At 67.4% G+C, this 54,080-nt stretch carries 55 protein-coding genes, 2 tRNA genes, 2 other RNA genes and 1 pseudogene (2 of these 60 cut by a window edge); 19 read left to right on the top strand and 41 right to left on the bottom strand.

Translation table 11 applies throughout. The annotated features are described in order from the left end of the window. Positions 1-1,105, bottom strand: partial view of a chorismate-binding protein gene (locus tag L1087_RS07000; protein WP_234558283.1) — the 5' portion only. 710 nt of this gene lie to the left of the window's left edge; 1,105 of the gene's 1,815 nt are visible here — the first part of the coding sequence; the start codon lies at positions 1,103-1,105; its stop codon lies off the left edge, out of view. 135 nt (positions 1,106-1,240) lie between these two features. On the opposite strand from L1087_RS07000, the gene L1087_RS06995 reads away from it, so the two are divergent. After that, positions 1,241-2,896: a sialidase family protein gene (locus L1087_RS06995; protein WP_234558242.1), complete on the top strand. Its 1,656-nt coding sequence runs from the start codon at positions 1,241-1,243 to the stop codon at positions 2,894-2,896. Positions 2,897-2,989: 93 nt separating this feature from the next. Here L1087_RS06995 and metH read toward each other — a convergent pair whose 3' ends face one another. After that, complete coding sequence (gene metH, locus L1087_RS06990) at positions 2,990-6,538, bottom strand: methionine synthase (RefSeq protein ID WP_234558241.1); 3,549 nt, start codon at positions 6,536-6,538, stop codon at positions 2,990-2,992. Positions 6,539-6,580: 42 nt separating this feature from the next. On the opposite strand from metH, the gene L1087_RS06985 reads away from it, so the two are divergent. Continuing rightward, a complete protein-coding gene (locus L1087_RS06985) occupies positions 6,581-8,104 on the top strand; it encodes a nicotinate phosphoribosyltransferase (protein ID WP_234558240.1) in 1,524 nt (507 codons plus the stop codon). A gap of 4 nt (positions 8,105-8,108) precedes the next feature. Here the strand turns inward: L1087_RS06985 and clpX are convergent, their stop codons facing one another. From clpX to L1087_RS06955, 6 genes are all read right to left on the bottom strand, one after another. After that, the gene (gene clpX, locus L1087_RS06980) at positions 8,109-9,302 is read right to left on the bottom strand and encodes an ATP-dependent Clp protease ATP-binding subunit ClpX (protein ID WP_038042293.1); all 1,194 of its coding nucleotides are present in this window, start codon (positions 9,300-9,302) and stop codon (positions 8,109-8,111) included. Next, a complete protein-coding gene (gene clpP, locus L1087_RS06975) occupies positions 9,289-9,873 on the bottom strand; it encodes an ATP-dependent Clp endopeptidase proteolytic subunit ClpP (RefSeq protein WP_038031487.1) in 585 nt (194 codons plus the stop codon). Before clpP ends, clpX begins: the two co-directional genes overlap by 14 nt. A gap of 61 nt (positions 9,874-9,934) precedes the next feature. Next, positions 9,935-11,149 (bottom strand): trigger factor, encoded by a 1,215-nt coding sequence (gene tig / locus L1087_RS06970; RefSeq protein ID WP_135342923.1) that lies wholly within the window; start codon positions 11,147-11,149, stop codon positions 9,935-9,937. A 37-nt stretch (positions 11,150-11,186) separates the two neighbouring features. Continuing rightward, positions 11,187-11,271 (bottom strand) — tRNA-Leu (locus tag L1087_RS06965). A 54-nt stretch (positions 11,272-11,325) separates the two neighbouring features. Beyond that, positions 11,326-11,402: transfer RNA gene (locus tag L1087_RS06960), tRNA-His, on the bottom strand. A gap of 28 nt (positions 11,403-11,430) precedes the next feature. Beyond that, positions 11,431-11,715 carry a rhodanese-like domain-containing protein gene (locus L1087_RS06955; protein WP_038042286.1) on the bottom strand — a complete coding sequence of 95 codons (285 nt, stop codon included), beginning with the start codon at positions 11,713-11,715 and terminating at the stop codon, positions 11,431-11,433. A 136-nt stretch (positions 11,716-11,851) separates the two neighbouring features. Here L1087_RS06955 and carB point away from each other — a divergent pair, with 136 nt between their 5' ends. Genes carB through L1087_RS06915 form a run of 8 tightly spaced genes read left to right on the top strand, consistent with a single transcriptional unit; the run spans position 11,852 to position 20,313 of the window. Next, positions 11,852-14,959: a carbamoyl-phosphate synthase large subunit gene (carB, locus tag L1087_RS06950; RefSeq protein WP_234558239.1), complete on the top strand. Its 3,108-nt coding sequence runs from the start codon at positions 11,852-11,854 to the stop codon at positions 14,957-14,959. 25 nt (positions 14,960-14,984) lie between these two features. Beyond that, on the top strand, positions 14,985-15,314 hold the full coding sequence (locus tag L1087_RS06945) for a cyclic-di-AMP receptor (RefSeq protein ID WP_038042283.1): 330 nt from the start codon (positions 14,985-14,987) through the stop codon (positions 15,312-15,314). Further along, complete coding sequence (locus L1087_RS06940; protein ID WP_038042281.1) at positions 15,311-16,165, top strand: DsbA family protein; 855 nt, start codon at positions 15,311-15,313, stop codon at positions 16,163-16,165. The genes L1087_RS06945 and L1087_RS06940 overlap by 4 nt, the downstream gene beginning before the upstream one ends. A 10-nt stretch (positions 16,166-16,175) precedes the next feature. Continuing rightward, positions 16,176-16,940: a tRNA (adenine-N1)-methyltransferase gene (locus L1087_RS06935; protein ID WP_234558238.1), complete on the top strand. Its 765-nt coding sequence runs from the start codon at positions 16,176-16,178 to the stop codon at positions 16,938-16,940. Next, the gene (locus L1087_RS06930) at positions 16,925-18,478 is read left to right on the top strand and encodes an Rqc2 family fibronectin-binding protein (protein ID WP_234558236.1); all 1,554 of its coding nucleotides are present in this window, start codon (positions 16,925-16,927) and stop codon (positions 18,476-18,478) included. The genes L1087_RS06935 and L1087_RS06930 overlap by 16 nt, the downstream gene beginning before the upstream one ends. 23 nt (positions 18,479-18,501) lie before the next feature. Continuing rightward, positions 18,502-18,852, top strand: a complete 351-nt coding sequence (panD, locus tag L1087_RS06925) for an aspartate 1-decarboxylase (RefSeq protein ID WP_234558281.1) — start codon at positions 18,502-18,504, stop codon at positions 18,850-18,852. Beyond that, positions 18,849-19,697: a menaquinone biosynthesis prenyltransferase MqnP gene (gene mqnP, locus L1087_RS06920; RefSeq protein ID WP_234558235.1), complete on the top strand. Its 849-nt coding sequence runs from the start codon at positions 18,849-18,851 to the stop codon at positions 19,695-19,697. Before panD ends, mqnP begins: the two co-directional genes overlap by 4 nt. A 25-nt stretch (positions 19,698-19,722) precedes the next feature. Further along, positions 19,723-20,313, top strand: coding sequence for a TIGR01440 family protein (locus L1087_RS06915; RefSeq protein WP_234558234.1), 591 nt, complete (start codon positions 19,723-19,725; stop codon positions 20,311-20,313). Here L1087_RS06915 and L1087_RS06910 read toward each other — a convergent pair. From L1087_RS06910 to L1087_RS06875, 8 genes are read right to left on the bottom strand one after another with little or no spacing between them, the layout of a single operon-like run. Then, positions 20,276-21,334: a pyridoxal-phosphate-dependent aminotransferase family protein gene (locus tag L1087_RS06910; RefSeq protein WP_234558233.1), complete on the bottom strand. Its 1,059-nt coding sequence runs from the start codon at positions 21,332-21,334 to the stop codon at positions 20,276-20,278. The genes L1087_RS06915 and L1087_RS06910 overlap by 38 nt on opposite strands. A gap of 10 nt (positions 21,335-21,344) precedes the next feature. Continuing rightward, positions 21,345-22,133 (bottom strand): NADH-quinone oxidoreductase subunit NuoB, encoded by a 789-nt coding sequence (gene nuoB, locus L1087_RS06905; protein ID WP_051913560.1) that lies wholly within the window; start codon positions 22,131-22,133, stop codon positions 21,345-21,347. Positions 22,134-22,140: 7 nt separating this feature from the next. Beyond that, positions 22,141-23,451: a hydrogenase large subunit gene (locus L1087_RS06900; protein WP_234558232.1), complete on the bottom strand. Its 1,311-nt coding sequence runs from the start codon at positions 23,449-23,451 to the stop codon at positions 22,141-22,143. Next, positions 23,439-24,785: a proton-conducting transporter transmembrane domain-containing protein gene (locus L1087_RS06895; protein ID WP_234558231.1), complete on the bottom strand. Its 1,347-nt coding sequence runs from the start codon at positions 24,783-24,785 to the stop codon at positions 23,439-23,441. The genes L1087_RS06900 and L1087_RS06895 overlap by 13 nt, the downstream gene beginning before the upstream one ends. 3 nt (positions 24,786-24,788) lie before the next feature. Beyond that, the gene (locus L1087_RS06890; protein ID WP_234558230.1) at positions 24,789-25,421 is read right to left on the bottom strand and encodes a hypothetical protein; all 633 of its coding nucleotides are present in this window, start codon (positions 25,419-25,421) and stop codon (positions 24,789-24,791) included. After that, complete coding sequence (locus L1087_RS06885) at positions 25,409-26,263, bottom strand: respiratory chain complex I subunit 1 family protein (RefSeq protein WP_234558229.1); 855 nt, start codon at positions 26,261-26,263, stop codon at positions 25,409-25,411. The genes L1087_RS06890 and L1087_RS06885 overlap by 13 nt, the downstream gene beginning before the upstream one ends. Continuing rightward, the gene (locus L1087_RS06880; protein WP_234558228.1) at positions 26,260-27,918 is read right to left on the bottom strand and encodes a proton-conducting transporter transmembrane domain-containing protein; all 1,659 of its coding nucleotides are present in this window, start codon (positions 27,916-27,918) and stop codon (positions 26,260-26,262) included. Before L1087_RS06880 ends, L1087_RS06885 begins: the two co-directional genes overlap by 4 nt. After that, positions 27,915-28,244 (bottom strand): ArsR/SmtB family transcription factor, encoded by a 330-nt coding sequence (locus tag L1087_RS06875; RefSeq protein ID WP_234558227.1) that lies wholly within the window; start codon positions 28,242-28,244, stop codon positions 27,915-27,917. The genes L1087_RS06880 and L1087_RS06875 overlap by 4 nt, the downstream gene beginning before the upstream one ends. Before the next feature lie 107 nt (positions 28,245-28,351). Between L1087_RS06875 and L1087_RS06870 the strand changes: the two genes are divergently transcribed. Further along, entirely contained in the window at positions 28,352-29,212 is an 861-nt protein-coding gene (locus tag L1087_RS06870; protein ID WP_234558226.1) for a hypothetical protein, read from the top strand. On the opposite strand, the gene mscL is transcribed toward L1087_RS06870, so the two are convergent. Beyond that, on the bottom strand, positions 29,166-29,546 hold the full coding sequence (gene mscL, locus L1087_RS06865; protein WP_038042274.1) for a large conductance mechanosensitive channel protein MscL: 381 nt from the start codon (positions 29,544-29,546) through the stop codon (positions 29,166-29,168). The genes L1087_RS06870 and mscL overlap by 47 nt on opposite strands. Before the next feature lie 142 nt (positions 29,547-29,688). Between mscL and L1087_RS06860 the strand changes: the two genes are divergently transcribed. The 4 genes and pseudogenes from L1087_RS06860 (at position 29,689) to csaB (ending at position 34,275) form a co-directional block, all read left to right on the top strand. Beyond that, on the top strand, positions 29,689-30,819 hold the full coding sequence (locus tag L1087_RS06860) for an ABC transporter ATP-binding protein (RefSeq protein WP_135260762.1): 1,131 nt from the start codon (positions 29,689-29,691) through the stop codon (positions 30,817-30,819). Positions 30,820-30,951: 132 nt separating this feature from the next. Further along, a pseudogene (udk, locus tag L1087_RS06855) lies at positions 30,952-31,589 on the top strand (uridine kinase). Then, positions 31,586-33,286: a DUF5693 family protein gene (locus tag L1087_RS06850; RefSeq protein ID WP_234558224.1), complete on the top strand. Its 1,701-nt coding sequence runs from the start codon at positions 31,586-31,588 to the stop codon at positions 33,284-33,286. Before udk ends, L1087_RS06850 begins: the two are co-directional and overlap by 4 nt. Next, positions 33,271-34,275, top strand: a complete 1,005-nt coding sequence (gene csaB, locus L1087_RS06845) for a polysaccharide pyruvyl transferase CsaB (RefSeq protein ID WP_135260765.1) — start codon at positions 33,271-33,273, stop codon at positions 34,273-34,275. Before L1087_RS06850 ends, csaB begins: the two co-directional genes overlap by 16 nt. Here the strand turns inward: csaB and L1087_RS06840 are convergent. Genes L1087_RS06840 through miaA form a run of 4 tightly spaced genes read right to left on the bottom strand, consistent with a single transcriptional unit; the run spans position 34,238 to position 38,423 of the window. Continuing rightward, positions 34,238-35,347: a hypothetical protein gene (locus L1087_RS06840; RefSeq protein WP_234558222.1), complete on the bottom strand. Its 1,110-nt coding sequence runs from the start codon at positions 35,345-35,347 to the stop codon at positions 34,238-34,240. The two genes, csaB and L1087_RS06840, sit on opposite strands and share 38 nt — an antisense overlap. A gap of 1 nt (position 35,348) precedes the next feature. Next, entirely contained in the window at positions 35,349-36,092 is a 744-nt protein-coding gene (locus L1087_RS06835; RefSeq protein WP_135342911.1) for a 3'-5' exonuclease, read from the bottom strand. Continuing rightward, entirely contained in the window at positions 36,092-37,507 is a 1,416-nt protein-coding gene (gene gatA, locus L1087_RS06830) for an Asp-tRNA(Asn)/Glu-tRNA(Gln) amidotransferase subunit GatA (protein ID WP_234558220.1), read from the bottom strand. Before gatA ends, L1087_RS06835 begins: the two co-directional genes overlap by 1 nt. 7 nt (positions 37,508-37,514) lie before the next feature. Further along, positions 37,515-38,423: a tRNA (adenosine(37)-N6)-dimethylallyltransferase MiaA gene (gene miaA, locus L1087_RS06825; protein ID WP_234558219.1), complete on the bottom strand. Its 909-nt coding sequence runs from the start codon at positions 38,421-38,423 to the stop codon at positions 37,515-37,517. Positions 38,424-38,441: 18 nt separating this feature from the next. Here miaA and L1087_RS06820 point away from each other — a divergent pair, with 18 nt between their 5' ends. Then, positions 38,442-38,849, top strand: a complete 408-nt coding sequence (locus L1087_RS06820) for an Hsp20/alpha crystallin family protein (protein ID WP_135260770.1) — start codon at positions 38,442-38,444, stop codon at positions 38,847-38,849. Here L1087_RS06820 and L1087_RS06815 read toward each other — a convergent pair. From L1087_RS06815 to L1087_RS06805, 3 genes are all read right to left on the bottom strand, one after another. Next, the gene (locus L1087_RS06815; RefSeq protein ID WP_234558218.1) at positions 38,843-39,421 is read right to left on the bottom strand and encodes a thymidine kinase; all 579 of its coding nucleotides are present in this window, start codon (positions 39,419-39,421) and stop codon (positions 38,843-38,845) included. The two genes, L1087_RS06820 and L1087_RS06815, sit on opposite strands and share 7 nt — an antisense overlap. Before the next feature lie 358 nt (positions 39,422-39,779). Next, positions 39,780-39,995 carry a 50S ribosomal protein L31 gene (gene rpmE, locus L1087_RS06810; RefSeq protein ID WP_015717326.1) on the bottom strand — a complete coding sequence of 72 codons (216 nt, stop codon included), beginning with the start codon at positions 39,993-39,995 and terminating at the stop codon, positions 39,780-39,782. Between the two features lie 80 nt (positions 39,996-40,075). After that, a complete protein-coding gene (locus tag L1087_RS06805) occupies positions 40,076-40,258 on the bottom strand; it encodes a hypothetical protein (protein ID WP_038042263.1) in 183 nt (60 codons plus the stop codon). Between the two features lie 54 nt (positions 40,259-40,312). Between L1087_RS06805 and rnpB (L1087_RS06800) the strand changes: the two genes are divergently transcribed. Further along, positions 40,313-40,662, top strand: an RNA gene (gene rnpB, locus L1087_RS06800) — RNase P RNA component class A. Between the two features lie 85 nt (positions 40,663-40,747). On the opposite strand, the gene L1087_RS06795 is transcribed toward rnpB (L1087_RS06800), so the two are convergent. The 15 genes from L1087_RS06795 to L1087_RS06720 form a co-directional block, all read right to left on the bottom strand. Further along, positions 40,748-41,821 carry a hypothetical protein gene (locus tag L1087_RS06795; protein ID WP_234558217.1) on the bottom strand — a complete coding sequence of 358 codons (1,074 nt, stop codon included), beginning with the start codon at positions 41,819-41,821 and terminating at the stop codon, positions 40,748-40,750. After that, the gene (locus L1087_RS06790) at positions 41,818-42,186 is read right to left on the bottom strand and encodes a hypothetical protein (protein ID WP_234558216.1); all 369 of its coding nucleotides are present in this window, start codon (positions 42,184-42,186) and stop codon (positions 41,818-41,820) included. The genes L1087_RS06795 and L1087_RS06790 overlap by 4 nt, the downstream gene beginning before the upstream one ends. A gap of 2 nt (positions 42,187-42,188) precedes the next feature. Then, complete coding sequence (locus L1087_RS06785) at positions 42,189-43,052, bottom strand: hypothetical protein (protein ID WP_234558215.1); 864 nt, start codon at positions 43,050-43,052, stop codon at positions 42,189-42,191. A 9-nt stretch (positions 43,053-43,061) separates the two neighbouring features. Beyond that, positions 43,062-43,400, bottom strand: a complete 339-nt coding sequence (locus L1087_RS06780; protein ID WP_234558214.1) for a hypothetical protein — start codon at positions 43,398-43,400, stop codon at positions 43,062-43,064. Further along, positions 43,401-43,655: a hypothetical protein gene (locus L1087_RS06775; protein WP_234558213.1), complete on the bottom strand. Its 255-nt coding sequence runs from the start codon at positions 43,653-43,655 to the stop codon at positions 43,401-43,403. After that, entirely contained in the window at positions 43,652-44,407 is a 756-nt protein-coding gene (locus L1087_RS06770; protein ID WP_234558212.1) for a phage tail protein, read from the bottom strand. The genes L1087_RS06775 and L1087_RS06770 overlap by 4 nt, the downstream gene beginning before the upstream one ends. After that, positions 44,404-45,438: a baseplate J/gp47 family protein gene (locus tag L1087_RS06765; protein WP_234558210.1), complete on the bottom strand. Its 1,035-nt coding sequence runs from the start codon at positions 45,436-45,438 to the stop codon at positions 44,404-44,406. Before L1087_RS06765 ends, L1087_RS06770 begins: the two co-directional genes overlap by 4 nt. Beyond that, a complete protein-coding gene (locus L1087_RS06760) occupies positions 45,438-45,806 on the bottom strand; it encodes a hypothetical protein (RefSeq protein ID WP_135260260.1) in 369 nt (122 codons plus the stop codon). The genes L1087_RS06765 and L1087_RS06760 overlap by 1 nt, the downstream gene beginning before the upstream one ends. 3 nt (positions 45,807-45,809) lie before the next feature. After that, positions 45,810-46,463, bottom strand: a complete 654-nt coding sequence (locus tag L1087_RS06755; RefSeq protein WP_234558208.1) for a hypothetical protein — start codon at positions 46,461-46,463, stop codon at positions 45,810-45,812. Then, positions 46,460-47,176, bottom strand: a complete 717-nt coding sequence (locus tag L1087_RS06750) for a hypothetical protein (RefSeq protein WP_234558206.1) — start codon at positions 47,174-47,176, stop codon at positions 46,460-46,462. Before L1087_RS06750 ends, L1087_RS06755 begins: the two co-directional genes overlap by 4 nt. After that, on the bottom strand, positions 47,173-47,757 hold the full coding sequence (locus L1087_RS06745; protein WP_234558204.1) for a hypothetical protein: 585 nt from the start codon (positions 47,755-47,757) through the stop codon (positions 47,173-47,175). Before L1087_RS06745 ends, L1087_RS06750 begins: the two co-directional genes overlap by 4 nt. Further along, positions 47,757-50,693 (bottom strand): phage tail tape measure protein, encoded by a 2,937-nt coding sequence (locus tag L1087_RS13200; RefSeq protein ID WP_326490707.1) that lies wholly within the window; start codon positions 50,691-50,693, stop codon positions 47,757-47,759. The genes L1087_RS06745 and L1087_RS13200 overlap by 1 nt, the downstream gene beginning before the upstream one ends. Further along, complete coding sequence (locus tag L1087_RS06730) at positions 50,690-51,322, bottom strand: M23 family metallopeptidase (protein ID WP_234558203.1); 633 nt, start codon at positions 51,320-51,322, stop codon at positions 50,690-50,692. The genes L1087_RS13200 and L1087_RS06730 overlap by 4 nt, the downstream gene beginning before the upstream one ends. A 7-nt stretch (positions 51,323-51,329) precedes the next feature. Next, on the bottom strand, positions 51,330-51,515 hold the full coding sequence (locus L1087_RS06725) for a hypothetical protein (RefSeq protein ID WP_124104476.1): 186 nt from the start codon (positions 51,513-51,515) through the stop codon (positions 51,330-51,332). A gap of 62 nt (positions 51,516-51,577) precedes the next feature. Further along, entirely contained in the window at positions 51,578-51,799 is a 222-nt protein-coding gene (locus L1087_RS06720) for a hypothetical protein (RefSeq protein WP_135342898.1), read from the bottom strand. Here L1087_RS06720 and L1087_RS06715 point away from each other — a divergent pair. Together L1087_RS06715 and L1087_RS06710 are read left to right on the top strand one after the other, a co-directional pair. Further along, positions 51,798-52,367 carry a hypothetical protein gene (locus tag L1087_RS06715; protein ID WP_135342897.1) on the top strand — a complete coding sequence of 190 codons (570 nt, stop codon included), beginning with the start codon at positions 51,798-51,800 and terminating at the stop codon, positions 52,365-52,367. The genes L1087_RS06720 and L1087_RS06715 overlap by 2 nt on opposite strands. A gap of 94 nt (positions 52,368-52,461) precedes the next feature. Then, a complete protein-coding gene (locus tag L1087_RS06710) occupies positions 52,462-52,932 on the top strand; it encodes a DUF488 domain-containing protein (RefSeq protein WP_135342896.1) in 471 nt (156 codons plus the stop codon). Here L1087_RS06710 and L1087_RS06705 read toward each other — a convergent pair. Together L1087_RS06705 and rnpB (L1087_RS06700) are read right to left on the bottom strand one after the other, a co-directional pair. Continuing rightward, positions 52,883-53,665, bottom strand: coding sequence for a hypothetical protein (locus tag L1087_RS06705; RefSeq protein ID WP_039456921.1), 783 nt, complete (start codon positions 53,663-53,665; stop codon positions 52,883-52,885). The two genes, L1087_RS06710 and L1087_RS06705, sit on opposite strands and share 50 nt — an antisense overlap. A gap of 170 nt (positions 53,666-53,835) precedes the next feature. Further along, an RNA gene (gene rnpB / locus L1087_RS06700) (RNase P RNA component class A) lies at positions 53,836-54,080 on the bottom strand; it runs 127 nt beyond the window's last position.

Here is a 54,080-nt window from a genome sequence, read left to right as displayed (position 1 = left end):
CCGCCCCCGCCGAAAAGAGGACCTCCTCCCCCACCCGTTGGAAGGAGCGGATGAGGATGTTGAAGTCCGCTCCCCGGCCCGAGGCGTACCCCAGGCTCCCGGTGTAGGGCCCCCGGGGGACGGGCTCCAGCTCCCTTATGGCCGCCATCACCGTGCCCTTGGGGGCCCCGGTGATGGTCCCGCCGGGAAAGAGGCTGGCGAAAACCTCCCCCAAGGCGGCCCGGGTATAGCCCTCCACCTCGGAGACCAGGTGCATCACGTGGGCATAGCGCTCCACGGTGAAAAGCTCCCGCACCCGCACCGTCCCCGGCAGGGCCACACGGGCCAGGTCGTTGCGGAGGAGGTCCACCAGCATGGCGTGCTCCGCCCGCTCCTTGGCCGAGGCCAAAAGCTCTGCCTCCAGGCTCAGGTCCTCCTCCGGGCTCCCTCCCCTAGGCCGGGTGCCGGCGATGGGCCGGGCCAGGACCCGGGCCCCCACCTTCTGGAAAAGCCTCTCCGGGCTCCCCGAGACCACCGCCCAGCCTTCCCCCTCCAGAAGCCCCATGAAGGGGGAAGGGTTCAGGGCCCGGAGCCGGGCGTAGAGGAGGAGGGGGTCCACGGGGCCCAGGAGGCGGAAGCGGTGGGAGAGGTTCACCTGGTAGACCACCCCGGCGCGGATCCTTTCCTGCACCTCCAGGACCCCTTGGAGGAAGGCCCCTTGGGGGAAGTCGGAAACCAGAGGATAGTGGGGCAAGGGCGGGGGCAGATAGGGCACGGGTTCCAGGGGAAAGGAAGGCCGCTCCACCAGGCGGCCCTCCAGGAGGGCGAAGCCCTCGGGGTAGTAGTAGAAGGCCGCTTCGGGGAGGCCCGGCAGGGGCCCGTGGGTGGGAAGGCCCAGGTGCCGGGCGAACTCGTAGGCGAAAAACCCCATCCAGGCAGGGAAGTATCCCTTCCCCAGACCCCTTTCCAGGTAGCGGAAGAGGTCCAAAGCCTCCCCCACCCGCCTCCCGTCCAGGTAAAGCCGGCCCTCCCACACCTCGAGGCGGTGGGCGGGACGCACCCCCAGAAGGGAAAGCCGGGCAAAAGGGGTCCTCGGCCCCAAAGACTCCAGTAGCGCCGGGCGCATCCCCAGTGCCCTGGCCGCGTGGAAAAGGCCCAGCACGGGGCCAAGTATACCGGCAACCCCAACCGCCTTCTCGGGGGGGCTATAGGGACTTGTTGCGAAAAGCTCCCTCCCTTAGACTCTGGACAAGGAGGCGCCGTGCTGGAGGCCTTGCGGATGTCTCCCGCTGGTTGGTGGGTGCGCTCCACCCCCTTGCTGCACGTCTCCTGGCAGGAGGACCGCTTCGTGGCCACCGGCTGGTATGGCCTCCTCCTGGAAAGCCCGGACGGCCTCTCCTGGCACGAGGTACCCACCCCCACCCTCGAGGCCCTCACCGCCTCGGCCCTGGGGGAGGGTCGGCGGGTGGTGGTGGGGGGCAAGGCCACCCGGTTGCAGGGACCCCCTGGGGGCCCCCTGGAGCCAAGCAAAGGAACACCTCTGGAGCACAGGGGCCTTTGGGGGGTGGCCTACGGCAGGGGGCGCTACGTGGCCGTGGGCATGGAAGGGCTGGTCCTGACCTCCGGGGACGGCAGGGCTTGGGAGCCGGTGCCCTTGGGGTTGGACAGGAACCTCTGGGGTGTAGCCTTCGCCCAAGGCCGCTTCGTGGCCGTGGGGGACCACATCATCTTGGTTTCACAAGATGGAAGGCACTTTGAAACGTTGCCAGCCCCGGGCATCCTCAACGCCGTGGCCTTTGCCCAAGGCCTCTTCTTGGCCGTGGGCTGGGGCGGCCTCATCCTCACCTCGCAAGACGGGCGGAGCTGGCACCGCCAGGCTTCGGGAACATGGAAGGGTCTCTTCGGCATTGCGCGGAGCGAACGACTTTGGGTGGTGGTGGGGGAAGGGGGCACGGTCCTGACCTCCTCCGATGGTATGCGCTGGCACCAAGCGGTCCTGGAGGGAGCCCCTTTCCTCACGGGGGTGGCCTGGAACGGAAGCCGCTTCGTGGCCGTGGGTTGGGGCCTGGCCCTCTACACCTCCGAGGACGGCCTTGCCTGGAAGCCCATCCATCCCGGGACGGGTCAGCAACTCTGGAGCGTGGCCTTTGGGCCCCAGGGCTTCGTGGCCGTGGGGCACGAGGGACCCATGGGGATCGTCCTCTTCTCCCCCGAGGGTACCGCCTGGACCCTCGAGGCCCGGGTGCCGGCCTGGCTCCTTGGCGTGGGCTGGGGAAGAGGCCAGTACGTGGCGGTGGGCGAGCGGGGAACCATCCTCCTCTCCCCTAACGGAAAGCGTTGGGTAAAGGTGGAAACCCCCGTGCAGAAGTGGCTCTACGCCGTGGCCTACGGGGAAGACCGCTTCGTGGCCGCGGGCGAGGCCCTCCTTCTCTCCCGGGAGGGGAAGGTGTGGCGCGCTTTTCCCCTACCCCAGGAGGAAACCCTCTTGGGTCTGACCTTTGGGGCCGGCACCTTCCTGGCGGCAGGGGAAAAGGGCAACCTCTACGCCTCCCGGGACGGCATCCGCTGGGAAAAGGTTCTCTCCTTGGGACGCCCTTGGCTTCGCGGCTTGGCCCACGGCAACGGCCGCTTCGTGGCCAGCGGCCACGGAAAGGTGCTGGTGGCCCAAAGGGGCTGGGACTGGGAGGAGGCCTCCGCCCCGCACCTGCCCAAACACCTCCCCAGCGTAACCCACGGGGATGGGCGCTTCGCCTTGGTGGGGCACCCCAGGCCCGGGGAAGGGGTCGTGGCCTTCTCCGAGGATGGCCTCGCTTGGGACGAGGCCCACCCTCTTGGCAACGAGCCCGAGGGCATCGCCTACGGCCAGGGAAGGTTCGTGGTGGTGGGCAACTGCGGAACCCTCCTCACCTGGCCCTGAGCGCCCCTTCGTGGCTTGCGCCACGAGTGGGGAAAGAAAGACCAAAGGCAAACCGCCTCAGCTTTTGCCGGTGAAGGGACCTTCGCCGGGCGCTCAGTCCACGCTGAAGTAGCGGGCCTCCGGGTGGTGGACCACCAGGGCGCTGGTGGCGTGCTCCGGCTCCAGCTGGTAGCTCTCCGTGAGGCGCACGCCGATCCGGGCAAAGCCCATGAGCCGGTCCAGCTTGGCCTGGTCCGCCAGGTCGGGGCAGGCGGGGTAGCCGAAGGAGTAGCGGGCCCCCTGGTAGCCCTGCTGGAAAAGCTTCCGGATGTCTGTGGCGTCCCTTTGGGCGATGCCCCACATCTGCCGCATCCGCTTGTGCCAGTACTCCGCCAGGGCCTCGGTCATCTCCACGGCGAAGCCATGAACGAAGAGGTAGTCCTGGTAGGACCCCGACTGGAAGAGGGCCTGGGCCTTGCGGGAGGGCTCCTCCCCCATGGTGACCAGCTGCACCCCCAAGACATCCCGCGCCCCCTGGGGGAAGGCGGGAAGCCATTCGGCCTCATCCCGCAAGGGAGGGGCGAAGCGGGGGCGGAAGTAGTCCACGAGGGAGATGCCCCCGCCCCGTTGCCGGGGAAAGCGAAAGCGCTCCAGCACCTCCCCCGTTTCCGGGGAGAAAACCAAAAGCTCCTCCCCCTCCCTCGCCACGGGGAAGAAGCCGTAGAGCACCTTGGGCCTGAGCCACCCCTCCTCCATGGCCTCCTTGAGAAGCCTGCGGAAAACCGGCTCCGCCTCCCGCTCCACCAGGGCCTGCCACGCTTCCCGGCTCATCCCCTTGCGGCTGTAGCCCCACTGGCCCCGGAAGAGGGCCAGCCGGTTCACGTAGTGGGCGACCGTGGCCAGGTCCAGGTCCTCCTCCACCCGCACCCCGAAGAAGGGAGGGCGGGGAATAAAGGGAGCCTCCCCCACGGGTTTGGCCCGGATTACCTCCCTGGGGGCCTCCGGCCGGGGCCTTTGCCCCTCCTTCGGGACCGGAAAGGCCTCCCCGCTAACAATGGCCTCCATGAGCCTAAGGCCCTCAAAGGCATCCTCGGCATAGTAAACGTTGGGGTAAATGGCCTTAAGCTCCTCCACGTAAGAGCGGGTGAGGGCCGCCCCCCCCAGGATCACCGGTAGGGTATACCCCCTATCCCGCATGTACTCCAGGTTTTCCTTCATGACCACGGTGCTCTTGACCAAAAGGCCGGACATGCCCACCGCATGGGGCTTGTGCTCCTCCACCGCCTTCAGGATCTCCTCGATGGGCACCTTGATGCCCAGGTTGATCACCTGGTAGCCGTTGTTGGTGAGGATGATGTCCACCAGGTTCTTGCCGATATCGTGGACATCCCCCTTGACCGTGGCCAGCACCATCTTTCCCCGGCCTTCCCCCCGCCGTTCCATGTGGGGCTCGAGGTGGGCCACCGCCCGCTTCATCACCTCGGCAGCCTGGAGGACAAAGGGAAGCTGCATCTTTCCTGCCCCGAAAAGCTCCCCCACCTCCTTCATGCCCGAAAGAAGGGGGCCGTTAATAAGATCCAGGGGTTTATGGCCTTCCCGCAAGGCCTCGTCCAGATCCGCCTCGAGGCCCCCTTTCCTTCCCTCCACCACCCGGCGCTTCAGCCTCTCCAGAACGGGCAGGGCCTGGAAGGCGTCCTCCTTGAAGACCGGGTCCCCCCGATGGGCCTCAAAGTAGCCCATGAAGGCCAAGAGGGGGTCAAATCCCTCCCGCCTCCGGTCATAGATCAGGTCCAGGGCCAGGGCATAGGCCTCCTCAGGAATCTGGTTTATGGGAAGGATCTTGCCCGCATCCACAATGGCGGCGGTGAGACCCTTTTTACGGGCCTCGTCCAGGAAGACCGAGTTGAGCACCCGCCGGGCCCGGGGCTTCAGGCCGAAGGAGACGTTGGAAACCCCCAGGATGAACCCCACCCCAGGAAGCCTCTCCCTTAGCTCCTCCATGGCCAAAAGGGTCTCCCTGGCCAAAGGGCGGCTTTCCTCGTCCCCTTGGGTGATGGGGAAGGTGAGGAGGTCAAAGAGGAGGTCCTCGGGGCGGAAGCCGTGGTGAAGGGTGAGGCGCTCGTACATGCGCAGGGCCACCCGCACCTTCTCCTCCCGGGTCTTGGCCATGCCCTTTTCGTCGATGGCGAGGGCCACCAAGGCCGCCCCGTGCGCCTTGGCCAGGGAGGCCACCCGGTCGAACCGCTCCAGGCCCTCCTCCAGGTTGGCGGAGTTGAGGAGGACCCGCCCAGGAAGGTGCTTGAGGGCGAGCTCCATGGCCTCGGGGCTGGTGGAGTCCACCATGAAGGGCACGGTGACCGCCGTGGCCAGGTGGGGCAGGAGCCAGGCGAGGTCTTGGAGCTCGTCCCGCCCCGTCCAGGCCACGGAGAGGTCCAGGGCGTGGGCCCCTTCCGCCACCTGCTCCCGGGCCAGGGCCAGGATGCCCTCGAGGTCCCGGGCAAAGAGCATCTCCCGGAAGCGCCGGCTCCCGGTGGCGTTCAAGCGCTCCCCCACCAGGAAAAGGCTGGCCTCTTGGCGCAGAGGAACCGCCTGATAGAGGGAGGCCACCTGGGGGGGGAAGACCTTGGGCCGCGGGGGCGCCGGCTTCCCCTTGATGGCCTCCGCCACCTTGCGGATGTGCTCCGGCCCGGTGCCGCAACACCCCCCCACGGCGTTCACCCCGTACTCGGTGACGAACTTCAGGTGCCAGCGGGCCAGCTCCTCCGGGGTGAGGTCGTAGACCACCTTCCCCCCCTCGTTCCGGGGCAGGCCGGCGTTGGGCAGGCAGCTGACAAAGCGGGTGCTGTTCTCGGCGAAGTAGCGGATCTTGGCATCCATGAGGTCGGGGCCGGTGGCGCAGTTCATGCCCACCACGTCGATGGGGAGGCTCTCCAGGGCGGCCAGGGCCGCCTGCTCATCGGTGCCCACCAGCATGGTGCCCGTGGCCTCGATGGTCACCTGCACCTGTAAGGGGACCTCCCGCCCCACCTCGGCCATGGCCTCCCGCACCGCCAAAACCGCGCAGCGCACCTGCAGGATGTCCTGGGCCGTTTCCAGCAGGATCAGGTCCACCCCGCCCCGGAGAAGCCCCCGCGCCGCCTCCTTGTAGGCGGCGAAGAGCTCATCCCAGGAGATCTGCCCTAGGGAGATGAGCTTGGTGCCCGGCCCCAAGGCCCCGGCTACGAAGGCGCCGTAAGGCTCTGCGGCCTCCCGGGCGATCCTCGCCCCCAGGTAGGCCAGCTCCTCCGCCTCCTCGCCCAAGCCATACTCGGCCAGCACATGGCGCAGGGCACCGAAGGTGTTGGTCTCGATCACCTCCGCCCCAGCCTCGAGGTACGCCCGGTGGATCTCCTGGACCACCTCGGGGCGGGTGCGGTTCAGGACCTCCGGGCACCCGTAGTGGGCCTCCCCCCCGTAGTCCTCGGGGGTGAGGTCCCGCTTCTGCAGCTCGGTGCCCATGGCCCCGTCAAAGACCAGGGGTCTCTGCAAGAGGGCCTTGAGGTAAGGGAACTTCTCCGCCCGGGCCTCCTTGTTGTAGCCAAGCCGCACCAAGGGCGCCTCCCCCCAACCCGCCCCTCCCAGGTGGTGGCGGCAACCGGGGCTACAGGTGTGGACCTCCACCATATCCCGCTAGTGTAGCGAAAAAAGGCGGGCTATGCTAGGCCCATGGACCCCTTCGGCATCCTCTACACGGACCTTTACCAGCTCACCATGGGCCAGGTTTACTTTAGGCTTGGCCTTCACGAAAGGGAGGCTCTCTTTGAAGCCTTCTACCGGAAGAATCCCGACTATGGAGCCCACCAGGCGGGCTACACCGTCTTCGCCGGCCTGGACCCCCTCCTCTCCTGGATGGAAGAGGCCCGCTTCGGCGAAGAGGAGCTCGCCGCCCTCCGCGCCCTCAAAAGCCGAAGCGGTAAGCCTCTCTTCGGCGAGGACTACCTCCGCTACCTCAAGGCCATGGGCGGCTTCTCGGGCCTCACCCTAAGGGCCCTCCCCGAGGGCCGGGTAGCCCACCCCCAGGTGCCCCTCATCAGCGTGGAAGGCCCCCTCCTGCAGGCCCAGCTCCTGGAGACCGCCCTCTTAAACCGCATCAACTACGAAACCCTCATCGCCACCAAGGCCAGCCGGATGCGGGAAGCCGCGGGGGAGGCCCTGGTGCTGGAGTTCGGCCTCCGCCGTGCCCCTGCCAAAGGAGGAGAGGCCGCCACCCGGGCAAGCCTCATCGGAGGGGCCAACCGGTCCAGCGCCGTGAGCCTTTCCCATCTTCTCGGGCTTCCTTCCTCGGGGACCCATGCCCACAGCATGGTCCAGGCCTTCTTGGCCCTGGGCCACACCGAGGAGGAAGCCTTCCAGGCCTTCGCCGAGGTCTTCCCCGACGACACCATCCTCCTTTTGGATACCGTGGACACCTTGGACTCGGGTCTTCCCCACGCCATCCGGGTCTTTGAGCGGTTGCGGCGCAAGGGGCACAAACCGGTGGGGGTGCGCATCGACTCCGGGGACCTCGCTTACCTGGCCATACAGGTGGCCAGGGAGCTGGATAAGGCAGGCTTCCCGGAAACCCTCATCGTCCTTTCCGGGGACCTGGACGAGCTGGTCATCTGGCAGATCAAAAGCCAGATCCAGGAGGAGGCCCCCCGCTACGGGGTGGATCCGGACCGCCTCCTCAAGCGCCTGGTCTACGGGGTGGGGACCCGAATGGTGGTCTCCTGGGGGTATCCAGCCCTGGGAGGGGTCTACAAGCTGGTGGCCATCCGGGGAAACGGCACCTGGGCTCCGGCCATGAAGATCTCCGATTCCCTGGAGAAGGTGCTGAACCCCGGGCACAAGAAGGTCTACCGGGTATACGACCACCGGGGCTTGGCCACCGCTGACCTCCTGGCCACTTTTGACGAGGAGGTCTGCGAGAACCAACCCCTTTGTCTCCGCCACCCCACGGACCCCACCAAGCGCCGCACCTTGCGCCCTGGGGAGTTCACCCTCGAGCCCCTATTGGAGGAAGCCTACCGGGGCAAGCGCCTCTTTCCGCCTCTACCTCTGGAAGTGCTACAGGAAAGGCGGCGAAGGGACGTGGAACGCCTGGACCCGGGGGTGCGCCGCCTGGTGAACCCCCATGTCTACCACGTTTCCCTCACGGAAAGGCTCTTCGCCCTGAAGGAGGAGCTGGTGACCCGCCTGGGCCAGGGGTAGCTCCCTAGGAGGCCTGGCGGAGTTTGGCCTCCTCGAGGGCCCTTAGGGGCTGGTCCAGGTGGGGCAGGTCGATGACCAGCTCCTTCACCCCGCTCCCCGGGGCCTCAAACATGAGATCAACCATGGTCTTCTCCAGGATGGCCCTAAGGCCCCGGGCTCCCGTGCCCCGCTTCAGGGCCCGGCGGGCGATCTCCTTCAGGGCCGCCTGTGTAAAGCGAAGCTCGATCCCCTCCAGGCGCATGAGTTCCTGGTACTGCTTCACCAAGGCGTTCTTTGGCTCGGTGAGAATGCGCACCAGATCGTCTTCTGTAAGGGGATGAAGCTGGACGATGAGAGGAGCCCGCCCCACAAACTCGGGGATCATGCCGAACTTCACCAGGTCTTCGGGGATGACCTCCAAGGGCTCTTCTTTGCTTTGGGTGCGGGTGAAGCCGATGGTGGTGCGCTGGGTGCGGGCCTTGACGATGTTCTCCAGCCCCTCAAAGGCCCCACCCAGGATGAAGAGGATATTCTTGGTGTTCACGGGGATGAACTCCTGGTGGGGGTGCTTGCGCCCCCCTTGCGGGGGCACGTTGGCGATGGTGCCCTCGATGATCTTCAGGAGGGCCTGCTGCACCCCTTCCCCGGACACGTCCCGGGTGAGGGAGGGGTTTTCCGACTTACGGGCGATCTTGTCGATCTCGTCGATGTAGACGATGCCCATCTCCGCCCGCTCCACGTCGAAGTCGGCGTTTTGCAAAAGGCGGAGGATGACGTTTTCCACGTCCTCCCCCACATACCCCGCCTCGGTGAGAGTGGTGGCGTCGGCGATGGCGAAGGGCACGTCCAAGAAGCGGGCTAGGGTCTCCGCCAGAAGGGTCTTGCCGGTGCCCGTGGGGCCGATGAGGAGGATATTGGACTTACCGATCTCCGCCTCCGGATGGAGGAGGCGCTTGTAGTGGTTGTAGACGGCCACGCTCAAGGCCCTCTTGGCCACCTCCTGCCCCACCACGTACTGATCCAGATGGGCCTTGATCTCCTGGGGCTTAGGAAGGCGTGTGGGCCCCTTCGGCCCCCGCTTCTCCTGGCGCAGGAGTTCCTGGGCCCGCTCCACGCAGTCCTCGCAGATATAGACCTCGGCGATGGGGCTTTCCAAAAGCCGTCCCGTCTCCGGAGGACGCAGACCGCAAAAGCTGCAGTGAGGTCTAGGCTTCCTCACGGGTCACCACCTGGTCGATCAGGCCGTACTCCAAAGCCTCCTGGGCGGAAAGGTAGTAGTCCCGGTCGGTGTCCTTTTCCACCTTCTCCAGGGGCTGGCCGGTGTGCTTGGCCAGGATCTCGTTCAAAAGCTTCTTGGCCTTCAAGATCTCCTGGGCCTGGATGGCGATGTCGCTGGCCGTACCCCGCACCCCGCCCCAGGGCTGGTGGATCATCACCTTGGAGTGGGGTAGGGCGTAGCGCCGGCCCTTCTCCCCGGCGGCCAGGATCACCGCGGCCATGCTGGCCGCCATGCCGATGACGATGGTGGACACGGGAGCCCGCACGAACTGCATGGTGTCGTAGATGGCCAGCCCGGCATCCACCTCGCCCCCGGGGGAGTTGATGTAGAGGCGGATCTCCTGATTGGGGTTCTGGGCATCCAGGAAGAGTAGCTGGGCCACGATGATGTTGGCCACCTGGGAGTCTATGGGGGTGCCCAGGAAGATGATGCGGTCCTTGAGAAGGCGGGAGTAGATGTCGTAGACCCGCTCGCCGCGAGCGGTCTGCTCTATGACGTAGGGTATGACCATACCAGTCCCCATTGTAGCGGTAAGCCCAGGGGGAAAAGCCCCCTGGGCCACCATGACGCTCCTACAGGAGCTTGGCCAAGGCCTCCTTCACGGCCTTGTCCTGGATGTAGGCCGCCCGCAAGCGGGCAAGACCCCTCTCCCCAAACTCCCGCCTGAGCTCCTGCAAGGAGATTCCGTAGGAGCGGGCCACCGCCTGCAGGTAGGCCTGCCACTCCTCCTCGCTCACCTCGGGCTTGAGCTCCTCCGCCAGGCGCTCCTTGGCCAAGGACCGCCTCACCCGCTTCAAGGCTTCCTGCTTTAGCTCCTCGCGGAATTTCTCCAACTCCCCTTTCTCCTCCAGGGCTTTCAGGTAGGCCTCCAAGGCAATTCCCTGCGCCGCCAGGTCCTCCGCCAGGTGCTCTAGGAGGTGGCGCTCCTCCGCCTCCAGCATGGAAGGGGGTATTTCCGCCTCCAACCCCTCGGCGAGCTTCTCCAGGAAGGCCCGCTCCCGCGCCTCCTGGTACCGAGCTTCCGCCTGGCGCTTTAGGCTTTCCCGCACCTTCTCCCTCAGTTCCTCCAGGCTCTCCGCCTCGAGGGTCTTGGCGAACTCCTCATCCAGCTCGGGAAGCTCGAGGGTCTTCACCTCCAGGATCTCGGTGCGCACCTCCCGCACCTTCTCCCCCATCTCGTTCAAGACGGGGACCATGACCACCTCCCCCGCCCGTTTGCCCAAAAGGGTCTCCCGCACGTGGGGAAGGGCCTTGGAGAGGTCGATGGGGAACTCCGCCCCCTCCTCGGTGCGCACGAAGACGTGGTCCTTCTCCTGGGCCTCCCGGTCCACAGGCACCAGCTCGGCGTAGCGATGGCGGAGCTCCTCCAAGGCCTTGTCCACCATCTCTTCCGTGACCTCCTCCTGGGCCACCTGGAGGTCAAAGCTCCGCCAGTCGGGAAGCTGCACCTCGGGGTAGTTCTCCACCTCGGCCACGTAGCGAAAACCCTCCCCCTCGCTTAGCTCCTCCTCCACCACCCTCGCCGCCACGGGCACGAGGCCCAGCTCCTGCACCGCAAGGGGATAGGTCTCCTTCACCAAGCGCTCCTTGAGGTCGGACAGGAGCTCTTCCCGACCGATACGGGCCTCCACCACCTTCAAGGGGGCCCTCCCCGGGCGGAACCCCGGGATCCTCACCCGCTTGGCCACGTCCCTAAGGAGGGCCTGGTACCTTTCCTCCACCTTCTCCTTAGGTACCTCCACCCGGACCTTTACCAGATAGCCGGAACGTTCCAGGATTTCCGCCACGCCTCACCTCGCGCTTCAAAAAGGGGCCCCGCCCAGGTGGTGCGAGGAGCGGGACTTGAACCCGCACGGGTTACCCCACCGGATCCTAAGTCCGGCGCGTCTACCGGTTCCGCCATCCTCGCAAAAGGAGGGCGAGGCCCCCCTTTAAAATACCACCCCTTTCGGGGTGGCGGGATTGGGGTGAGCGATGGGACTTGAACCCACGACCCCCGGATCCACAGTCCGGTGCTCTAACCAGCTGAGCTACGCTCACCGCGCTCAGCATCCGCCATTCTAAGGGCCTAACTGCCCTCCGTCAAGGCCTGTAGCCCGCCCTCCAGGCTCATGGCCTCGTACCCTTCCGCCTCTAGGTACAGGGCCGCCACCTGGCTGATTAGCCCCTTTTCGCACACCAAGAGCAAGGGAACCTTGGGCAGGTGGTGCTCCCCCGCCTGGATTTTCTCCAAGGGCACCCACTCCGCGGGAAAGGGTAAGGACGTATGGCGCTTGTCCGCTGGGCGCACGTCCACCACCTTCACCCCCCGGTCCAGAAGGGCCGGGAGTTCCTCGGGTTTGACCCTGCGCATACCCTTGATTGTACCAGGCAAAGGCGGAGCCTTTGCGCAAAGTTATGCAGTAAAGTCCGGGGTATATTGCATAAGAAGTGGTATTCTCCTTGGACAACCCGGGCCAAGTATGTTATCCTCGCCCATTGGGTGCGCGATGCCGCCGAGAAGAGACCTCAAGAAAATCCTCATCATCGGTTCCGGGCCCATCACCATCGGCCAGGCTGCGGAGTTCGACTACTCGGGCACCCAGGCGGTGAAGGCCCTCAGGGGAGCGGGGTACGAGGCCATCCTGGTGAACTCCAACCCCGCCACCATCATGACCGATCCCGAGCTGGCCGAACGCACCTACCTGGAGCCCCTCACCCTGGAGTACTTGGAAAAGGTTATCGCCAAGGAGCGCCCGGATGCCCTTCTCCCCACCTTGGGGGGGCAAACCGCCTTGAACCTCTCCATGGCCCTTCACGAGGAAGGGGTCCTTGCCCGCTACGGGGTGGAGCTTATCGGGGCCAAGGCCGAGGCCATCAGAAAGGGAGAGGACCGGGAGGAGTTCCAAAAGGCCATGCGCAAGATCGGCCTCGAGGTGCCTCGAGGCCAGATGGTGTCCAGCGTGGAGGAGGGCCTCCACTTCGCCCGGGAGGTGGGCTACCCTGTGGTGGTCCGCCCCTCCTTCACCCTGGGGGGCACCGGGGGCGGCATCGCCCGCAGCGAGGCGGAGCTCAGGGAGGTCCTGGGCCGGGGACTCCTCCTTTCCCCGGTACACACCGCCTTGGTGGAGGAATCGGTTCTGGGCTGGAAGGAGTTTGAGCTGGAGGTGATGCGGGACCATGCGGACACCGTGGTCATCATCACCAGCATCGAAAACGTGGACCCCATGGGGGTCCACACCGGGGACTCCATCACCGTGGCCCCCGCCCAGACCCTCTCTGACGCCGAGTACCAGCGCATGCGGGACGCGGCCAAGGCGGTGATCCGGGAGATCGGGGTGGACACCGGGGGCTCCAACATCCAGTTCGCCGTGAACCCCAAGACGGGCCGTCAGGTGGTCATCGAGATGAACCCCCGGGTTTCCCGCTCCAGCGCCTTGGCCTCCAAGGCCACGGGCTTTCCCATCGCCAAGATTGCCGCCCTCTTGGCGGTGGGCTACCGCCTGGACGAGCTTCCCAACGACATCACCCGCAAGACCCCGGCCTCCTTTGAGCCCACCATCGACTACGTGGTGGTGAAAATCCCCCGTTTCGCCTTTGAGAAGTTCAAAGACCTTCCCAACACCCTGGGGGAGCTTAAAGATGAGCTCGGCACCCAGATGCGGTCCGTGGGGGAGGTGATGGCCATCGGCCGCACCTTCAAGGAAGCCCTCCTGAAGGCCCTGAGGGGTCTGGAGCGTGACGTCAGGGCCCTGGCCCAGGTGCGCACGGAGGACCTGGAGCGGAAGCTCTACCCCAACCCCGACCGCATCTATGCGGTCATGGAGCTCCTGCGGCGGGGCATGCCCATAGAGGACCTCCACCAGGCCACCCACATTGACCCCTGGTTTCTTCACCAGATACAGGAAATCGTACAGGCCGAGGGCTGGCTCCAGCTTCATCCCCCCAAGGACCGGGAGGACTGGCGTTTTTACAAGGGCCTGGGCCTCTCCGACGCCCGCATGGGCGAGCTCCTGGGCAAGGAGGAAAAGGAGGTCCGCCAGGAGCGTAAGGCCCTGGGGGTGGTGCCCGTGTACAAGACCGTGGACACCTGCGCCGCGGAGTTTGAGGCCTACACCCCTTACCACTACTCCACCTACGAGCTGGAGGACGAGGTCTGGCCCTCCAGCAAACCCAAGGTGGTGATCCTGGGCTCGGGGCCCATAAGGATCGGCCAGGGGGTGGAGTTCGACTACGCCACGGTGCATGCGGTCTGGGCCCTCCGGGAGGCAGGGTACGAGACCATCATGGTGAACTCCAACCCCGAAACGGTTTCCACCGACTACGACACCGCCGACCGCCTCTACTTTGAACCCCTGACCCTCGAGGATGTCCTGAACCTGGTGGAGCATGAGAAGCCCATCGGGGTCATCGCCACCCTGGGCGGCCAAACCCCCCTGAAGCTGGCCAAGGGTCTTGAGGAAGCCGGGGTAAAGCTCCTCGGCACTCCCTTCGCTGCCATCCATAAGGCGGAGGACCGCCAAGAGTTCAACCGGCTTTGCCGGGAGCTCGGCATCCCTCAGCCTGAGGGCCGGGTGGCAGCCACCCCCGAGGAGGCCTTGAAGCTTGCCGAGGAGGTGGGCTACCCCCTCCTAGCCCGGCCCAGCTACGTCCTGGGGGGCCGGGCCATGCGGGTGCTAGGGAGCCGGGAGGAACTGGAACGCTACCTGGAGGAGGTCTACGAACCCCTTCAGGACAAGCCCTCCATCCTCCTGGACCGGTACCTGGAAGGGGCCTTGGAGCTGGACGTGGACGCCCTTTCCGACGGGGAGGAGGTGATGATCGCCGGGGTGATGGAGCACGTGGAGCGGGCCGGGGTGCACTCGGGAGACTCCGCCACGGTGCTCCCCCCGGTGCACCTTTCCCCAGGCGCTTTGGAAAAGGTTAGGGCTTACACCCGGAAGCTGGCCTTGGCTCTAGGGGTAAAGGGCCTTTTGAACGTGCAGTATGCCGTTTTAGGGGAGGAGGTGTACATCCTCGAGGCCAACCCCCGGGCCAGCCGCACCGTCCCCTTCGTTTCCAAGGCCATAGGGATACCCCTGGCCAAGCTGGCCGCCCTCATCGCCGTGGGGAAAACCCTGAGGGACCTGGGGATCCGGGACCTAGACCCCATACCCCCCTACTATGCGGTGAAAGAGGTGGTCATCCCCTGGCTCAAGTTCCCCGGGGTCGTCCCGGTTTTGGGCCCCGAGATGCGCTCCACCGGGGAAAGCATGGGCATAGACGAGGACCCCTATCTGGCCTACTACAAGGCAGAGCTGGGCGCAGGCCAAAGGCTTCCCCTAGAAGGGCGGGTGCGCTTCATCCAAGAAGGTCTTTCCCCCAAGGAAGCCCGTCGGCTGGAAGAACTTCGGCAGGCCTACCTCGAGGCAGGCTTTACCCTCTCCGAGGGGGAATATGACCTCCTCATTAGCCCCGTCCCCCATCCCGAGTTGAGGCGGGCTGTGGAAAAGGGGCTTCCCTTCATCACCACCTTAGAGGGTGCTTGGTGGAGCCTAAAGGCCATCCTGAGCGCCCGGGAAAGGGACACGGAAGCCCGTAGCCTCCAGGAGTGGCACGGGGTCCTACAGGGAGCCTGAGCCCCGGGTGTAGAATGACGAGCAAATGAAGCTCATCGTGGCCATCGTGCAGGATACCGACGCCCCGGGGCTTACCAAGGCCCTCCTGGAGCGGGGCTTGCAGTCCACCAAGCTGGCCTCCACCGGCGGCTTTCTGCGGGAGGGGAACACCACCTTGCTGATCGGGGTAGAGGACGAAAGGGTCCAAGAAGTGCTGGGGCTGATCCAGGAAAAATGCCGTACCCGGACCCGCCTGGTCACCCGAGGCTTTCCCCTTTCCGAGGCCCCTGACCCCTTCCTGGCCCAGCCGGTGGAGGTGCAGGTGGGCGGGGCGGTGGTTTTTGTCCTTCCCGTGGAGGGGTTTTTCAAGGTATGAGGAGTTGGGCCCTTCTCCTCCTCATGGGGGCGGCCTTGGCCCAGATCGGCAAGCCGGCGGAGGGCTTTCTCCAGGGCATCCTACCCCCTCCGGGAAGCCAGGTCCAGGTGGAGGAGAAAAACCGCCGCCTCCTGGCGGTGGGCTACACCGGGCCCCTGGATGCCGCCTTCCTGGGCCGGTTGGCGGAAAGGGCCACGGGCATGGCCCTCGCCGCCCCTCTCGGGGAGTGGATGGCCAAGAACGCCGGGAACCTCAAAGGGCAACGGGTCAGCCTGATCCTGGGAGAAGCCTTTCTCCTAGACCTTGCGCTCACGGAACCCCTGCGGGCCCGGATAGGCCCTAGGGAAATCCAAGAAACGGCCCTAGGCGAGGACCGATGGGTGCTGGGAGAAAGGGGCCCCATGCTCCGCATCTTCTCGGACTTCCAGTGCCCCTTCTGCCAACGCCTGGCCCATGAGGTGCTTCCCCAGTTGAAACCCCGGGCCCTCAAGGGGGAGCTCCGGATCAGCTACCGCCACTTCCCCCTAAAGGAGATCCACCCCCAGGCCCTCCCTGCCGCCATCGCCGCAGAGTGCGCTGGGGCGCAAGGCGCCTTCTGGCCCTACCACGACCTCTTGATGCAGGGCCGACTTGGGGATTACCTGGGCCTAGCCCGCACCCTTTCCCTGGACCCGCAGGCCTTTGCCGCCTGCCTCAAGGACCCCCAGGTGGCCGCACGGGTGGAGGCGGAGCGGGCCTTGGCCCTCCGCCTGGGGCTAAGGGGAACCCCCTCCGTCTTCATGGGCCCCTACCGGGTTCCGGACCCCTTTGACCTGGGAAGGCTCCTGGACTATCTGACCCTGGCCCGCTAAAGTGTTCGGGATGGAAGGTGAGCTCTTTCTTCTCAAGGACGCCAAAGGCCGAGCCTTCCTGATTCGCCTTAAAGAGGGTGGGGTCTTCCACCACCACCGGGGCACCGTGCCTCACGAGGCAATCCGCAAGGCCGGCCCGGGGGGAAAGGTGTGGACCCACTTGGGGGAGGAGCTTTCCGTTCACCATCCCACCCTGGAGGAGTACCTCCTTCACATGCGGCGTAGCGCCACCCCCACGTACCCCAAGGACGCCAGCGCCATGGTGACCCTTTTGGATCTGGCCCCGGGGATGCGGGTCCTGGAGGCGGGCACGGGCTCCGGGGGGCTCACCCTCTTCCTGGCCCGGGCAGTGGGGCCTATGGGGCTCGTGGAAAGCTACGAGAAACGGCCCCAGCACCTGGCCCAAGCGGAGGCCAATGTAAAGGCCTTCTGGCAGGTGGAAAACGTGCGCTTCCACCTGGGGAGCCTGGAGGAAGCCCCCCTGGAAAGGGAGGGCTTCCACGGGGTGGCCCTGGACCTCATGGAACCTTGGAAGGTGCTGGCCAAGGCCACGGAAGCCCTTTTACCTGACCGCTTCCTGGTAGCCTACCTGCCCAACATCACCCAGGTGCTGGAGCTGGTACAAAGGGCAGAGGGCCTGCCCCTCAAGCTGGAGCGGGTCCTGGAGGTGGCCTGGCGGGAGTGGGAGGTCCGGCTTCCCGTGGCCCACCCCCGGTTCCAACAGGTGGGGCACACGGCCTTTTTGGTGGCCTTTAGGAAATGGAAGGGCTCCTGATCCACGCCCTGTTGCGGGAGCTCGCCCCCGAGCTCCCCGCCCAAAACCTGGGCCTGGCCTTCCCCGACGAGGGGAGCCTGGCCGTCCTCCTCAAAGGCCGCTCGGGGCGCATCTTCAACCTGGTCCTCCGTTACCGCCCCCCAAGCCCCAGCCTGGTCCTGGAGGAGGGCACCCTTCTCGGGGAGCCCAAAACCCCCTTCCAGCGCCAGCTTTGGGCCCGGGCGAAGGGGCCCCTGATGGAGGCAGAGCAGCTCAAGCTGGACCGGGTGGTCCTCCTCCGCTTCGCCGGGGAGAAGGGCTTCGTGGACACCCCCCCTTCCACCCTGGTCTTTGAGGCCACGGGCCGGAACGCCAACCTCCTCCTCCTGGACGAGGCGGGCCGCATCCTGGGGGTGGACCGGGTCATCACCCAAGAGGTGAACCGCTACCGGGAACTCAGGCCCGGCCTCCCCTACACCCCTCCCCCCCCTTACGAGAAGCTGGACCCCCGCACCCTGAAGGCGGAAGACCTCAGGCCCCTCCTGGGCCGGCCCCTCAAGGAGGTGGTGCGCCACGTGGACGGGGTGGGCCTCGAGCTCATGCGGGAGCTGGCCCGCCGGGCGGGCCTCACCCCGGAAACCCCCCTGGACGAGGCCGCCCTGGAAAGGGTCTTCCAGGCCCTTAAGGGCCTGGTGGAAGACCCCGCCCTGCGCACCGCCTTGACGGAGGAGCTCCGGGCGAAGTGGGCGGAGGAGGAGAAGGAGGCCCTGAGAAAGCCCCTCCTCGAGGCCCTGGAAAGGGAGCGGAAGACCCTTTTGGCCCGGCTCGCCGACTACCAAAGGGCCCTGGACCGCCTGGAGGAGGCGGCAGCGCTCCGCCAAAAGGCCGACCTCCTCCTGGCCCGGCTTAAGGAGGTGCCCAAGGGGGCCGAAAAGGTGGTGCTGGAAGGATTTGACGGGAAGCCGGTGGAGGTTGCCCTGGACCCCACCCTCTCCCCCCAGGAGAACGCAAAGAAGCTCTACGAAAGGGCCCGGCGCCTGGAGGCGCTGGCCGAAAGGGCCCTGGACCTCATCCCCAAGACGGAGGCCAAGGTGCAGGCCCTCGAGGGGGAGATGGCCCGCCTCCGCCAGGCGGACCTCGCCGAGCTTCTCGCCCTCACGCGAAAGCCCAGGGAAGGGAAAGGCCCCAAGGTGGGCCTGCGCTACACCTCCCCTTCAGGCTTTGCCGTGTGGGTGGGCAGAAACGCCAAGGAAAACGACCTCCTCACCACCCGCATGGCCCACTCCGAAGACCTGTGGTTCCACGCTCAAGGGGTGCCGGGAAGCCACGTGATCCTTAAGACGGAGGGGAAAAATCCAACCCTGGACGACCTCCTCTTTGCTGCCAAGCTCGCCGCCTACTACTCCAAGGCCAGGGGGGAAACCCAGGTCCCCGTGGACTACACCCGCAAAAAGCACGTGTGGCGCCCCAGGAAGGCGGCACCCGGCCAGGTGCTCTACACCCACGCCAAGACCCTCTTCGTGGAGGGGGCGCTTCCTCAAGAAGGAGGCGAAGGGTAAACTGGACCTTTGTGAAAAGGGTCATGTTCCACGCCAAGATCCACCGGGCCACGGTAACCCACGCAGACCTACACTATGTGGGCTCGGTTACCGTGGACCAGGACCTTTTGGATGCCGCCGGCATCCTGCCCTACGAACAGGTGGATATCTACGACATCACCAACGGGGCCCGGCTCACCACCTACGCCTTGCCTGGGGAACGGGGCTCGGGGGTGGTGGGGATCAACGGGGCCGCCGCCCACCTGGTGCACCCAGGGGACCTGGTGATCCTGGTGGCCTACGGGGTCTTCGAGGAGGAGGAGGCCAAAGGCCTCAAGCCCAAGGTGGTGCTGGTGGACGAGAAAAACCGCATCCTGGAGGTGCGCGAAGGGTGAGGCGCCTCCGGCTCTACCTGGAGCTTTTGCGCTTTGAGCACACCCTCTTCGCCCTCCCCTTCGCCTACGGGGGGATGCTCCTGGCGGCGGGGGGCTGGCCCGGGGGGCGCACCTTTCTCCTGGTCACCCTGGCCATGGTGGGGGCCAGGACCATGGCCATGGCCCTGAACCGCCTCATCGACTGGCGGATCGACGCCCTGAACCCCCGCACGCAAAACCGCCACCTGCCCCGGGGGCTGGTGAAGCCCTGGGAGACCCTCCTCCTGGCCCTTTTGGGCCTGGCCCTTTTGGTCTATGCGGGCCTGGCCCTGAACCCCCTCACGGCCAAGCTCCTGCCGGTAGCGGTCCTCTTCCTCACCCTCTACAGCTACACCAAGCGCTTCACCTGGCTCTGCCACTACGTCCTGGGCCTCACCATTGGGGCGGCGGCCGCGGGGGGGTGGATCGCGGTCACGGGGAGCTTCCACCCCACCGCCTACGCCCTTTGGGCCGGGGTGGGGCTTTGGATCGCGGGGTTCGACATCCTCTACGCCACCCAGGACTACGCCTTTGACCGGGCCTACGGGGTGAAGAGCATCCCCGCCCGCTTCGGCATCCCCTTGGCCCTCTGGATCGCCCGGGCCACCCACCTCCTGGCCTGGCTGGCCTTTCTCTTGGCGGGCCTGGGCTACGGGGCGGGGGCGTGGTACTACCTGGGCCTGGTTCTGGTGGGCCTCCTCTTGGTCCTGGAGCATCGGCTGGTCTCCCCCGAGGACCTCTCCCGGGTGGACGTGGCCTTCTTCCAGGCCAACGTGGGGGTGAGCCTGGGGATGTTTCTCTTTATCGTCCTGGACCTCTTTCTCTGAGGGCGTCCCGGGGTAGGCTGAGGGCATGGAGGGGATCCGCAAGGCCGCAGAGAGGGCCATCCGGGAGTACCTGGAGCTCTTCCCCATGGAGCGGGGAAGCCTCTTCGTTCTGGGGGGCTCCACCAGCGAGGTTTTGGGGGAGAAGGTGGGGACGAGGCCGAGCCTCGAGGCCGCCGAGGCCATCCTGGAGGGCCTCCTACCCCCCCTCCGGGAGCGGGGAATATGGGTGGCGGTCCAGGGGTGCGAGCACCTGAACCGGGCCCTGGTGGTGGAGCGGGAAGCCGCCCGGGCCTATGGCCTGGAGGAGGTCACCGTCTACCCCCACCCCAAGGCGGGGGGGAGCCTGGCCACCGCCGCCTTCTTGCGTTTCCAAGACCCGGTGATGGTGGAGTCCCTGAAGGCCCAGGCCCATGGGGGGATGGATATCGGCGGCGTCCTCATCGGCATGCACCTGCGCCCGGTGGCCGTGCCCCTGAGGCTTTCCCTGCGGCGGATCGGGGAGGCCATCCTGATCGCCGCCAAGACCCGCCCCAAGCTGGTGGGCGGGGCCCGGGCGGTCTACACCCGGGAGGAGATGCTCAAGAAGGTGGAAGAATATCGGCAAAGGCCTCTTTGAAAAGGGCCGCCACCCCCAGGGCTTCGTAGCGGTCGTAGTGGCCCATGAGGGAAAGGCGGAAGATCTTGCCCTTGAGGGGCCCTTGCCCCCCGGCGATGACCGCGTGGCGGCGGGCGAAGGCCTCCTTCACCGCCTTGTAGGGCACCCCCTCCGGCAGGTGGAAGGCGGCCACCGCCGGGCTCCTCGCCTCGGGCACCGCCAAGAGGCCCAGCTCCTCCCCCACCTGGTAAAGGAGGTCGTTCTGCCAGGCCTTGAGGGCCAGGTGCTCCTCCAGCCGGGGTAGGACCTCTTCCAAGACCGCGGCCACTGCCCCCACCAGGTTGATGGCCGGGGTCCAGGCGCTCTCCCCTTCCCGCTGGGCCTTGAGTTCCCGGGAGAGGTCCAGGTAGTAGCCCCGGGGGCGGAGGCGCTCCAGGGCCCTTGGGCTTAGGGCCACGAAACCCAGGCCCGGGGGGCACATGAGGCCCTTCTGGCTCCCGGAGGCCGCGGCGTCCACGCCCCAGGCCTCGAGGGCCACTTCCCGCACCAAAAGGCTCGTGACCATGTCCGCCCCCACCAGGCCCCCGGGGTTGGCCTCCTTGAAGGCCCGGGCCAGGGCGGGAAGGTCGGCCAGGGCCCCGGTGGAGGTCTCGGAGTGGACCAGGAGGAGGCCCGCATACCCTGGCCTAGCCACCCTCTCCGGGGTGGGCACCTTTCCGTAGGGAAGCTCCAGGCGGTCCACCTCCAGCCCCGCGCTTTCCGCGATCTCGGCGAAGCGCTCGGAGAACTTGCCGTAGACGGGCACCAGCACCCTTTCCCCAGGGGCGAAGAGGTTCAGGACCAAAGCCTCCATGGCCAGGGTACCGCTTCCCGTGAGGATCAGGACCTCTCCTTGCGTGCGGAAGGCCTCCCGGAGGAGGGTGCGGGCCTTGAGGAAAAGCTCCCGGGCGGGCTCGGTGCGGTGGTGAAGCTGGGGGCGGGCCAGGGCCTCCAGGGCCTTGGGGTGGAGCCGCACGGGTCCGGGGGTGAGGAGCCAGTCCATGGGGAAAAGCTTAGCGCAAGACCCCGCCCACCAGGCGCTGGCGCACCCGGCCCGCCAGGAGGAGGAGGCCAAAGAGGATGGCCCCAGGGCGCGGGGGGTCGCCGGGCACGTAAACGTCCACAGGCACCACCCGGTCCACCCCGCCCACCACCTCGGGGCTACCCGCAAACACCCCGCCGGAGATGGCCTCGTTGCCCACGGCCACCACCCCCTTGGGCTCGGGCACGGCCTCGTAGGTGCGCCGGAGGGCCTCGGCCATGTTGCGGCTCACCGGTCCCGTGACCAAAAGGGCGTCGGCGTGCCGGGGTGAAGCCACCACGGAAAAGCCGAACCGCCCCATGTCGTTGAAGGGGTTGCCCGCAAGGGCCACCTCCGAGTCCGCAAGGCCTGTGTCCCCAGCGCTCACCTCCCGGAAGGCCAGGGTAGGGAGGGCCAGCTCGGGGCGCGGCGGGGGCGGGGGACCGGGGTCCAGGAAGGTGCCGCGCTCCAGGTCCACCCGCTGAACCAGGTCCTCCTTACGGGTCACGGCCACCTCCAGGCGCTTCATCTCCCCCACCGCCTCGGGGCGGGCCAGGGCGCAGCGCCCGCAGCCCACACAACGGGCCAGGTCCAGGCCGAAGGTCCGCCCCTCCCGGAAGAAGGCCCCGCTGGGACAAAGGCCAAGGAGCGCCTCCTGTGCTTCCTCCGTGAGGCCCTCGGGGCGCAGGAGGGGGTAGCCGAAGGCGTGGTCCGGCACCCTGAGGAGGTCCTCGAGGGGCCGGGCCAAACGACCGATGCGCAACGTTTGCATTAGGCTCATATTCCACCTAAAGGTCGTTGCCCGCGTAGGACAGGTCGAAGGACTTGTTGCAGAGGGGAAAGTCGGGCAGGCCTTCCCCCCGTACCGCCAGCTCCAAAGCCCGCCAGTTCTTGAAGGAGGGATCCACCCCTTCGGCCAAGGCCACCTCTCCCCCCGCCACCCGCACGAACCAGAAGACCTCCCCCCGCCCCGCCTCCACCCGGGCCATGGCCTCCCCGTCCCCGGGGGGCAGGTCCTGGGCCAAAGGGCCCTCGGGAAGATGGGTGAGGAAGTGAAGGGCATAGTCCAGGGCCTGCAGGGTTTCCTCCGCGTAGACCTGGGCCCGGGCCAGGACGTCCCCCCCCTGGCGCACCACCGGCTGGAAGCTCAAGTAGGCGGGGTCGTCCTGCCGGAGGTCGCGGGCCACCCCGCTGGCCCGGGCGGTGGGCCCCACGAAGCCCAAGGCCTCGGCCTCCACCCGGCGCACCACCCCTACGTAGCGCATCCGGTCCAGCACCTGGGGGTGCTTGAGGAGCCGGGGCAGGAGGCGGGCCAGCTCCTCCCGATAAAGAGCCAAGGCGGAGAGGTCGGGCCGCCCTTCCCGCCACACCCCTCCCACCCGCAGGAAGTTGCGCCCGTAGCGGTGCCCGGTGAGGCGGTCCAGCTCCCCTTGGAGGAGGGCCCGGATGCGCCCCACCTGGGTGGCCCCGTAGGCGTAGCCGATGTCGGTGAAAAGCCCCGCCAGGTGCCCAAGGTGCCCGAAGGCCCGCTCCAGCTCCAAGGCCGCCCGGCGCAGGGCCTGTGCCCGGGGCGGGGCCTTCCGCCCCAAGGCTTCCTCCCAGGCCTGGGCGAAGGCCAAGGCGTGGGCCAGGGGCTCACTCCCTGCGCGCTCCACCAAGAGGAGGGCGGCCTCAGGACCCTTGCCCGGGAGGAGGGCCAAAAGGCCCCGGTGCTGGTAGCCCAGGCGGATCTCCAGGTTCACGATCCGCTCCCCCAGGACGCTGAAGCGGAAGTGGCCAGGCTCAATGATGCCGGCGTGCACCGGACCCACGGGCACCTCGTGCAGTTCCTTGAACTCGCGGAAGGCGTAGGGCAGGTCGTGCCGACGCAAGGGCTTTGGGTCCGGATGCCCTTCCGGGGTGTACCCCCGCTCCCAGAGGGCCCGCTCCCACCAGTCCATGGCGGGGAACTCCGCGGCCAGGCTGGGGAAGCGCCTTCCCTCTCCGAAGCGAAACACCCTCACGTCCCGCCCCACCTCCGCCACCAAAACCACCCCCTCCCCGTCGGGAAAGAGGGCCACGGGGCGCCCCTCCCTCAAGGCTTCCTTCACTGCGTCCACAGCACCACCTCCAGGGCCTGGAAGACCTCCACCGGCGGGCGGACCCCCAGGAGGAAGAGCACCGCCAGAAGCAGCCACAACGCCCACAGGTCCAGCCCCTGGGCTTTCCAGGGGCGGCCCGGCCCAAAGCCCATCTGGGTCATGGGACCGAGGAGGCCCGCAAAGGCCAAGCCCAGCCCCACCAGGTACCAAGCCGCCAGCAGGGGGTAGCGCATGGCCGCCTCCACCGCCTTGAACTCCGCAAAGAAGAGGGGGAAGGGAGGAAGCCCCCCCAAGGCCGCCAGGGCCAGGACGAAGGGTACCCCCAGAGCGGGGAGGGAACGGAAAAGCCCCCCCACCCGCCCCACCTCCTTGGCGTGGCTGAGGGCCAGGATGCCGCTTGCGCCCAGAAAGGCCAGGGTCTTGGCCAGGGAGTGGGCCAGGGTGTGGAAGAGGGCCAGCCAAGGCAGGCCCAGGCCCAGGGCGAAGACCGCCAAGCCCATGTGCTCCATGCTGGAGTAGGCCAGAAGGCGCTTGTACTCCTTCTGCCCGTAGAGGAAAAACCCCGCCGCCAGAAGGCTCAGGAGGCCGAAGGCCAAGAGGAGGCCGGAGGCGAAGGGAAAGAGCCCTGCGGCCTGCATGAGGGCGGTGTAGCGCAAGAGGGCGTAGAAGGCCACGTTGAGGAGGGTTCCGGAAAGCAGGGCCGAGGCCGGCCCTGGGGCCTCGGCGTGGGCGTCTGGGAGCCAAGCCTGCAGGGGGAAAAGCCCCACTTTGGTGCCGAAGCCCACCAGGAGGAGGGCGAAGGCCAGCTTGAGCCCCTCGGGGTTGGCGCTCCCTACCAGGGCCCGGGCCTCCCGCCAGTCCAAGGTGGCCCCCGAGAGAAGGGCGTAGACCAGGATCACCCCAATCAGCCCCAGGGCGATGCCCACACTCCCCAGCATGAGGTACTTCCAGGTGGCCTCGAGGACCCTCGCTCCCCCCTTGTGGTACACGAGAAGGGCCGAGGCCAGGGTGGAGCCCTCCACGAAGATCCAGAGCACCCCCAGGTTGTGGGCCAAATAGGCCCCGTGGGCCGCCCCCAGAAAGAGGCCCCCCGCCCAGTAGAAACGCCAGGCCTCCTCCTCGCTGAAGTAGCCCCGGGCGAAGAGGGCGATGACGGCGTAGAGGAGGTCGGTGAGCAGGAGGTAGAAGAGGCCCACCCCATCCAGCCGGAAGGGGCCCGCCATCTGGCCCAGAAGGAGGGGGGCCAGGAGGGCGGAGAGGATCGGGAGCAGCACCGAAAGCCGCACCAGCGCCCCCTTATCCCGGCGGCCCAGGAAGACCAAAAGGGGTAGTAGCAGGAGCCCGTAGAGCATCCCCTACCCCCTCAGGGCCCGCATGCGGGCGGTGTCCACGTGGCCCATCTCCCCCTTGATGCGGAAGATGAGAACCCCCGCCAGGAAGACGGCGGCGAAGGCGTCCAGGGCTACCCCCAGCTCCACGAAGAGGGGCAGGCCGTGGCTCTCGGAGAGGGCCAACAAGAAAACCCCATTCTCTAGGGCCAAAAAGCCCAACACCTGGCTGATGGCCTTCTTCCGGCTCACCATGGAGAGCATCCCCAGGAGGACCAGGGAGAGGGCCACCGGAACCCCTTGGGGCAGGGGGGCCTCCGGCAGGACAAAAACCGCTCCTACCCGAAAGGCCAAGGCTGTGAGAAGGCCTGCCAGAAGGAGGGAGAAGGAAACGGAAAGGTACCCTTCTACCTCGTGGCTCACCTCGAGGCGGTCCAGGAGCCAGAAGAGGTACCAGGGAATGGCCACCCCCTTGAGGACAAAAAGGGCCAGCCCCGCTAGCACGAAGTGGAGCTCCCCCTTGGCCAGTCCAAAGGAAACCAGAGCCAAGAGCACGTTCTGCAAGGCGTAAAGGCGGATGACCGCATCCAGGCTCCTGCGGCTCACCATCAGGAAGCCCGTGGCCAACACCGCCAGCACCAGCGTGTTCACAACTTCCATATCGCCCCCAAAAGCGCCAGCACCCCAAAGAGGGTGTTGTAGGAAAGAAAGTCGGGAAGCCTCAGGTAGCGGAGCTTCACCCCAAAGGTTTCCAAGTAGCCCAAGGCCAGCGCCCAGGCCAAAACCACCCCCATGAAGACCAAGACCTTGGGACCGGGAAGCAGGAGGGCCATGAGGCCCGCGTAGAAGAGCATTTTCACCGAGGCGGCCAGCTCGTAAAGGGCCAGCAAGGGCCCCCCGTGGTCCAGGAGCTGGGCCTCGTGGACCATGGTGAGCTCCAAGTGGGTGGTGGGATCGTCCACGGGCATCCGCGCCCCTTCCGCCAGCAGGGCCACCGCCAATGAGGCCAGCACCAGGAGGAGGACCAGGGCGTTCTCCGGCCCCAGCACCGGCAGGCCCGCTAGGCCTAAGCCCTCCCCCGCCAACGCCGCCGCTCCCAAGGCCATGAGGGTCCCCGGCTCCGCCAGGATGGTCACCAAGCCCTCCCGGTAGCTTCCCTGGGCCCCGAAGGCGCTCCCCGTGTCCAAGGCGGCCAGCATCTGGAAAAACCGCCCCAGGTTGAGGAGGTAAAGGGCCACCAGGAAGTCCCCGGCGAAGCTTAGGCCGGGAAGCAGGGGCAGGAAGAGGGCTGCGGCCAGGGCGCCCAAAAGGACTAAGGTGGGCCCCAAGAGGAAGACCGGGGTGCTGAGGCCAGGCCTCACCCAGGCCTTGCTCAGAAGCTTAGCCAGGTTGCGGTACTCCAGAAGGGGGCTTGCCTCCTGGCGGTGGGTGAGCCGGGCCTTCAGCCACTTCACGCTCCCGCTGAAGAGGGGGGCCAGAAGGAGGAACAAAAGCGCCGTCATAGGAGCACCACCCCCATCACCACCACCAGGGTGAGGAGCTGCAGGAGAAGGTAAAAGTGGAGGCTTCCCGACTGCAGGGCCTGCACCAGGCGGGTGGCCCAGCCAAACCCCTCCCCCACCCCCTGGTAAACCCGCTCCAGGGGCTCGTCCAGCTCTGGCCTCTCCCCCACCTTTAGGCGCAGGAAGGGAAAGAGGCGCAAAGCGGGCTCGGAGAAGCCCAGGGCGTTGGGCTGCATCCTGGGGGTCAGGGGTTGGAAGCCGCAGTCCCAGGTGCCGTAGGAGCGGCTGGGCCTGCGGTCAAGCCAGCGGTAAAGCCCGAAGGCAAGCGCCAGGAGGCCCCACGGGACCCAGCTGGGGTAAAGCCCCTGGCCCAGGGGGCGCAGGAACTCCTGCGGGAAGAGGCTCAGGCCCACAAGGATAACCGCCAAGACCAGGAGGCCGAACCTCATGCCCGGGCCCAGGTGCAAGGCTACGTTTCCTCGGGGTGCGCCCAGAAAGGCCAGCCCGAAAAGCCGCACGTAGAAGTAAAGGGCCAGAGCCCCCACCAGGGCCAAAGCCCCCACGCCCAGGGGGAGGAGGCCTGGGGCAAAGAGGAACCCCTGGTAGAGGAGCCACTCTGCGGCAAAGACCGCTCCGGGAGGCAGGCCCGCCCCCACCGCCATACCCAGCAAGACGAGACCTCCCAAAAGGGGCATCCGGTGCCAAAGCCCCCCCAGGCGGGAGAGCTGCCTTTCGGACAGGGCCCCCGAGCCGAGAAAGAGAAGCCCCTTGAAGAGGGCGTGCCCCACCTGGTGCAGGAAGAAAGCCCCCAGGAAGAGGACCTTCCCGGTGAGGAAGTACCCCCCCAGGGCGGCCAGCATGAGCCCCAGGTTCTCCACGCTGGAGTAGGCCAGGGCTCCCTTGAGGTCTTCCTCCGCCAGACCCCGTACCAAGGCGTACACCGCCCCGAAGAGCCCCAGGAGAACCAGGGCAAAGCCCACCCACACCGGAGGAGGACCGAACCAGGTTTGGGCTTGGAAGAGGCCGTAAAGGCCCAGCTTGGTCATGGCCCCAGAGAGCAAGGCGGAAACTGGGCTGATGGCCACGGGGTGGGCCCGGGGAAGCCAGAGGTGGAAGGGAAAAAGGGCGGCTTTGACGCCGAAGCCCACCAGGAGGCCCGCCCATATCCAGTCGGGTCCCAGTTTCCCCTGGCCCAGAAAAGCCAGGTACAGCCCGGCCCCGGAGAGGCGGCTGGCCAGGAAAAAGGCCCTGGCCCCTGCCTGGGCCTTGGGCCCCTCGAGGGCCACCAGGAGGTAACCCAGCAGGGCCATCCCCTCCCAGAAGAAGAGGAAGGGTAACCCAGGGGGCGCCTGGGCCACCCCCACCATGGCCAAGAGAAAGAGTGGCAACCAAAAGGCGTACGCCGGGGCCTCCTTGGGGTGGTGGCCCAGGTACTCGGGTACGTAAGAGGCAAGGGCCATGGTGAGCAGGCCCAGTAGGCGCAGAAAGACCCCGGCGGCGCTCCCATCCCCATACCACATGCCCCCCCCTGCCTGCACCAAGGTGGCCCCACCCAGCCCCAGCAGGAGGGCGTAGCCCCCGCTCCCCCAAGCGCGCAGGCCCACGAGGGAGGCCCCCACCAGGGCCAAAGCGCTGACCATCACCCCCTCGCTCACGCTTCCTCCTTCAAAGCGGCCAGGCGGTCCCTCTCGGCCTCCAGGTGCCGCGCGAAGATACGGCGCCCCAGATCCAAAAAGGCGTAGACCTCGGGGTCCCGCGGGCGGTAGTAGACCATCTGTCCCACTCGCCTAGCCTCCACCAGCCCCCTCTCCCTCAGCAGGGCCAGCTGGCGGGAAAGAGCGGACTGGGGCACCGAAAGCTCCCGCTGAAGGGAGGACACCGACCTCTCCCCTTCCCGAAGAGCGTCCAGGATGGCCAGGCGCAAGGGATGCGCCAGAGCCTTGAAGAACTCCGCCTTGTACCGGTGGAGGGCGCTAGGCAAATAGCCTCCTATGGTTATATGCGCATAGCCACATATCTATAACCTTAGGTCCCCCTGTCCCTTTCGTCAAGGCAAGCGGTGGTATCATGCCCCTCTAGCGGTCCACCATGAGCGCATCGGCCTTCCTCCTGCGCACCCGCGCCCCTGGCCCCCAAGAGGTCATCCTCCCCTTGCCCCAGGATCTTCCTGGCCAAAGGGTCTGGGACCTCGCCCTCTCCAAGAAGCCCCTGGAGGCCTACGCCCACCGGGGCAACCTCCTGGCCCGTTTTCACCTGGAGCCTGACGAGGTGCTGGAAGCCCGCTTCCGCCTCGAGGCCTCCCCCCTCCGCTCCGCCCCCCCTTGGCGGGACCTCCTCCTGCAGGAACCCCCCGAGGCCTGGCCGGGGATCCTGGCCCACCGGGGGCACCGGGTGGAGCGGGCCCTGGGCTTCCTCCTCTCGGGAAGGCCCCACGCCTGGTTCCTGGTGGACGGCCTCCCCCTGGACCCCCTCCTCTTCCAGGAACTGGGGGAGAACCCCGCCCGCCTCCTCCCCCTGGGGGTGGCCCCCGACCCTACCCTCTACCTGGGAGGACACGAGGGGAAGAGGCTTCTCCTCCTCCGCGCCCCCTGGCCCGGGGAGGCGGAACCTTCCTGGCAGGAGCTCCGCCCCCTGGGATGGGACCCCTTGCCCCTGGCCCGGGGTCTGGCCTTCGCGGCCCTGGGGCTTTCCGCCCTGGGCTTCCCCACCGGTCCTTGGCCCTACCTGCCCTATCTGGGACTTCTTGCCCTGCGCCAGGGAAGGCCCTTGAAAGAGCTTTTCCTGCGAAGCCCGCGCTTCGCTTTGGAAAGCCTCCTCTTCCACGCCTTCGCCCTTTCGGTAACCATCAACCCCAGGCCGGAGCTCGGCCTGGGGTACTTGGCCCTCTTCCTCTGGAACCGGCTCACGCCTTCTTCCGGAGCTCCTGGAGGATCTCCCGAAGAAGCTTGACCTCCTCCGGGGGCTCGGGCGGCGGGGGCGGGGCGGCCTCCGCCTCCTTCTTGAGGCGCTTTTGCACCTCCTGCATGGGCACCACCACCAGGAAGTAGATGGCCGCCGCCACCACCACGAAGTTCACCAGGGCGTTGATGAACTTGCCTATGGCCACGGGGCCCAGCTTGAGGGCGGAAAAATCCGGGGCACCCCCTAAGGCGCCGATGAGGGGGGTGAGCACATCCCCCACCAGGGAGTTCACCACCTGGCCAAAGGCCCCGCCGATGATCACCGCCACCGCCAGGTCCACCACGTTGCCGCGCATCAAAAAGTCCTTAAACCCTTTCAGCATAGCGCACCTCCCCAAACCCCATAAACCCAATGCATCGGGCCTCTCCATTATGCACGACCGTCCGGTGAAAACCCTGTTAAAATCGGGTCGTACCCCCGATGGGCCTCGAGGTGCTCAAAGCGTGGGGTTAAGGAGGTCAAGCATGGCCAAGGTGAAGCTGGAGCACGTGTGGAAGCGCTTCGGCAAGGTGGTGGCGGTCAAGGACTTCAACTTGGAAACCGAAGACGGGGAGTTCGTGGTCTTCGTGGGGCCTTCGGGCTGCGGCAAGACCACCACCTTGCGCATGATCGCTGGGCTTGAGGAGATCTCCGAGGGCAGGATCTTCATCGGCGACCGCTTGGTGAACGATGTCCCCCCCAAGGACCGGGACATCGCCATGGTCTTCCAGAACTACGCCCTCTACCCCCACATGAACGTTTACGAGAACATGGCCTTTGGCCTGCGCCTCCGGCGCTACCCCAAGGACGAGATCGACCGCCGGGTGAAGGAGGCCGCCCGCATCCTCAAAATCGAGCACCTTTTGAACCGGAAACCCAGGGAGCTTTCCGGCGGGCAGCGCCAGCGGGTGGCCATGGGCCGGGCCATCGTGCGGGAGCCCAAGGTCTTCCTCATGGACGAGCCCCTTTCCAACCTGGACGCCAAGCTCCGGGTGGAGATGCGCGCCGAAATCGCCAAGCTGCAAAGGCGCCTCGGGGTCACCACCATCTACGTGACCCACGACCAGGTGGAGGCCATGACCCTGGGCCACCGCATCGTGGTCATGAAGGACGGGGAGATCCAGCAGGTGGACACCCCCCTAAACCTCTACGACTTCCCCGCCAACCGCTTCGTGGCGGGGTTCATCGGCAGCCCCTCCATGAACTTCATTCGCGCCCGGGTGGAGGCCCAGGGGGACAAGCTTTACCTCACCGCCCCTGGCTTCCGGGTGCGGGCCAACCCGGTCTTGGCCCAGGCGGTTAGGCCCTACTCGGGCAAGGAGGTCTGGATGGGCATCCGCCCCGAGCACCTGGGCCTGAAGGGCTACACGGTGATCCCCGAGGAGGAGAACGTGATCCGGGGGGAGGTGGAGGTGGCCGAGCCCCTGGGGGCGGAGACGGAGATCCACGTGAGCGTGGACGGCACCGTCCTGGTGGCCAAGGTGGACGGCCACGCCCCGGTGAAGCCCGGGGACAAGGTGGAGCTTCTGGCGGACACCTCCCGCCTGCACGCCTTCGACGTGGACACGGACGCCACCATCGGCCACGCCCAGGAGAAGGTGGCGGTGGCCCGCTAAGCACCCCGCCGCGGAACAAGCCGCGCGGGGGCCTTAGAAAGGGTTTGCCGATGACATAGCCTTCGTCCGCGGGCATCCGGTCGCAAAGCGGAAGGGGCGGGAAGGAGGCTCCCCGCCCCTTATCATGGAGGGGTGAGCGGGTTTGCCAAGCCCTTTGTCATCGGCATCGCCGGGGGAACGGCCAGCGGCAAGACCACCCTGGCCCGGGCCTTGGCCCAGGCCTTGGGGGAGCGGGTGGCCCTCCTGCCCATGGACCACTACTACCGGGACCTCACCCACCTCCCCTTCCCCGAGCGGCTCAAGCTGAACTACGACCACCCGGAGGCCTTTGACCTCCCCCTCTACCTCGCGCACACCCGGGCCCTGCTCCTGGGGCAGGCCGTGGACATGCCCGTCTACGACTTCAAGGCCTACACCAGAAGCCCAAAGACCGAGCGAATCCTGCCCGCCCCGGTGGTGATCCTCGAGGGCATCCTGGTCCTCTACCCCGAGGAGCTCCGGGCCCTCATGGACCTCAAGGTCTTCGTGGACGCCGACGCCGACGAGCGCTTCATCCGGCGGCTTATCGGGACGTGGAGGAGCGGGGGCGCAGCCTGGAGAGCGTGGTGCGGCAGTACCTGGAAGGGGTGAAGCCCATGCACCTGGCCTTTGTGGAGCCCAGCAAGCGGCATGCGGACGTGATCCTGCCCGGTGGGGGGCAGAACCCCGTGGCCCTGGAGATGCTGAAGGCCAAGGCCCTGGCCCGCCTGGCGCAGATGGGGGTGGCATGAAGCGCCTCCTGAACCTCCTGATCCTCCTGGCCTTGGCGCCTTCCCTCCTCGCCCTCCTGCCCCGTCTGCGGGCGGAACACCCCGGCCCCGTGGTGCTCCTCATGGACGCGGAAGCCCTGCGGGAAGAGGCCCGGGCCCAAGGGAAGGACCTCCTCGCTGTCCTGGAGGCCTACCGGCCCCTGGGCGTGGAAGGAATAGCCTTCCCCGAACGCTTCGTCAAAGACTGGGTGGCCCAGGGGGCGCTCCTTTACCGGACGGGCCGGGAGCTCTTGGAGGCAGGCCTCCCCGCCAAGCCCAGCTGGTACTACCTGAAGGGGGAAGCCTGGCTCCTGGACCTCCTGGCCCAGGCCTACGACCTCCCCACGGAGCGGCTCGGCCCCTGGCTCGGCTTTCCCCTGGACGTCCAGGCCTTCCCCGCCTTCTACCCCTTGAGCGAGATCCAGGCCGCCAAGGAAGCTGGGGTTTTCGTGGCGGTCCGCCCCATCAACCAGCGTTACCGGCGCCTGGACCCCTCCTTACCCATTGTTCCCAAGGAGGCGGATGCCGTGGTCTTCGCCGGCCTCGAGGCCCTGGGCTACCCCTACCGCCTGGAGGAAGCCCGAGAGCTGATACCGGTGCCCGTGGCCCTCATCGAGGGCACTCCCCAGCCCGGCCTCGCCGCCTTTCGAGACAAAGGCATCCTCCGCCTTTTCAGCCTCCGCTACGAGTGGCAGCTCACCCTAACCCCCGAGGAGGCCGCGGACAAGTACGTCCTGGCCGCCCGGGAGCGGGGCCACCAGCTCCTCTACCTCCGGCCCTACCCCTACCGCCAGGACACGGAGCGCCTTCTCCAGCGGATCCAGGAGGGTTTAAAGGCCAGCCACATCCCCCTGGGCCACCCCCAGCCGCGGGCGTTTACCCCAAGCCCCCTGCGCCTGGCCGCCTGGGTGGGGGTACTCGCGGGCCTCGGCCTCCTGGCCCTGGGCCTGCCCGTCCACGGACCCCTGGTGGCCTTGCTGCTCCTCCTCCTCGCCCTGGGCTATGCGGGGGGCCAGGCGGGCGCCCTCCTGGCGGCGCTGGTCTTCCCGGTCCTGGGCTTCCTGGGCCCTAGGAACGGCCTTTGGATGTGGCTCCGCACCCTGGGCTACGCCCTGGCAGGGGCGGTCTTCCTCTCCGCCTTGGGCTCCCGGCCGGAGACGGTCCTAGGCCTGCAGGCCTTCCAGGGGGTTTCCCTCACCCTCCTGGTACCCCCCCTCCTGGTGGCCTTCAGCTTCCTGGAGCGCCACTACAAGGAGGCCCTCACCCGCCTCTTCCTCCACCCCTTGCGCTTGGGAGAGGTGGCCCTCGCGGCCCTAGCCCTCCTCCTCCTGGCCCTGGCCCTCCTGCGCCGGGGAAACGACGCTCCGGTGGTGCCTGAGCTGGAACTGAAGCTCCGAAGCCTCCTGCAGGACGTGATGGTACGCCCCCGCTTCAAGGAGGTCTTCGGCCACGCCCTTTTCCCCCTAGCCCTCCTCCTCCCCTGGCCCAAGTGGGTGCAAAACGGCCTTCTCTTCCTGGCCGCCTTAGGGGTGGCCTCCATCCTCAACACCTTCAGCCACTTCCATACGCCCCTTGCCATCTCCTTCTTCCGGGTGGTGAACGGGGCGCTTTTGGGCCTCTCCCTAGGGCTTCTTGGGGTTATGCTGGTAAGGAGGCTTCGGGCATGGTGGTTGGGGTAGCGGGGTACTACGGGTTCAAGAACGCGGGAGACGAGGCCATCCTCGAGGCCATCGCCCGGGAGCTCAAGGCCCGGGGCCACCAGGTGCTGGCCCTCTCGGGCGACCCCAAGCGAACGGCGGAAGCGCACGGCATCCGGGCCGCCCACCGCCTGAACCCCTTGGCCCTGCTTCAAGCTGACCTCTGGCTTCTGGGGGGCGGCGGCCTCCTGCAGGACGCCACCAGCTCCCTTAGCCTCCTCTACTACCTCTCCGTCCTTCGGGCCGCCCGCTTTTTCCGCAAGCGGGTGGTGGTCTTCAACCAGTCCTTGGGACCCCTCTCCCCCTGGGGAGAAAGGCAGGTCCAGCGGGCCCTCCGGGGCATACCCCTCATCCTGAGGGACCAGGACTCCCTAGACTACGCCAAGCGCCTGGGCCTTCCCGCCACCCTAGGCGCCGACCCCGCCCTCCTCCTCACCCCCCCGCCGGTGAAGCGGGAGGAGGACCTGGTCCTGGTCATCCCCAGGGCGGGGGTGGAGCCCGAGGCCATCAAGAACCTCTACATCACCGCCAACCACCTCTTCCACGAGGGCAAGCAGGTGCTGGTCCTCCTGCTCCAGCCCGGCTACGACGACGCCATCGCCAAGGAGTTTTACCTGCACCGCATCGAGGCCACCTCGGACCCCAGGCGGGTCCTCTACCTGGCCGCCCAGGCGGGGTACGTGATCTCCATGCGCCTGCACGGGCTCATCCTGGCCGCGGCCGCCGGCACCCCCTTCGCCGCCCTTTCCTACGACCCCAAAGTGGCCGCCTTCGCCAAGGAGACCGGGGCCTACTACCAGGAGCTCCCCGGGGACCCCATCAAGCTTTCCAAGGCCGCCATGTACGGCCGCTACCCCGACTGGGAAAAGGTGGCGGCCCTGAAGGAAAGGGCCCGGCAGAGCTTTGACCTGGCCTTAGGGGAGGCCAGCCTGGTCAAAAAGACCCACGGACGCGGTTCAAGCGGTCCCTAAGCCCACGGGCGAAGGCCTCAAGGTCAGAAAGGGCTTCCTCCACCCCCTGCCTTAGCAGGAACTCCCCTGGGGAAAGGCGCTTGAGCACGAGAAAGGGAGGCTGGGAGAGCACCTCCACCCCTTGGCGCACCACCTCGGGGATGAGGCCTTCCTCCAAGGCCTCCGCCTCCAAATCCGCCAGCAAAAACACCTCCCCCAGGGACTTGCGAGCAAGCATAAGGAGGAAGGCGGCGAAGGCCCCGCGCTCGGAAAGCTCGGCCACCAACCGGTCCTCCAGGGACTCCACCGCCTCGAGGTCCACAAAGCCTTCCCGAAGAAGGTCCTCCAGGTCCAAGGGCGAAAGGGGAAAGCGGGCCTTAAGGCGCACCAGGCGGCTCACCGCCTCCGGGGAAAGGTATCCCACTCCCTCCGGCACCCCTTCCTTCTGGGACTCCGGCGCCAGGATGGCCACGTACGCCCCCTGCTGGCGGTAGGACTTGAGCAGGCCGGGCTCCCCCTCCCCGGGGCGCAGCAGCACCAGAAGCACTTGGCGGCGCCCCAAGGGGGCCTTGTACACCCAAGGGGGGCCGCCTTCTAGGAGGAAGCCGAGCCGCCTCAGGTCCTCGGTAACCCCAGGGGGCTCCAAGGCCCTTTGCGGCTCGTTGGGGAAAAGCACCTCCTTAGGATAGGGGGTCACCCGCACCCGCCGCTTCTCCGGCTTGGGATCCCCTGCCTCCTTGGGGTCCTTCCCGGAAGCAGCTGGCCTCGCCTCCCGCCTCTCGGGCTGGGCAGGCTCCCTGGACTCCGCCTGCCCGAGCCGGGGGAGGCCCCTAGGGGTGGCCTTAAGCTCCACCTCCTCCCCGCGGAAGTGGAGGAGGATGGTCTCGTTCACGGCCAGGCGACGCTTTTGATAGTAAGGCAGAAGCCCCCGCACCACCCCCTGTTTCCAGTCCACTTCCACCTCGTACACCTCCCCGTCCTCGTCCACGAAGCGCACCCGCTCCTTGCCGAGGAGATGCTGGCGGAGGGAGACGGTTAGGGTCATGGTTCCCGTTTGAATACAGGCGCTGGTTAACACATAGCGTGCGGTCATATCACCTCCCGAGGTCCACCAAGGGACGGGGAATCCCTGAAGTGAGCATATAATACACCTCATAGGCCACAGCAAGGGTGCGCTCCACATCCCCAAGGGCCCGGTGGGCTTCCCTGGGAGGGAGCTCCAGGACCTGGGAAAGAGCATCCAGGCCGTAGCGCCTGAGGCCAGGCATGGCCCTTTTAGCCAGGCGGAGGGTGTCCACCACCGGGTTCTCCAAGGAATAGCCCATGCCCTCTAGGGCAGGCCGCAGGAATCCCAGGTCAAAGCTGGCGTTTTGGATGACCAAGGTGGCCCCCCGCAAGAGGGGGTAGGCCTGCTCCAGAACCTCCTCGAGGGAAGGAGCCTCCTCCAGCTCCCAAGCGCGAATCCCCGTAAGCCTCTCGATAAAGGGGCTGGGAGGGCGGCTTGGGCGCACCAGGCTCTGGAAGCTTTGGCGCTCTCCCTGCTCCAGTCGCACCAAGCCCACCTCGATCACCTCGTTAAGGCCAGGGGAAAGCCCGGTGGTCTCCAGGTCCAAGACCACCACCGCTTCCCCAGGATGGGGAAAAGGGTAGTGCCACTCCCAAAGCTCCACCTCCTCCCCTAAGCGGAAGCGCCCATCCAAAAGGGGCCGCACCACAGGTTCCACCGGACCCCTTAGCCCTAGGGCTTCCCCCAGGGCGGGAAGGGGCAGGGGCCTGCCCTCGGCCCTAAGCCTTCGGGCCAGGCGGGTGGCCAGGCGGTGGCGGAAAAAGGCATCCACTACAAAGCCTCGCCCAAGGGGGCACGAAGGAAAGCCCGGTCGGTAGCCTCCTCAAAAGCCAAGGCCGCCTGCAGGAGAAGTTCATCCCTCGCCCAAGGAGCGAAAAGCTGTAGACCCACGGGAAGTCCATCCTCAAAGCCAGCGGGGAAGGACAAGGCGGGGAGGCCCGCCAGGTTCGCCCCCACGGTGTAGAGGTCCTCCCGGTACATGGCCAGGGGATCGGGCCGGCCTCCCAGGGGAAAGGCGGGATGGGGGGTGGTAGGGAGGAGAAGAAGGTCCACCTCCTGGAAAAGGGCCTGGGCCTCCGCCTTAAGCCGCTTGCGGAAGGCTTGGGCCCGGCCGTAATAGGCCTCGTAGTACCCGCTGGAGAGCACGAAGGTGCCCACCAGGATGCGGCGCTTCACCTCGAGGCCAAATCGGGCCCGCGTCTCCTCCACCACCCGCCAAAGCTCCTCCCCCTCCGCCCGGAACCCGTAAAGGGTCCCGTCGTAGCGGGCCAGGTTGGAGCTGGCCTCCGCAGGGGCCAGGATGTAGTAGGCGTTCAAGGCCAGGGGGAGGGAAGGCCAGGACACCTCCTTCACCTGAAGGCCAAGCCCCCGGAAAACCTCCAAGGCCCGCCGCAAAGCCCCCTCCACCCCAGGGCTATTCCCGGAAAGGGCCTCCCGCACCACCCCAAGCCGCAAGGAGGGCAAGGGCTCCGCCAAGGCTTCCTGAAACCGGGGCCTAAGGTCCAGGCTGGTGGCGTCCAGGGGATCAGGACCGGAGATGGCGTCCATGATCAGGGCGAGATCCCGCACCGAACGGGCCATGGGGCCGATCTGGTCCAGGCTCGAGGCGTAAGCGATGAGGCCGTAGCGGCTTACCCGGCCATAGGTGGGCTTAAGGCCATAGATCCCGCAGAAGGCCGCAGGCTGGCGCACGCTCCCCCCGGTATCCGACCCTAAGGCCAAAGGGGCTAGATCCGCCGCCACCGCCACCGCGCTTCCCCCGCTGGACCCCCCGGGCACCCGGGTGGGGTCGAAGGGATTCCGGCTGGGGAAAAAGGCGGAGTGCTCGGTGGAGGAACCCATTCCGAACTCATCCAGGTTGGTTTTGCCAATGACCAAGGCGCCAAGGGCCTTGAGCCGGGCCACCGCCGTGGCCTCGTAAGGGGGCACAAAACCCTGTAAAAGCCGGCTTCCCGCCGTGGTAGGGATTCCCTTGGTGACGATGTTGTCCTTAACGGCCACGACAAGCCCCGCAAGGGGAAGGGAAGGGTCCAGGGAACGGGCCTCCTCCAGGACCCCCTCGTTTACCGTGAGGAAGGCTCCAAGGCTTGGGTCCAAGGAGCGGATCCGCTCCAGGTAAACCTGGGCCACCTCCAGGGGAGATACCTCCCCTTGCGCCACCTTGGCGCGGATCTCGTGGGCCAACATGCCCCTACTATAGCCCGAAGTGGAGACCAAGCCAGTCCCGAAAGCCCGGGTAAGCCTCCTCCCCTCCCCTAGGCAAATAGGTGACGTCCCCGGGTTCGTGGCGGAACCAGGTGTACTGCCTTCTGGCGTAGGCCTTCACCGCCCGGATATCCCGGGCCAAGGCTTCCTCCAGGCTGTACGCACCCTGGAGGTACCCCACCACCTCCTTGTAGCCGATGGCCTGAAGGGCGGTCGGCATGGTGGGGTACTGCTCCCACAGGCGCTTCACCTCCTCCACTAGACCCTGGGCGAACTGGCGCCTGGCCCTTTCCTCCAGCTTGGGGAAAAGCCAGGTGCGCTCGGGCCAGAGAACCAGTTTCTTGTAGGCGAACCGGGGTGAGCGAAGGGGAAAGCGGACAGGGGGCGTTCCCGTGCGCCTTAGCACCTCCAAGGCCCGCACGAGCCGCCTGGGGTTTCCATCCACCCGCAGGGCATCCTCCGGACTAACCCGGGAAAGCTCGGCCACCAAGGCCTCAAGACCCCTTTCCTCGAGCTCCCGCCAAAGGGCCTCCTGGACCTCTGGATCGGGCGGGGGCAGGGTGGGAAGCCCCTGGGAAAGGGCCCGGATGTAGTACCCTGTCCCCCCGACCACCAAAGGCACCCTCCCCCGGGCCAGGATATCGGCGATGGCCGCTTCCGCCAGCTCCACCCAGCGCACCACGCCCAGGGCCTCGGAGGGCTCCAGGATGTCCACCAGGTGGTGAGGAACCCTTTGCCTTTCCTCTCGGCTGGGCTTGTCCGTGCCGATGTCCAAGCCCCGATAAACCATGGTGGCGTCGGCGGAAACCACCTCGAGGGGAAGCTCCTCTCCAAGCCTCAAGGCCAGGAAGGTCTTCCCGCTCCCCGTGGGGCCCGCCAAGACGGGGATCGCCTCCACATCCCTTATGCTAAGGGCATGCTGGAGCGCCTAGACCGCCTGGAGACCCTGCGCAAGCTGAAAGAGCTACAGGAGCGCATCGCCGAGCTGGCCTACCAGCTCACGGGAGAGGAACCCGCCGCCTGGACTCCTAAGGTGGACCTCCTCGAGGACGAGGATCACTACGTTCTCCTCGTGGACCTCCCTGGGGTACGCCCCGAGGATTTGGAGCTTCTGGAGGAGGGAAGCCGCGTCACCCTAGCCGGGATCCGCCATCCCCTGCCTGGGGTCTACCTCCTGGAGGAACGGCCCATGGGCACCTTCCGACGCACCCTGGACCTACCCGGCCCCATCGAGGAGGGCACCGCCCAGGCAAGCCTGCGCCAGGGGGTACTGGAGGTACGGTTCAAGAAGCGCAAAGGGGCCCCCCTGCCGCTCTCTCAGTAACGAACCTGGTGGCAGGCTCGGCAACGGGGCTCGTAGTGCTCCTGGGCCCCCACCAGGATCACGGGATCCGTGTAGCGGGCGGGCTTTCCATTTACCAGGCGCTGCGTGCGGGTAGCAGGGGCCCCGCACCGGGCGCAGATGGCCGTAAGCTTCTCCACGAACTCAGCCCGGGCCAAAAGCTCGGGCATGAGGCCGAAGGGCTCACCCCGGAAGTCCAAATCCAGCCCCGCCAGGATCACCCGTACACCCTGGCGGGCCAGTTCCTCCGCCAAGGGGAGAAGGCCAGCATCCAAAAACTGGACCTCGTCCACCGCCACCACCTGGGGCAAGGAGGATAGGTACGCCTCGATTTCCCTGGCCTCCCCAACAGGGATGGCCTCCACCCTCTGGCCATCGTGGCTCACCACCTGGCTTTCGTGGTAGCGGGTGTCCAGCCTGGGCTTGAACACCAAAACGCGTTGCCGGGCGATGAGGGCCCGCCTGACCCTGCGGATGAGTTCCTCGCTCTTGCCCGAGAACATGGGCCCGGTGATCACCTCAATCCAACCCTGACGATGCAGTACCGGGGGCATCCTGGCCCAGATTCTACCCGGGCACAGGGTATCCTTTCTCTAAAATGGCGGCCTTGGACCAGCTTCGGAGGATGCCGGAGGAAAGCTTTGAGGGAAAGGCCATGGCCTTTCCTTGCCAACTCCCCCCTTAACCCCCACGAAGGAGCCCTGGCCCACGCTTATGAAGGGTAGCCAGCGGAAGGAGCGATCTTAGGGAAGGGGGGGAAGGGGGGACGATAAAAGTAGGTGGGCCTGCCCTACTCCTCATAGAAGTGCTGGGAATAAGCCAAAGGATGCCACCACGGGAAACCCTGTTCCTGACCTCAACCACGGAAGCGGCGAGGCCTTAAAGGCCTCGCCGTAGACCACAAACCTGCCCTTACCGTCCCTTGCGGTAGGAATCCCCGTAGCGGCGCTGGAAGCGCTCCACGCGGCCTTCCGTGTCCACAAAGCGCTGCTGCCCCGTGTAGAAGGGGTGGCAGTTGCTGCAAACTTCCACGTGGATCTCCGGGCGGGTGGAATAGGTGTGGATGACGTTGCCGCAACCGCAGATGATGCGGGCGGGAACCAGCTTGGGGTGGATGCCTTCCTTCACGTTTCGCCTCCTTTCGCACGGTCTTGGCCGTGCGCAAAACCATCTCCTACTCTACCAGGACCCCGGGGCATTCCGCAACCTCAAGGCGGGGGCAGGCGACGCCACCTGGGTCCGAAGAGGCGCCGGCGTAGCCGCTCCCAGGCCATCCAGAACACCCCCACCCCCACACCTAAGACCGCCAGGAACCAGAGAATCCCCAAAACCCCAAGCCCCACCAGGGCGAGAAAGAGGAGGAGAAGGGGCAGGTACCAGGGAAGCCTCACGCCTTCACTTTACTCCCTAACTGGACTAGAATAAAGGATGCCCCAGGACAGGGGGGCGGTCGCGCCCGGGAGCCGAACCTCCCGGGTGAGGAAAGTCCGGGCACCATAGGGCAGGGTGCCAGCTAACGGCTGGGCGGGGTAACCCGACGGAAAGTGCCACAGAGAAAAGACCGCCAGCGGCCAGGCAAGGCCTGGTGCGGGCAAGGGTGAAACGGTGGGGTAAGAGCCCACCGCGCTTCCTGGAAACAGGGGCGGCACGGCAAACCCCACCCGGTGCAAGGCCCAATAGAGGGGAAGGGCTTGCCCGGCCCGCCATAACTGTCACGCGTCACGCTTTGAGGTCAATTTGCGTCACTTTACAGGTCAATTTGACTGAGTGCAGTCATGTTTGCGGTTCACAAATTGAGTGTCTATGCAACGCAGGGTTGAGCCAGATAATGTAGCCCCCGCCCACCCCCTGTGGGAGCGGCTGCGGGGGCTCATCAGGCGCTAGAGGACGAAGACGGGGCGGGCTGTTCGGGATGCGTTACCCGTGCGGCTCAAATCCAGTGTTGCTGCACCTGCATTCACCGAAGACCCCCATGAGCCCCTCGTAGCCAAACGCGTGCCGTAGGGGCGTACAGTCAGTATGCCTTTGAAGCCGGTTGGGGGCAGAATCAGCAAACTGCGGAGTATGCTCGGAACGCTAACCCCGGTATCTACGGCCACGTTAGCAAAAGAACTTTGCGCAAAGTCCTCATCGGGAGCAGAGTCGTCCCATCCTGCTGGAGGGGACTTTCGGCTGGTGCGCAGGATGGGGGTCCCTAGGTTTTGGGCAACCCCGTCCTCGCTGTAGTTGGCGTTTAGGGGCACGTCGAGCTTCAGCGTCCCCGTGGTGCCAGGCGCAACGAGGGATCCGTCCGGCAGGATGGCGTGCCATGTTTCCCCCGTCAACGAAAACGAAACCTGTATCTCGCCATTAGCCAGGCGGAGGCCACCAACCCATTGCATGGGGCTAACGAGATCCGCTACGCCCCATGCTGTGCCATCGTGGCGCCACGTGAGGGGGCCGGATCCAGTCAGGTGTAGGTGGTCACCCACGGCCTCCCCCGGAGCCCGCCCGTCAATGCGCACCGCCGTTTCCCACGGTGCCTCGTGCGAGCGGCCCCACTGGGTGTTTCCGCGCAGCACATCCTGTCCGCCGTTTTGCTTCCAGTGCAGGAGCATGATGGCGGCAAACTCGGCGTTGGTCATGAGGTGCCAGCCCGGCCCCGCGGCCTGGGCGGCGGCTGCGGCGTTCGCGAAGGTGGTGGGCGTGGGTGCTACACCCGGCACGCTCACCAGCTCCCCCTGGGAGATAACCCCGGGGTACATCCCAACCCAGATTTCCGATTTGGTCTCCCCGTCAACCACGAACGCCGGGTGGGGGCCGGTGCCCAACGACGGGTCAATGTCCTCCAAGTTGAAGCGGGGGATGCGCCGCAAGAAGACGGGCTGCCCCTTCTTCGTGTACATCACCGTGCAAAGCCCACCACTGGCCGCTTCTACTGCTTGCCTAAGGGAGTCCTTCACCGAGAAAATCATCCTTCACCTCCTTGTTCCCCCTGAAGGGGGAGTCCGAAAAGCCGCACCTGCACCAGCTCAAGGTTGAGGGGGGCCATGCGGTATTCGTAGGCGGGCGTCCGCACCTCCTGCCCCTCCTCGTCCTCGTACACCTGCTCCCCCGCGGGGACGGCCTCGAGGGGCCGCCCGGGCAGGAGCACCTCCGCCCCCAGCCAGTCGGTGGCCTCGAGGGTCGGGGCGCCGTCCGCCCCCGCGTAGACCGCCACCCTGCAGGACTCGGGCCCCGAGAGGGCCTCGAGGTCCAGCTCCAACCCCCCGATGCGCAGGAGGCTCCCCTCCAGGGCCACCTCCCAGCACCTCCCGCCGCACACCCGTTCCACCACCATGCTCACCTCCAGTTGGTCTCCACCGCCATCCAGCGCACCACGATGTCGTCGGCGGTGCCGCGGTTTTCAAGGGTGAAGGCGTTTTTGGTCTTACTCGTGACCACCAGGTGCACCCGCCCCAGGTCCGAGGCGCTCTCCACGTGGAGGAAAACCTCGTAATCCGTGGAGGGCATGGGGTAGGGCAGGGCCACGGTGAACGCGGGCAGGACGGGCGGGAACCAGGTGGACGGGGTGGCCACCACCCGCACGTCCGTGATGGTGCCCGCGAAGGTCGCCCCCGTGTCCCCGGCGGGCACCGTCACCCGGGCCAGGGGCAGGCCCCCCTCCGGGGCCGAGGTGCCTTCCACCAGGTAAGGATCGCCTTCGTTGGTGAGGTAGAGGGTGTACGTCTTGGCCGAGGTACCGGGGTTGGTGGGCACGGCGATGGCGTTGGGGCGGGCCTCATACCGCCTGCGCATGCCGCCCTGGACCGCGCTCCCGGCGGCGATGGAAAGGGACCGCCCTGTGCCGATACTCACCTGCAGCCCCTCAACCACGTACTTCCGCGGGATGTAGGCCCGCCCGGTTTGAATGCCCCGTTGCCGCAGGTCCTGCAGGCCCCGCCACGTGCCCGCCGCCAGGTCCAGGGCGGCGGCGCCCAGGGTGGCGGCGGCGCGGAGGGCGGCGCGGTCCCGTAGGGCGTACTGGGCCATGATGCGCGCGAAGGGGCCTACCTCAATGATCTCGTTGGTGGCCGAGCGCACTAAGCCCTTGGAGCTCGTCTTCGGTATCGTCCCCCCGCCCGACTCGATGGTCTCCGCGGGCTGCCAGTCGTCGGCAAGCCCCTGAGACGCCAAAAACTCCAGGATGTCTTCTATCGCAGGCATGCTATCCTCCTACACGCTCTCCACGCTCACTTCCAGCCGATCAACGAGGGTCAGGCCCACCTCGAGGTCCACCGGATCCCGGGTGCGGCGGTAGAGCATGACCCGGTTGCCATTCTGGTCGCGCCCAAAGAGGCCGATCTCTCTCAAAGTCCGGGTCCCGTGCCCCTCCCAGGCCAGGGCGTACTCAAAGATGGCCTTGCCTCCCTCCAGGCGCTTGGAGATGAGGGTGGTGTAGACCGGATTGGTCAGGGCAGAGGCGCTTGGGGCCCCGGAAGTGCCCCAACCCGCCTCCACCACCATCTCCATGAGCCTGCGCAGGAGCTGCTCCCGTGTGTAGCTGGTAAACATCTAGATATCCACCTCCCCAAAGGGCGGCGCGTAGCCCCGCCACCGCTCCTGTCCATCGCCCTCCAGGTGCAGGCGCGCCCACGCCACATCCCGCTCCCCGCCCTCAAAGGGCCAGCCGTCCAGAGGCGGGGCGTACAGCCTGCGCTGCCCGGGCAGGACGCCCAGCACCGCCCGCCCCTCTCCCCTGCCCTCCCCCCACCAGACGGGGCGGGCGGGGATGGGGCCCCATGTGCGCCTAGGTACCGGTGCGGTCAAAATCCCACCTCCCCGAAGGACCAGCCGTCGAAGGCTGGGGAGCGGAGGTTCCGCCCCTCCGCCCAGGCCTCGAGGCTCATCCCCCCCAGCAGGGACACCCGCTGGACCTCCCCGAACACGAAGTGGCCGAAGGCGCCGTAGTCTTGGGGCCAGGTGCGCGCCTCGTGCTGGAGCCGGATGTGGCGAATGTCCTCGGCCCGAAGCTCCACCCCCCGCAAAACGGCGTGGGCAGGCTTGAGCTCCGCCACCACTGCCCGCAGATAGGCCCGCTCCCGCGCCTGGAAGGGCCCCTGGGGCCAAATGCGGAGGAGGAACTCGGCCCACGCGGGGCCTGTGAAGGCGCCCTCGTAGTCCCCAAAGTGCCAGGTGCCGTCAAAGAAGTTCTCGAACGGCCCCTCGATTACCTGGGCGCGGACGCCCAGCCGGGCCAGCTCCCGCTCCATGCCCGGGCGGGTGCCTGCCCAGCGCCACCAATCCATCGCCCCGATGACCCGGGCACGCCAGGACTCGAGGGGCTCATCAGGGGGCAGGCGGCGGATGGCGCGGGCGCGGGCGTGCTCCCCAAGCCCCTCCTCCGAGGCGCTCTGGGGGAAGGCCTCGGCCACGAGGCGGAAGAGCTCCTCCAGGAGCCTCCCCTCCAAGCCCCCCAGCATGCGCACCATCCCGTCCGCCGCCCCGCCCTCCCGGGGGTAGCGCCCCGGGGGCAGGAGGGAGAGGAGGTGGCGGTAGGCGGCTTCCTGCATGGGGTTCATGCGGCCTCCACGAGGATGTTCCCGGGCACCAGCAGGGCGTCGCGGGCCACGGGCACGGGGCCCGCGGGGCTCAGGACCTCCACCGCCACCAGGCCGCCGAAGTCGTGCAGGTGGTCCATGAGCCGGGAGGGCCAGAAGGCCTCCCCGATGCCCAGGCTGTGGACGAAGAGCCGGGCCCGGTCTTCCCACACCCCTAAGGGCGGGGCGCCGGGCTCAAGGTGCAGGCGGAGGTGGAGGTGCAGGGGGATGGGGGTGGGGGCACGCACCAGGGCGTTCACCGTGAGGGGGCGGCGCTCGTCCACCAGGGCCTGCACCCGGGCGAGGAGCCCCGGGGACGGCAGGCCCTGGGCCGGGGCCACCACCACGTCCACGGTGCCCTGGCCCCGGGGGTGATCGTCGATGACCACCACCTTGCGCACCTCCGGGTCCTCGAGGGCCCAGCTCATGTAGGCGTGGTAGGTGCTCCCCCGCCCCAAGGCGGGCCAGGAGAGGATGCACCGGGCCCGTAGCTCCTCATCGGTTTCGCGGTCCAGGCCGGGCTCCACCACCTCCAGCACCTCGAGGGCCTCCACCCCCGGCACCACGGTCACGGGCTGGAGGCGGGTGCCCGCAGGCAGGTTGTAGCGGGAGCCCACGGCCTCGGCGAGAACCTCCACCTCGGCCCCCGGGGCGAAGGCCCCCTCCGCCCGGTAGCGGAGCTCCCCCACCCCGAAGAGGGCCCCCGGGGGGAAGGCGCCGGGGGCAGAGGCCTCCACCCGCACCCGCAGGCGGGCGGCCCTGGCCTCCTTGCGCTCCAGGCCCAGGCCCCGGGCGTGCTCGTCCAGCCAGGCCCCCGTGGCCGTGGTCACGAAGAGCTGGGGCAGGAGGGCCCGCAGGGTGGCCCGCACGTCCAGCCCCACCTGGGCGGCCAGGCGCAGGTAGGTGCCGAAGGCGCTGTACGCGTCCGGGTTCCGCACGGGGAAGCCCTCGGGGAGAAGCCGGAGGAGCTCCTCCGTGGCCTCTTCCAGGGTGGGTACGGGCAGGTCAGGCATCACGGCCTCCTCAGCAGGAGCTCCAGAACGCCCTCGGCCAGGGTAAGGCGCAGGCGGAGCGCCCTGGCCCCGTCATAGGCCGCGGGATCCTCGGCCCACTCCGAAGCCGCCTCCCGCACCCGGGCGTCCTCCAGGCAGGTGAGCTCGGCCTCCTGCTGGAGCTCGGTGAGGGTGAGCTCGTCCGCGGGAGCGGCCACGAACTCGGGCACCCGGCTCCCCTCCGCGGGGAAGGCCCAGTGGCTCCCCCGCGGGGAGACCAGGCGGGCCAGAAGGTCCTGGCGCACCACTTCCATCCCCTCGGCCAGGGCCGCATCCCCCCTGGGGGTGAAGGCGAAGTCGCCGTCCTGCCAGCGCCAGTCCCGGTACACGGCTCACCCCGCGAAGACCTTGGAGGAGCCCCCTATGATCTGGCCCACGGCGGCCCCCACCTGCACCGGGTCCCCCACCCGGGCCACGGGAGGCCCGCCCCCGGCCAGCTCAATGCGGGGGGCGTCCACCTGCACCACGGCGGTGCCCCGAAGCTCCACGGTGCCGTCAGGCTTGAGGCGCAGGAGCACCCCGGGGGCCGCCTGGGCCTCGATCTCCCCATCCGGCTTCAGGCGCACCCAGGTGTCTCCGTCCTTGCGGATGAGGTACTCCCCGGGGGCCACCTGGGCCACCGCCCGCCCTTCGGAGAGGACCCCGTCCACGTAGGGGTAGGCGGGGTTGCCCTCGTAGTAGGCGATGCGGACCAGGGTCCCGGGCTCGGGCAGGGCGTAGACTCCCCGGCCCTCCCGCCCCATCCAGGGCACGTCCAGGGGTACGTCCCGGATCTCCGGAGGACGGGTGGGGTCAGGCCGCCCGTCCGGGGTGAGGGGTTCCACGTCCACGCTGTAGCGCACCTCCCCCGGGGGACCTGCCACCCCCGCCTGGGAGCGCACCCTGAGGACCCTGGCCTTGTGGGGCAGGTGGGTGCGGTGGCCGAGCTCGGGCCAGAGGGCTTCCACCAGCCTGCGGAGGGCGTGCAGCAGGGCTTCTGCTCTCATGCCACCACCACCTCGTGGTAGGCCTCCTGGGGGGTGAGGACCAGGCGGTGCTCCACCACCTGCCCCTCCCCTTCGGGGGCCCCCAGGAGCCTGCCGTCCGCCCAGGCTCCCTCCCGCCGGGGGTAGCGCACCCGGTGCAGGAGCCGGAGGGCGGGCAGGGGGGCGGTCTTCAGGTAAACCGCCCTCCCCAGGGGACGCACCTCAGCCACCTCCTCGTCCAGCCGGTGGAGGACGCTGGCGTGGGGGCTGGCCTCCCGGGGGCCGATGTAGAGGAGGCCGCCATCCAGCTCGTGCATCACGGCCTCATAGCCCCAGGCGGCCAGGACCATCTCCACCCCCTTGTAGGCGGGCACCGCAGGTAGGGTGTAGTGGCGCTTCCGGTGCCGGGGCAGGCGCTCCAGGTACCTCCCCCCCACCTCCCCCGCCAGGTAGCCGATCACGTCCTGGGCGAAGGCGTCCTGGAAGGCCTGGGGCCGCACGGGCCTGCGCCACTCGGGCAGGCCCCAGCAGACCCGCTCCAGGGGTCCCGTGCGCCCCCGCACCTCCCCCTGGAACAGGGGCCCTTCCAGCTCCAGGCGCACGCTCCCCCCCACGGGGGCGTCCACCCCGCCCAGGAGGAGGGAGCGCCAGGGGGCGTGCAGGCCTTCCCAGAGCTCCACCCGGGTGGGCTCGCCGTAGGGCGTCTTGGGCTTGGGCAGGTGCACCAGCGTCACCGGCCACCTCCCACCAGGCCCAGGGCGGCCTGCTGGCCCTGGACGAAGGCCTCCACGTACCTCGGGGGCTTGGGCTCTTGGGGCGGGTTGCGCTTGGCCTGGGCACCCTCCTTGGGAGGCCCGGCCACGGGGCCTTGGATCGCCCCCTGCAGGCGGGCCTCCTCGGCGGCGTTGGCCTCCTTGAGGGCCTCACGGGGCTCGGTCTGGGTCAGCTCCAGCACGGCGTAAAGCCCTTCCTCTCCCCCCTCCTCCCGGGTGACCAGGCGGGCGAAGAGGGCCTTCTCCACCCCACGGGCCGCCAGGTGGGGGTGGACCACCCGCAGGGGCTCGGTCTTGCTCTTGGCGAACTTGGCCTGGAGCCTGCGGGCTTCGGCCAAGGGGTCGGGTCCCGCCAGCCGCAGGGTGAGGCGCACCCGAAAGTCCCGGTACCCCCGGAGGACGTGCACATCCCCCGCCTTCCCCTCCCGGGGGAGGCTTTCCACGCTGTTCTCCCCCTCCACCTCCACGCTCACCACCACCCCGGGCATTTCCTCCCCGTCCAGGCGGAGGCGGTCCCCTGTGGCGAAGCGCAGGTAGGGCATCAGGCCTCCTCCAAGTAGGGCACCATGAGGCGCTTGAGGGCCTGGAGGAACTCGTCGGCGTCCCGCACGGAGGGGAGTTCCAGGCGCTCAATGCGCACCACCTGCACCACCCGGCCCTCGCCCTTGCGCCCTTCCCCTCTATCCGGGGCCTGACCGCGGGCGGCGGCCGCAGGGGAGGGAGGTACGAGAGCCTCCAGGGTGGGAAGCTCCGGCATCTCCACCGCAGGCCGCAGCACGGGAAGCTCCGGCAACCGGGGACCTGCCACCTCCGGCATCTCCAGCCGCGGCAAACGAGGTATCTCCACCGCAGGACGCACCGGGGGAAGCTCCGGCATCTCCACCGCAGGCCGCAGCACGGGAAGCTCCAGCTGGGGAACAGGGGGTACCAGGGCCTGCACCGCCCGGGCCACCGCGGGGGCCGCGCCCTCCAGACCCACCGCCATCCCCAAGGCGGTCATGGCCCCAATCTCGGCGAAGACCCGGCTGGGGGAGCGGATGCCCAGGAGGTTCCGGAGGGCGGTGATGGCCTTACCCCCCAGCTCCTTCACGGCGTTGACGGGGGCCATCGCCAGGCTCAGGATGCCCTGGGTGAGCCCCTGCACGATGGCCCTGCCCGCCTCCAGGAACTGGCCCGCCAGCCCCCGCACGAAGGCCAGGGCCTGGCCCAAGGCCCCCTTTAGGGCGTCCCACACCACAGCCCCGAGGCGGAGGGGGAGGGAGAGCAGGGTGCGGAGGGCCTGCCACCCCTGTTCCGCAAAGGCCAGGGCCAGTCGGAAGTCCCCTTGGAAGAGGGCCTTTAGGGCGTTGATGCCGGAAACGACCGTGGTCCTAAGGAGGTTGAAGACGGTCTGGGCCGCCGTTACCAGGCCCTGCCAGGCCCTTCCCAGCCCCTCCCCCAGCTGGGCCAGGGCGGGGAAGCGGGCGCTGGCCGCCTCCCACAGGAGGGCCAGGGCGTTCAGGGCGGTGTCCACCAGGATGCCCCCCACCCGGATGGGGACGGAGAGGACCGCCCGCAGGCCGTCCCACACCCGCAGGGCCCCCTGCCGGGCCCGGTCCAGGTCCAGGGTGAAGAGGCCCACCACCAGGTCCACGAAGCCCCGCAGGAGACCCACCAGGCCCATCAGCCCCTCCCCCAGGACCGGGGCCAGGCGGAGGGCCAGCCCCTGGATCAGCCCGAAGAGGAAGCCGAGGCCGTAGAAGACCCCGTAGAGCACCCGGTCCAGGGCCTCGGGGATGACCCCGAGGGAAGCCTGGACGGCATCCCCCAGGGGGCGGAAAAGGCCCGCCACCGCCTGCGCCACGGCCCTCATCTCGGCCAGGGCGGGGGCGAAGGCGGCCCGGAGGCCGGCGAAGGTGTCCTGGATGCCCCGGCGGAAGGCCTCGGAGTGCCGCCAGGCCTGGACCAGGGCGTAGCCCACTCCCGCCAGGAGGGTGGCGAAGAGGCCCAGGGGGTTGAGGAGGAGGGCCCGCCCCAGGAAGAGCACCCCCCGCCCCGCCAGGAAGGAGGCCCGCTGGAGGGCCAGCAGGGCGCCCCGGGCCAGGCCCGCAGGCCCCCCCAACGCGGCCAGCTGGAACCGGAGGAGGGAGAGGCCCAGGCTGAAGAGCCGGATCTGGCGCCCGGCGCTCTCCAGACCGCCCCGGAGGGCCAGGAGGCCGAGGCGGGCGTTGGCGCTGGCGAAGCCGATGGCCCCCAAAAGGGTTACAGCCAACCCCCCCACCACCAGGAGCCCTCCTAGGGCCGCACTCACCCCCACCACGGCCGCCCGAAGGGTGGGGAAGCGCTCCAGGAGGTCCGAGGCCCGGTTGAGGAGATCGGTAAGGCGCTGCACCACGGGAGTCACGATGGGCAGGAGGCTGGAGCCCAGGGTGATCCAGATACGGTCTAGGGCGTTTCTGAGCAGGATGAGGGCATTCCGCAGGGTGGCGCTCCGGTTTTGGAACTCCTGGAGGACGCTACCCGTGTAGGCCGCCGGGTTGGCCACCAGGCCGAAGGCCCGCTCCAGGGTGCCCAAGGAGCCCACCAGCTTGGCGATGTCGTCGGCGTACTCCATACCGAAGAGGTCGGAAAGCACGGTGAGCTGGTCGGGCACCGCCCTGAGGCGGCGTAGGAAGTCCATGATGGCCCCGGCGGCGTCCCGCCTCAGGGCCTGCTGGAGGCCCGTGGCCGTGAGCCCCAGGCGGGCCAGGGCCGCCTGAAAGGCCTTGGGCTGGGCCGGGGCGGTGGCCAGGCGCTGGAAGAGGGCGTTGAGGCCGGTGGCGGCCACCTCGGGGGCGGTGCCGAGGGCGAGGAGGCTCGCGGAGAAGGCCGCCACCTGCTGCCCGGTGAGGCCCAGGAGCTTCCCCGTCCCCCCTACCCGGCGGAGGACCTCCAGGATCTCCGGGGCGGTGGCCGCCATGTTGTTGGAGAGGTGGTTCACGGCGTCCGCCAAGCGCATGACCCCCTCCTGGCTGAGCTCCAGGACGTTGCGGAGCTTGGCCAGGGCGTCCCCCGCCTGCCCGGCGGAGATGCCAAAGGCCACCCCCACCCGGGCCGCGTCCTGGGTAAAGCGGACCAGCTCCTGCATGGGGATGCCCGCCTGGCCCGCGGCGGCGGCGATCTCCGTGAGCTCCCTGGCGGTCATGGGGATGACCCGGGTGAGGCCCAAAAGCTCCCGCTGGAGGGCCATGAGGGCGGGGGCGGGGGCGTCCACCACCTTGCGCACGTCGGCGAAGGCGTCCTCAAAGTCCATCGCCGCCCGGGTGGCGAGGACCAGGGGCGCGGCGAGGGCCGCCCCGGCCCCGGCCACGGAAAGGCCCGCCCCCAAGCGTTGCAGGGCGAGGTCCGCCCGGCGGGAAAGCTCCTCCACCTTACGCAGGCCCTCCCCCACCCGGCCCAGGGGACCGGTCATGCGGTCCACGAGGTCCAGCATCACCTGGAGGCGGAAGAGGGCGTTCACAGCTTCCTCACCGCCACCTGAGCCCGGTCGGGCTCCTCCAGGTTCACGACCACGCCCTCCACCTCCTGCCGGGCCGGGGTCCAGAAGACCCCCCGCACCCGGTAGAAGCGGCGGGCGGGGGCGTAGTGGGCCTTTAGGAAGGCCTCGGGGTCCAGGTACTTCTCCCGGATGAGGTCCACGTTGCTCCCGGGCCAGAAGTCGGCCTCCAGGGGGGCCCGCCGCACCTCAAAGTGGAGGTGGGCGAGGTACGGCCTGGCCGGGTCCCCCTTGCCGATGGCCCCCACGGGCTCGCCCGCGAAGAGGTAGTCCCCCTCCCGGGCCACCCGGAAGAGGAGGTGGGCGTACTGGGTCCAGAAGCGCCCGAGGCCGGGGAGGTCGTGCTCCAGCAGGACCACGTGGCCCCAAACCCGGTGGAAGGCGCTGTGGACCACCCGCCCCTCAGCCACGGCCACCACCGGGTAGCCCAGGTCGGCGTCCCCAGAGGTGCCGGAGAGGTTGAGGTCCACCCCGGGGTGCTGGTGAGGGGCGAGGCCCTGGGCCTTCCGCCACTCGGGGTAGCGGGGGTCCAAAAACCCCGCGTCCACGCGGTTTTTGTCTGGAGAGGGCGGGAGGGGCCAGAGAACACGCATACGGGCTTTACCGGGAGGGACGAGCCCCTTCCTCCGGCGCTTTGACGTGCTCCGCCCAGGCGAGGCGGTCGGAGCCCTCGGCCTCGGCCCGCAACAGGGCCCGCCGGAACTCCCGAATCTCGGCGGCGAGGGCTTCCAACGTCTCGGCGGTGAACTCCACCTCGCCGTGGCTTAGCTCGACCTTGTACCGCACCATACGCCCTCCCAAAAGCTTTGCCCCCGGGCTTCCCCGGGGGCACGTTTCCCACCTTAGCCCTATCTTACCCCGGAGGGTGGGGGGGTGGCAAGAAGGCGGGCCGCTTCCAGGAGAAGCTGGGCCTGCTGGGCCAGGAGGCGGGCGAGGTCGGGAGTGGGCTGAACAGGCGGAAGGCGCTTGGCAGAGCGGAGGTGGGCCACGCCGAGGCGGTGGGCCATCCCGTGCAAGGTGCTGCTGGGCACTCCCGTGCGGCGGGCGATTTCCTTATAAAATGGCCCCATGAAAGCAACGTGGAGCCTGGTCCTGGTGGCTCTGCTTCTGGCAGGGAGCGCGCAGGCGAGGTCCGTAAAGATCGCCGACCTAATCGCTAGTCTCAAAAAGAGGGAGCCGATCGTGCGGGTCCAGGAGGAAAAGCTTCCTCCACCGCCCCCGGAGCGCTCGGCGGAGAGGAAGTACCTGGTGTGGGCCAAAAGCGAGGACGACGAGGTCTTTCAGTACGTGCTCTTCTTCGCCGCCCCCAAAGGCAAGCGCTATCTGAACGTGCTGAGCGTGCGCTTTGAGGGAAGCCCTTCCTTCTCCCGGGCCCTCTATGGCTTCGGCTATCTGGTGGGCTTCATAGAAGGGGTGTGCCTCGGACTCTCCCAGGAGACCAGCCAGAACCTAGTCAACTGGTTTGGCGATCGCGTGCAGCGCATCCAGGAAAACGGGGTGGGCCAGTTCAACCGCAACTTCGGCCCCGTGACCGTGGACCTGGTGGGCTACCACGTGGGGGACGTGGGAGACCTGATGCTGGTCTTCACCCGCCACGGCGCGCCGGGAGAGAAGTGGCCGCACTGGTGCGAGTATTAGCTTGACGGCCCGCCCCAAAATATAGGGGCAAATTGCCCAGGAGGCACTAGCGGTCGTGCTTTACAAGCCTTCGGCCCCCAGATATTGTCTGAATATGTCAGATGTCCTGACCATCGGCTACGAGGGGTTAAGCTTAAACACTTTTTTGGACATACTCAAATCCAATGGGGTGAACTTGGTGGCCGATGTCAGGGATCTCCCCCTTAGCCGGAAAAGGGGGTTCTCTAAAACCCCCCTGAAAGAAGCCCTGGCTAAGGAAGGCATCTTCTACAGGCATTTCCGCGAGCTGGGGGCCCCTAAACCACTGCGCCTTTGCCTCCAAAAAAGCGGGGATTGGCAGACCTACCAGAGAAGCTACCTTCAGCTTCTCGCCCAACGGGTAGGAGCCCTAGAGGAGCTTGGACTCCTGCTTAGGGAATACCGGGTGTGCCTTCTTTGTTTTGAGGAAGACCCCAGCCAATGCCACCGCTCCCTGGTGGGCAGAGCCCTAGTAGAAACCGGTTGGGCTCAAGGGGTCACAGACCTGAGAAAAGGGGCAGTTCCGGCTTCTTCTTCGGCCAGATAAACCCTATAACCGCATAGAGCTGAGGTTTGGCATAGTGGTGGTGGATGCTTCCCACAACGATGTAGGTTTCCCTATCCAGGCCGAAGATCTCTTTCTCTACTTTGGACTTGACGCTCTCAACAGCCTTCTCTCGGCTACCAAGTCTCTTCTCTTCCCTGAAGTAAAGACGTATTATTTCCCAATCGGTGATCACCTTCTTGCGCGAAACGCCCTTTATATCGGTGAAGTTTAGATAAAACTTGTAAGGGCAAAAACGAAGTGGCACTTTGGGCTTCCGTAGGGATGCCCCTGACTCCCCTTCAAAAAGCCCCTCCTCCCAAACTCCTGGGGACGCTAGTTTGGCTCTGTCCTCCTCCGGCCAGTCCTCGCCCACATACTTCACTTCCACTCTGGCCGAACCCTGAACCACAGCCACGACTCCTATTGTTTTCCCCCACTGCACCCTACCCCTTTGGGGGCCCGAAAAATCATCCCCAAACAAGCCAACTCCTGCTGACCCCACCGGAACCCTCCGCACCATCTGGGCCTCAAACTGTTCAACGCTGGGAATAACCGTCGGGCGTATATACTGCATCCGGGCCTCCCAGTACTTATCCGCCTCCAAGTGCCCCACGCACCCGACTTGAGTGGGGTCCACGAGCCGATAGCTATCCGGGCGCGGATCCCCCCATGACTTTTCCAGAGGGAGCTCCAAGATATCGTACTTTTTGAAGCGGTAGTCGTTATCCAACAAGCGAAAGGGGTATGGGTAGATCCGGATCCACTCGTTATCGCGGAGACGTATACCTGCCGTACACGTTAGCTCCCCATACTTCTTACTTGGACTAGGATAGGTCTTTACAATCATCAAAACTCGTTCCCGTGTCATAGCTCGCCTTGGAAAGCCCAGGCCCCCTCATGGGGACCCCGGGACGGGGCGTAAGCCGGGTTCTGTTTTCCGCGGTCATCTCTCTGGGACCACGGTCGCCCGTGGCCTCAAGCGGCCCATCCCGCAGGTTCTGGCGGGCCGGGCAAGCCCTTCCTGCCTACTGGGCCTTGCACCGGGTGGGGTTTGCCGTGCCCCAGCCTGTTGCCAGGCCAGGCGGTGGGCTCTTACCCCACCGTTTCACCCTTGCCCGCACCGGACCGTTAGGCCCGGCCGCTGGCGG

Source organism: Thermus tengchongensis (genome assembly GCF_021462405.1).
GTDB classification, from domain to species: Bacteria; Deinococcota; Deinococci; order Deinococcales; family Thermaceae; genus Thermus; species Thermus tengchongensis.
Note: the sequence above shows the minus strand (reverse complement) of the source record. Positions and strands in the feature narration are given on the sequence as shown.

What these genes read in the sequence shown, in the direction of transcription:
- metH (WP_234558241.1), bottom strand. Translation starts at nt 6,538, where the DNA reads ATGGTGGAGGTCCACACCTGTAGCCCCGGTTGCCGCCACCACCTGGGA.
- L1087_RS06985 (WP_234558240.1), top strand. Translation starts at nt 6,581, where the DNA reads ATGGACCCCTTCGGCATCCTCTACACGGACCTTTACCAGCTCACCATG.
- clpP (WP_038031487.1), bottom strand. Translation starts at nt 9,873, where the DNA reads ATGGTCATACCCTACGTCATAGAGCAGACCGCTCGCGGCGAGCGGGTC.
- L1087_RS06955 (WP_038042286.1), bottom strand. Translation starts at nt 11,715, where the DNA reads ATGCGCAGGGTCAAACCCGAGGAACTCCCGGCCCTTCTGGACCGGGGG.
- carB (WP_234558239.1), top strand. Translation starts at nt 11,852, where the DNA reads ATGCCGCCGAGAAGAGACCTCAAGAAAATCCTCATCATCGGTTCCGGG.
- L1087_RS06945 (WP_038042283.1), top strand. Translation starts at nt 14,985, where the DNA reads ATGAAGCTCATCGTGGCCATCGTGCAGGATACCGACGCCCCGGGGCTT.
- L1087_RS06940 (WP_038042281.1), top strand. Translation starts at nt 15,311, where the DNA reads ATGAGGAGTTGGGCCCTTCTCCTCCTCATGGGGGCGGCCTTGGCCCAG.
- L1087_RS06935 (WP_234558238.1), top strand. Translation starts at nt 16,176, where the DNA reads ATGGAAGGTGAGCTCTTTCTTCTCAAGGACGCCAAAGGCCGAGCCTTC.
- L1087_RS06930 (WP_234558236.1), top strand. Translation starts at nt 16,925, where the DNA reads ATGGAAGGGCTCCTGATCCACGCCCTGTTGCGGGAGCTCGCCCCCGAG.
- panD (WP_234558281.1), top strand. Translation starts at nt 18,502, where the DNA reads ATGTTCCACGCCAAGATCCACCGGGCCACGGTAACCCACGCAGACCTA.
- L1087_RS06915 (WP_234558234.1), top strand. Translation starts at nt 19,723, where the DNA reads ATGGAGGGGATCCGCAAGGCCGCAGAGAGGGCCATCCGGGAGTACCTG.
- L1087_RS06910 (WP_234558233.1), bottom strand. Translation starts at nt 21,334, where the DNA reads ATGGACTGGCTCCTCACCCCCGGACCCGTGCGGCTCCACCCCAAGGCC.
- nuoB (WP_051913560.1), bottom strand. Translation starts at nt 22,133, where the DNA reads ATGAGCCTAATGCAAACGTTGCGCATCGGTCGTTTGGCCCGGCCCCTC.
- L1087_RS06895 (WP_234558231.1), bottom strand. Translation starts at nt 24,785, where the DNA reads ATGCTCTACGGGCTCCTGCTACTACCCCTTTTGGTCTTCCTGGGCCGC.
- L1087_RS06890 (WP_234558230.1), bottom strand. Translation starts at nt 25,421, where the DNA reads ATGGAAGTTGTGAACACGCTGGTGCTGGCGGTGTTGGCCACGGGCTTC.
- L1087_RS06885 (WP_234558229.1), bottom strand. Translation starts at nt 26,263, where the DNA reads ATGACGGCGCTTTTGTTCCTCCTTCTGGCCCCCCTCTTCAGCGGGAGC.
- L1087_RS06870 (WP_234558226.1), top strand. Translation starts at nt 28,352, where the DNA reads ATGAGCGCATCGGCCTTCCTCCTGCGCACCCGCGCCCCTGGCCCCCAA.
- mscL (WP_038042274.1), bottom strand. Translation starts at nt 29,546, where the DNA reads ATGCTGAAAGGGTTTAAGGACTTTTTGATGCGCGGCAACGTGGTGGAC.
- L1087_RS06860 (WP_135260762.1), top strand. Translation starts at nt 29,689, where the DNA reads ATGGCCAAGGTGAAGCTGGAGCACGTGTGGAAGCGCTTCGGCAAGGTG.
- L1087_RS06850 (WP_234558224.1), top strand. Translation starts at nt 31,586, where the DNA reads ATGAAGCGCCTCCTGAACCTCCTGATCCTCCTGGCCTTGGCGCCTTCC.
- csaB (WP_135260765.1), top strand. Translation starts at nt 33,271, where the DNA reads ATGGTGGTTGGGGTAGCGGGGTACTACGGGTTCAAGAACGCGGGAGAC.
- L1087_RS06840 (WP_234558222.1), bottom strand. Translation starts at nt 35,347, where the DNA reads ATGACCGCACGCTATGTGTTAACCAGCGCCTGTATTCAAACGGGAACC.
- gatA (WP_234558220.1), bottom strand. Translation starts at nt 37,507, where the DNA reads ATGTTGGCCCACGAGATCCGCGCCAAGGTGGCGCAAGGGGAGGTATCT.
- L1087_RS06820 (WP_135260770.1), top strand. Translation starts at nt 38,442, where the DNA reads ATGCTGGAGCGCCTAGACCGCCTGGAGACCCTGCGCAAGCTGAAAGAG.
- L1087_RS06815 (WP_234558218.1), bottom strand. Translation starts at nt 39,421, where the DNA reads ATGCCCCCGGTACTGCATCGTCAGGGTTGGATTGAGGTGATCACCGGG.
- L1087_RS06795 (WP_234558217.1), bottom strand. Translation starts at nt 41,821, where the DNA reads ATGATTTTCTCGGTGAAGGACTCCCTTAGGCAAGCAGTAGAAGCGGCC.
- L1087_RS06790 (WP_234558216.1), bottom strand. Translation starts at nt 42,186, where the DNA reads ATGGTGGTGGAACGGGTGTGCGGCGGGAGGTGCTGGGAGGTGGCCCTG.
- L1087_RS06785 (WP_234558215.1), bottom strand. Translation starts at nt 43,052, where the DNA reads ATGCCTGCGATAGAAGACATCCTGGAGTTTTTGGCGTCTCAGGGGCTT.
- L1087_RS06780 (WP_234558214.1), bottom strand. Translation starts at nt 43,400, where the DNA reads ATGTTTACCAGCTACACACGGGAGCAGCTCCTGCGCAGGCTCATGGAG.
- L1087_RS06770 (WP_234558212.1), bottom strand. Translation starts at nt 44,407, where the DNA reads ATGAACCCCATGCAGGAAGCCGCCTACCGCCACCTCCTCTCCCTCCTG.
- L1087_RS06765 (WP_234558210.1), bottom strand. Translation starts at nt 45,438, where the DNA reads ATGCCTGACCTGCCCGTACCCACCCTGGAAGAGGCCACGGAGGAGCTC.
- L1087_RS06755 (WP_234558208.1), bottom strand. Translation starts at nt 46,463, where the DNA reads ATGAGAGCAGAAGCCCTGCTGCACGCCCTCCGCAGGCTGGTGGAAGCC.
- L1087_RS06745 (WP_234558204.1), bottom strand. Translation starts at nt 47,757, where the DNA reads ATGCCCTACCTGCGCTTCGCCACAGGGGACCGCCTCCGCCTGGACGGG.
- L1087_RS06730 (WP_234558203.1), bottom strand. Translation starts at nt 51,322, where the DNA reads ATGCGTGTTCTCTGGCCCCTCCCGCCCTCTCCAGACAAAAACCGCGTG.
- L1087_RS06715 (WP_135342897.1), top strand. Translation starts at nt 51,798, where the DNA reads ATGAAAGCAACGTGGAGCCTGGTCCTGGTGGCTCTGCTTCTGGCAGGG.
- L1087_RS06720 (WP_135342898.1), bottom strand. Translation starts at nt 51,799, where the DNA reads ATGGGGCCATTTTATAAGGAAATCGCCCGCCGCACGGGAGTGCCCAGC.
- L1087_RS06710 (WP_135342896.1), top strand. Translation starts at nt 52,462, where the DNA reads ATGTCAGATGTCCTGACCATCGGCTACGAGGGGTTAAGCTTAAACACT.